The sequence below is a fragment of the Stenotrophomonas sp. I18B00994 genome, from assembly GCF_014145825.1.
Taxonomy (GTDB): domain Bacteria; phylum Pseudomonadota; class Gammaproteobacteria; order Xanthomonadales; family Xanthomonadaceae; genus Stenotrophomonas; species Stenotrophomonas maltophilia.
In genome coordinates this window covers 114,898-170,398 of record NZ_JACIUW010000004.1, presented here as the reverse complement: position 1 = coordinate 170,398, position 55,501 = coordinate 114,898, and the positions used below count along the sequence as shown (strand labels likewise).

Here is a 55,501-nt window from a genome sequence, read left to right as displayed (position 1 = left end):
GTTTTTTGTTGGCAGGGCTTGCAGCCCTGCACCTGCAGAGGCAACAGCAACAGCAACAGCGGGCATTCCGTGGATTGGTGGGGCGGTGTCGGAGTGCGGGGGCGCCGCAAGTACGTCCCTGTAGGCTTGGCAGCCGCATCCATGCGGCTGACACCCCGCACTCCGACACCGCCCCACCTTTGACAGATTCCTGCGGCTGTCGGTAGGTGTCGACCTTGGTCGACACATCTGTCAGATATCGAATGAATTCAACCGTGTCGACCAAGGTCGACACCTACCAAGGCCGCACGCCGTTCCAACAGATCGCGGAAGTCTGTCGAAGGCGGGGTGGGTCCGGTTGAGGGGGCGTGAGCCGCATGGATGCGGCGACCGAGCTTACATGGACGTACTTGCAGCGTCCCCCTCAACCGGACCCACCCCGCCATCCCACGGAATGCACGCTGTTGCTGTTGCTGTTGCTTCGGCAGGTGCAGGGCTGCAAGCCCTGCCGCCCCCCCCCTACTTTGCCTGCTCGCAGAACTTCTGCCGGTACTCGAGCGCCTTCGGCATCAGCGCCTGCAGGTTCTGTATGCGGGTGCCCGGATTCGGATGGGTCGAGGCGAACTCCGGTGGCGACTGGCCGCCGCTGGCCTGGCCCATGCGCTGCCACAGCGGCACCGCCTCGCGGGGATCGAAGCACGCCGCTGCGGCCAGCATCAGCCCCACCTCATCTGCCTGTGTCTCGTGGCTGCGCGCATACGGCAGCAGGTAGCCATAGCCCATCGCCGACATCATCATCTGTTGCTGCTGCGCATCCATGCCGCTGGCGGCGCCGGCCACCTGCCCGATCTGGGTCAGCTTCTGCTGGGCCATGCGCTGTGCACCATGGCGCAGCAGCGCATGGGCGATCTCATGCCCCATCACCACCGCCATCGCATCGCGGGTGCGTGCTACCGGCACCAACCCGGTGTAGACCGCCATCTTGCCGCCCGGCAGGCAGAACGCATTGGCCTGGTCGGACGGGATCACATTCACTTCCCACTGGAAATCCCGCGCGAAATGCGCCGGCTGCACGCCGTGCTCCTGCGCCAGCGCGGTCTCCACCACATCGACCTTGGCAATCAGGCGCTGGGCGATATCGCGCACATCGCGCGCGATCGGTGCATTGGGGTCCATCGGCCGTTCCTGCGACAGGATCTGCTGGTAGGCCTGCAGCCCCAGCGCGGTTTCCTGGCGCGCGTCCAGGCTGCTGTCGATCATCACCTTCTCGCCGGTGTACGGATCGACCGTGCGGTTGGAGAACCAGTAGAACAGCGCGTAGGCGGCGGCCAGCAGCAGCACCCACCAGCGGATGTTGCCGAACAGGCCACGCCGCTGTGGGCCTTGCGACGAGCGGGAGAAGGGATCGTTGCGCATCGGGGGGACTTCCTGCTGGCCCCGCCGGCTGGCGGGCACGGCGCAATCTTAGTGCGCCGCTGCCCGCAGCGGGTGAAGCCGGGTGCCGCTCAGATGCCGCGCACCAGGCGGAAGCCGATGCGGGCGTTGGTGGTATCCGAATCCTGGGACTGCCGCCAGGCCGCGCGGGTCTGCTCGGGGGCATTGGCCCAGTTGCCACCGCGGATCACCCGCGACCGGCAGCCCGGGTTGAACCAGGCGACGCCATCGGACGGTGCGCGGCGGTAGCTGGCATGCCAGCAATCGGCCACCCATTCGCTGAGGTTGCCGCCCATATCGTGCAGACCGAAGGCATTGGCCTGGAAGCTGGCCACCGGCGCCGGCCCCCACCAGCCATCGCCGTACCCGATAAACGCGTTGTGCCAGTGCCGTCCCGAAGGCGAAACGTCCTTGCTGCCGGTGAAGTTGCCGCTGCCTGGCGGCGGCACGCCGGCATCGCCCCACGGATAGCGGCCACTGCTGCCAGCGCGCAGCGCGTACTCGAACTCGGCTTCGCTGGGCAGCCGGTAGCTGCGGCCAGTCTGCTCGGACAGCCACGCCGCATAATTCTCGGCATCACGCACACTGACGTGCATCACCGGCGAGTTGCCCAGCGCGCGACCGCCGTCGTAGTCGGAACGCCAGTCCACGCCGCTGCGGCGGATGAAATTGCCGCTGCGTTCGTCGTAGACCACCGAATGGCCACGCCGGGTCGCGCGCGGGCGCGCATTGGAGGCTTTCACGTAGCGCTCGAAATCGCTGACGGTGATCTCGGTGATCGCCATGGCAAAGCCGCGATCGAAGCGCACGTAGTGCGACGGACGCTCGGCATCACTCGAGCCCGGCTCGGCATCGCCTGCACCCATCTGGAAGCCACCGTGGGGCACCACCACCATCTGCGGTCCGCGCCCCCCATCGCGCATCGCATCACTGAACACCTGTCCCGGCCGGAAGCTCCCGTAATGGGTGGCCAGGTCGATGCGCTCGCGAAGCTGGCCCACCACTGCATCACCCGGCAGAGCGATGCGAAGCGCCTCGGCCAGCTTCTCGCGCGCCGGCTTCAGGCCTTGTGGCGTGGCAAGGTCACGCAGTCCGTCATCACGCAGCTGCAGCAGCGTGGCGGCGCGGATCTGCTCGATGCGTTCGAAGGCGTCGGCGATCGTCGGCGACGAATCGCGCACTTTGCTGGCTTCGGCCAGCCAGGTACCCGCACTGGCGAAATCGCGCGCCCGAGCAGCCTGTTCGGCACGGCGGATCAACCCGCTCTCGGCTGCGGCCAGGCCCTGTCGTGCGCGGCTGTTGTCTTCATCCAGCGCCAGCGCCTCACGGAAGTTGCCGATGGCACCGTCGCCATCCTCACCGATACGGTCCGAGCGCAGGTCCTCCTCGCCAGCACGGTTGTAGGCCACCACCCGTTGCGCCAGCTCCACCCGCGCCTGCAGCGCACGCACCTGCTCGTCCTTCGGCGACAGGGTCAGCAACACCAGTGCCTGGCGGCTGGCCTCGGCCAGCGCCTCGCGCTGCTTCAGCGGCCGCACCAGCAGGGCATCGGCCAGCTGCTGCAGTCGCTGGCGGGCACGCTGCAGGCCCAGCCGGGCCTGGCGGTCATCCGGGTCTTCTTCCTGCACCGCCAGCCACAGCGGAATGGCGGCATCCGCATCTTCATAGAGCCGGCCTTCAGCGAACGCCTGCTCGGCGGCGCGCCGCAACTGGGCAAGGCTGCGGCCCTGGCGGTCCACCCGTGGCGGCGTCCACTGCTGTACGTCCTCGGCGGCATCTTCACCGGCGATGGTCACGCTGCCCTGCCCGGCCTGCGAACTGGCATTGGCGCCGGTGTCGGCGCCCTCGGACGCGCGCGCCTCTTCGCTGGCGGCCCGTTCCGCCGGCGCGGACGGCGACGGCGTGCAGCCGGCCAGGGCCACGGCCAGGGCGGTGCACAGCACGGGCGACAACGGAAAACGCAAGCAGAGCCTCCTTCGGCACAGACGCGGACCGACGTTAGGCTATTCTCCCCTGCCTGAGCAAACCCGAGTAGTAGGCCCTGACCCGTGGCAACCTGGATCACCACCCCCGCCGAGCTGGATGCGTACTTCCAGCAGCGCCCGACCCGCATCGGCCTGGACACCGAATTCATCCGTGAACGCACCTTCTGGCCGCAGCTGGCCCTGGTGCAGATGGCGGTCGGGCAGGACATCCTGCTCATCGACCCGCTGATTCCCGGCATGACCGAGGCGCTTGCGCATTGGCTGGCCGATGAATCCATCACCAAGGTAATGCACAGCGCCAGCGAAGACCTGGTTGCCTTCAAGTGGGCCTGCGGCGTGCTGCCGCGACCGCTGTTCGACACCCAGATCGGGGCATCGCTGGCCGGCATCGGCGGCGGCATGGGCTACCAGAAGCTGGTGGCGGAGATCACCGGAGTGGCGCTGGCCAAAGGCGAGACCCGCTCGGACTGGATGCGCCGCCCGCTGTCCGAGTCGCAGCTGCAGTACGCCGCCGACGATGTCGAGCACCTGTTCGCGCTGCACGACGCCATTGATGCCAGGCTGCAGGCGCTGGGCCGCCAGCAGTGGTTGCACGACGATGGCGAGCGCCTGCTGGCCAGCGTCGCCAACGATGAAGATCGCTGGCCGCACCTGGCGATGCGCTCGGCACAGTTCCTCGATGCCGCCGCGCAGCACCGCCTGTTGCGCCTGCTGCGCTGGCGTGATGTGCAGGCACGCAGCAGCGACCGCCCGCGAAGCTGGATCCTGGACAACGAACTGGCCGCCACTCTGGCGCGCACGCCTCCGGCCGACGAGGCAGCGCTGGGCAAGCTGTTCGAGCAGTTCCCAAAGGCACCGCGCAAGCTGGCCAGCGCCGTGTGGCAAGCGCTGTCCACGCCGCTGGCCGACGAAGCCGACGCGCCGCTGGCGCTGCCGGCCAACGACAGCAACAAGCAGGCGCTGAAGAAGCTGCAGGATGCCGTGGCCGAACGCAGCCGCGAGCTGGGACTGCCAGATGGCATCCTTGCCTCGCGCAAGCACCTGGAAAGCTATCTGGAACGTCGCCAATGGCCCGCCGCACTGGCCGGCTGGCGCCAGCAGGAACTGGAGTCGCGCCTGCAGGCGCTGCTGCCGGGGAACTAGCAACCCGCATCGGCCGCCTCACGGGGCGGCCCTGCCAATGCTCGACAAGGACATTGCTGCGTGCCTGCATGGCCCTCTTCCTGCATGTCACGATGGATGATCGGCTCGCTGCTGCTGGCCAGCAGCACCCCTGCATGGATCACAGCAGCCAGCTCAACGCCTACGCGGCACTGACGGGCGGGCTGGACCTGGCCCGTTCGGTTCACTACCTCGCGCTTTCGGCACGCCTGATCGAACCGGCCCCCGCTGCCAGCGAGCAGGACAAGTTCGAACCCTGGCTGCATCCGCACGCCCTGATGCTCGGCTATTTCCCGGAATCGAGGCGTAGAGACAGGGCCAGGGCACACTCGCCTACCGGCCCGAGCTGCTGCTTGCCTTTCCGCTGCACATGGACGATCCGCAACGCGAACGCCTGTACCGGGTGACGGGATTCACCTTCAAGCCTCCTGCTGAATGCCATCGACACGGCAGCCGCATGTCCTGCTTGCCGCCGCTAACGACCGCGCTTCTAATGTCCAGCCTCGTACTCGCTGGATTGCAGCAATGACAAACGGATTTGCAAAAGACGGGCTTTCCCCCGAAGACCTTGCCTGGCGCGTGCAGGCGCGCACTGCGCTGCAGGAACGGCGCTATGCCAAACTGGATGCGTTGCTTGCTCCACATGAGCTGGCCTGGCTGCAGGGAGAGAATGCGCTGCCCGGCATCCGCTGGCGGCTGCGCAACCTGCACGACGCCACGCTGACACTGGAAGCCCGCCTGCAACAGGCCCAGCAGTGGGCCTCGGCCGCCCCCGGCAGCTACTACGCCTGGCTTTGCCTGGGTGCCTGCTGGCAGGACGCTGCCGGCGAACTGCGCAGCGCCGACGTGGCCGCACTGGTCGAAGACAGCCAGTGGCTGGCGGCGCAGCTGGCCCGCGACCATGCCGTGCACGCCTACCTGCAGGCGATGCCGCTGTCGCCACGACCTGCGCTGGCGCTGGATGGCATCAAGCGCATCACCAGCTACCTGCGCGAACCGAACTGGCTGCGTGCGCTGCAGGCCGGGGAACCCGCCGCATCCGATGACGCCACGCTGGCCGAGCACTACCCTCAAGCCTGGCCAAAGGCATTGCAGCTGCTGTCGCGCTTCGGCACGCCGTTGCAGACGCTGCCGGATACGCTGCCCCCGTTGCTGCGCGAGCGCAGCCAGGACGATTTCGACGCACCACTGGCGTACTGGATGCGCCTGGTGCTGGAGCAGCGCCCGGACGATCTGGCCACGCTGGAAGACACCCTGTACTTCCTGTACCCGCGCTGGGGCGGCAGCCATGAGGCGATGGAGAACTTCATCGAGGGCAGCTGGTGCCGTGGCTTGGAACTGGCGCAGAGCAACGCGCTGCGGTGGCACAAGGAGCAGGACTGGATGGGCGATCTGCCCCACCGCGAGGATGCCGACGCCGTGGCCGCGCACGAGCGCGCCTACACGCAGATCCTCGACTGGCACCTGGACCGCCACCTGCGCGCGCAGGTGCTGGCCCAGCGCGCCGGGCTGCGCTACCGTCTTGGCCGCGTTGAAGACAGCGAAGGCGTCGTGCAGTGGGATCCGGACCACATGCAGGCGGTGCTTGAAGATCTGCAGCAGGCATGGACATTGGACCGCGATGTGGTCCTGCATGAGGGGCTCGGCAACCTGGAGGCCTGCGCCTGGTTCGCCAATGTCGACGGCGCCGGAGCACTGTTCGCACAGGTGGTGGACTATGCCGCGCGCGAAGGCGGTTCGGCGATCGGCCTGCTGTGGGCCGCCACCGCCATCGAGCATGGCCTGCTCGGCCAGGCCAGCGACCCGACACGCGCCAGTGTCCTGCTGCAGCGCGCGTTGAAGCTTGCGCAGCAGGACGACACCTCGGCGGTGACGTTCGCCGCCAATCTGTTCTGTGATGTCTCACAGGCCGCGGGCCTGTCACTGCTGCAGCGCATGGCCGAAACGGGCGACGCTGGTGCGATGTCGGCGCTGTGCGACCTGTACAAGGGCCGCCTCGGCGGCCGCGACCAACCGCAGTTCGCCGATGCGGAAAAGGCCGCTTACTGGCAGGAGCGTGCGGTGGAAGGCGGCGACCTGATCGCCACCTACAACTTGGCCGTGCGCCTCGTCGCCGCAGGCGGCGCGGAGAATGAAGCGCGTGCGCGCGAGCTGTACCTGCGCTGCCTGGATGAGGCCGAGGCCGGCGAGCGCGTGTGGGGCCCAACCTGCCGCAACCTGGCCTGCCTGGCATTCGATGGCCGGAACGACGCGCACAAGCGCGAAGCGGTCGAACGCGCCTTGATTCCGCTGTGGTGGCGCGGCGACGACGACGACAAGCTGTGGGCTGCCGGCTATCTGGCCGACATCTACCACTTCGGTAACGGCGTCCCGGCCAATGCATTCCTCGCCCTGAGCTGGCTGCAGCGTGCCAGCGAGATCGATCCGGAGTATGTGGACGTGGTACGCATGGCACCGCTGATCAACGGCGAAGGCCGCTGGTTCGGTGCCAGCCGCGCACGCAAGCAGCAGGAACAGGACCGGCACCAGGTGGACAGCGCCACTTGGGCCCTGACCTTCGGCCAGCGCAGCCAGGACAGCAACCTCACTGCAGTCTGAAGCAACGAAAAGGGCGGCCCGGATCACCGGGCCGCCCTTTGCATTCCAACAGTGCGATGGCGGGATGCCCCGCCATCGCGACAGCGCATTACCAGTTCATGTTCAGCGAGACACCGACGGTACGCGGTTCGTTGTAGACCGCGGCCATGTAGTTCTCGATCACACCCTTGAGGTTCTTCTCGTTGGTGATGTTGCGCGCGAACAGCGCCACTTCGTAGGCACCGTAGTTGCCCGAGTAGCCGATCTTCAGGCCACCCTCGAAGTCGCCCTTGGAGTTGAACTCCTTGCTGTCGTACAGCACGAAGCTGGTGTAACCCTGCTTGTTCCAGTCGGTGGACACGAACATGGTGCCCGCGTCGCTGACCGGGAAGTCGTAGCGGGCGGCCAGGTTGACGTTGTACTTCGGCGCGTTCGGCAGCGGGTTGCCGTCGATCTGGGCGAAGGTGTTGGCACCGACCTTGATGGTCGGGTCATTCACCGTGCACACCACCTGGCCGTTGAGGCCGCAGACCTGCGCGTACACACGCTTGTCCTTGATCTCGCTGTGCAACAGGCTCAGGCCGGCGCTCAGGGTCAGGTTCGGGATCGGGCGCAGCTCCATGTCCGCTTCGAAACCGTAGGCCTTGGCCTTGTCGGCATTGAACAGCACGCCATTGCCGTCCGAATCGTTGCCGTTGAGCTGGATGTCGTTGACGGTGTAGGTGAACGCGGTGGCGTTCAGGCGCAGGCGGTTGTCCCACAGGCTGCTCTTCACGCCCGCTTCCCAGGACAGGATGGTCTCGGAATCGGCGGTGGTGAAATCGGCGTTGAACACCGCCGAACGCCCCTGGATGGTCGGGCCGCGGAAGCCACGCGCGACCTTGGCGTAGACGCTCACGTCCGGCGTGATCTGATACATCGCGCTCAGATCCCAGCTCGGGGTGGTGTCGGACATCCTGACGTCGGTGCGGCCCTTGTAGGTGACCACGCCGGCGGCAGTGTCAGCGGTCTTCAGCAGGCGGGTGTGCTTTTCGTCCTTGGTCTGGCGCAGTCCGGCGGTGACAGTGAACTTGTCGGTGAAGGCGTAGCTCAGCTGGCCGAAACCGGCCCACGAGGTGTTCTTGTTGCGCAGGCGCACCCAGTTGTTCGGATTGCGGGCCGCGCCCTGCAGGAACCACGCGCGCTGGTAGAAGTCGGTGGTGTCGCTGCCGTTGAAGTAGAACGCACCGGCCTGCCACTGCAGGGCGCTGTCATCATGGCTGGCCAGGCGGAATTCCTGGGTCCACTGGTCCAGGTCACGGATGCGGCCCATCGACTGGCCGTAACCGTTCGGCACGCCGTTCACCGGGAAGTTCACCGCGGCGCCGCCGTCGGTGTCGCCGCGGCTGTAGCCGGAGGTGGTTTCGTAGGCGGTGATCGAGGTGAAGTCGATCGCGCCGAAGTCGTAACGCGCCTTCACCGAGCCGCCGTAGGTCTTGTAGGCCTGCGGGTTGTTGTCGGCTTCGTCGTAGGCGACCTTGTCGCGCGGCACGTCGGTCTTGTTCGAGCCCTTGGTCAGCGCACCGCGCAGGAACAGGGTCGAGGTGCCCTCGTAATCACGGGCGTGGGCCGAGGCCAGGATCGAGAACTGGTCGCTCGGGGTCAGCAGCAGCTGCGCGCGTACGTTGCGGTCATCGAAGCCGCCCATGGCGTTCTTCTTCGGGCTGACCGTGCCGTCGGCGCTCGGGCCCTTGTAGGTGTTGTCGACGTAGTCGTCGCGGTGCTGGTACAGGGCCGACACGCGGAACGAGGCGATGTCGTTGATCGGGCCGCCGAAGCCGCCGTCGATCGACACGCTGTTATAGGTCGCATAACTGGCACTGACGCGGCCGGTGTAATCCTGGGTCGGCTTCAGGGTGTCGAACTTGACGATGCCGGCGGTGGTGTTGCGGCCGAACAGCGAACCCTGCGGGCCGCGCAGCACTTCCACCTGGTCCACGTCATAGACCGGGTTGGACTTCAGCACCACGTGCTCCAGCACCACGTCGTCCTGGATGATCGACACCGGCTGCGAGGCACCCAGGTAGAAGTCGATGTTGCCCAGGCCGCGGATGTAGAAGCGCGGGAAGATGCGGCCGGTGGTGGTTTCCGCATACAGGCTCGGCACGCGGCCGGACAGCGCCAGCAGGGTGTCATCGCCGCCGGCGGTGAAGTCGCGCATGCGCTCCCCCTGCACCACGCCCACCGAGACCGGCACTTCCTGCAGGTTCTGCTCGCGGTGTTCGGCGGTCACGGTGATGGTGTCCAGCCCGGTCGGGGTCGGCGCGCTGTCCTGCGCGGCGGCACCGAAGCTGCCGACCAGGGCCAGGCCGGCACAGGCCAGAGCCAGCGGGTGGCGGCGGAAGGAAACAAGGGAAGACGACAGACCCGACAGGCGGCGGGAATCGGAATGGGAGGGCATGAAATGCTCTGAGGAGGCGTCCGTGCGGCCTGCGCGGGCCGGGCGGCAAAAAGGAGGAGAACTGCGCAAGCCGCCATTATCCCCCAAATTGTTACGATTTCGTTGCGCGGCGCCCAAACCCGGCGAAACAAGCGGTTTCGGCACAGTCACCCGCTGATGTGCCTCGCGCCTCGACATGAAATTCCTTTGATCGGCTTGGCAAGCGGCAGGCGCTTGGCTAGACTGAAGCCCTGCCGTGGGGCCATAGCTCAGCTGGGAGAGCGCGTCGTTCGCAATGACGAGGTCAGGAGTTCGATCCTCCTTGGCTCCACCACTATTCAGAAGAACCCGTAGATCTCCGTAATCTGCGGGTTTTTCTTTTCAGCGCCGGCAACTCAGGCCGGCTCCTGGTCGCCGTCCTTGCGCCGCGGGCCGCGTGAGTGCGCATCGCGCACCTGTTGATCGCGCTGCCCCGGCCGCTGCTTGGCCACATCGTCCTGCTTCCTGTCCTGGCGGCTTTCCTGGACGCCCTGCTTCGGGTCCTGATCCTTGTCTCGCTCGTTCATCGAAAACTCCCTCGTCGGCGGCAGGCCAACGCTGTGCACCACGCTAGAGGCTGGCGGGTAATCCACAGGTCAGTCCTGCGCCAACGTCATGTGCAGGCACTGGCTTGCCGCCACTGCCCCCGCGCAGCCAGAATCCGAGGAACAACGCCCACCGGTACGCCATGCCCTCTTCTGCCCAGCGCGCAGCACACGCCGTGCCGATGATCATTGATGCGACCGACGGCAGCATCCAGCTCGGCAATCTGCCGACTCTGATCGGCCCCACCCTGGCACGGGATGAGGCGCGTGTCGCCTTCGTCACGCTGATGCATGGCGAGCGCGATGTCGGCACCGGCTACGTCTGGCTCAGCCTGCACCGGCTCAGCCTGGGCGGCGCGCCCGCTGGCATCAGCCTGTGCTTCCACGGGCAACAGCTCGACATGGTGACGATGGGCGTCGATCTACCCGGTGCGACGTTGGAAGACGGCTGGCCGACCCAGGCCGCGATCGATGCCGAAGTCACCTTCATGCGCCGCACGCTGGGTGCGGCGCTGGGTCGCAAGCTGGCCGGCGGCCACGCCCGGTTCGACTGGGGCGAAGCCTGGGCCCGTTTCGATCCGAGGGGCTTCATGGCCAGCAGCGGTATCCGCTACGCGCCACACTCCTGACCCCGCTCAGGTCCGTGTGATCGACACTCCACCCTCCACGCGCATCGCGGTTCCGGTAACGAAACTGCTTTCATCGCTGGCCAGGAACAGCGCCGCGTTGGCGATCTCCTCCGGCTCGGCCATGCGCTTCAGTGCGTGCAGCGAGCGCACGAAGTCGCGCGCATCGCCGGTCGGTGCCGCCTTTCGGCCCATCTCGGTATCGGTGCCACCGGGCAGCAGCACGTTGCTGCGCACGCCGCGCGCACCGTATTCGGCGGCGATCACCTGGCTCAGGCCGATCAACCCGGCCTTGCTCGACGCATAGGCCGCCATGCCGGGGAAGCCCACGGTGTGGCCGACAAAAGTGCCAACGAACACCAGCGAGCCACCGCCGCGCGCCAGCAGTGCCGGCAACTGCGCACGTGCCGCATGGAAGGCCGCATCCAGATTGGTGGCCATCACTTCACGCCAGGCGTCCACCGGGAACTCCGCCGCCGGCACGCCCGGGCCGAGCATGCCGGCATTGTTGAGGGCGATGTCCAGGCCGCCGAAGGACCGCTGGGCCAGATCGACCAGCGTTTGTGCCGTGCCCGGGTCAGCCACGTCAGCGGCATGCGCCACGGCTTCGCCACCGGCGGCGCGAATCTGCTCGGCCAGCGCCAGCAGCGGCTCCGGCCGCCGTGCGTTGAGCACCAGCTTCGCCCCTTCGGCGGCGAAGCGCAGCGCGCTGGCGCGGCCGATGCCAGCGCTGGCTCCGGTGATGAGGGCGATCTTGTTGTTCAGGCGCATGGTGGCAGTACCGGTTGTGAAGTGGCCGCCACGATGCCGCGCATCTCCCCTGCCGACACTCCGTTTCCGGGCCTGGCCCGTCGGTGCAGGAAACGGAGTTTCCGCAGCACCGGCACGTGCCAGAATCCGGCCATGGACAGTACCGCCACCACCGCCTTCGATGCCCGCGTCGAACGGGTCTGCCGCCACCTTCAGGCGAGCCTCGACGAACCTTCGCTGCAGGAGCTGGCCGACATCGCCGGCTGCAGCCCAACGCGCCTGCATCGTCTGTTCAAGCAGGCCACCGGGCTGACCCCCAAGCAATACGCCGCCGCGCTGCGCGCCGACCGCCTGCGCACCGGACTGGAACAACAGGAGCGCATCACCGATGCCTTCCACGATGCCGGCTTCGGTTCCAGTGGGCGCTTCTACGAGAACGCACCGAAGTTGCTGGGCATGACGCCCAAGCAATGGCGCGCAGGTGGTCGCGGCGAAGTCATCCACTTCGCGCTTGCCGAAAGCTCACTGGGCAGCGTGCTGGTGGCCAGCAGTGCCACCGGCGTGGTTGCGATCCTGCTCGGCGACGATCCGGAGACGCTGCTGCAGTCATTGCAGCAACGCTTCCGCCAGGCCGAACTGGTCGGTGCCGACCAGGGCTATGAGCAACTGGTGGCACAGGTGGTGGGCCTGGTCGAGGATCCTTCGCGCGGCGCCACGCTGCCGCTGGATATCCGCGGCACCGCGTTCCAGCAACGGGTGTGGCAGGCACTGCAGCAGATTCCGCGCGGGCAGACCGCGTCATATGCGGATGTCGCCGCGCGCATCGGCGCCCCGCGCTCGAGCCGTGCGGTGGCCCGCGCATGCGCGAGCAACCCGCTGGCGGTGGCGGTGCCCTGCCACCGGGTCGTACGCCGCGACGGCGACCTGTCCGGCTATGCGTGGGGCGTAGCGCGCAAGCGCGAACTGCTGCGCCGGGAAAGGGCCACGACTGCCTGAAGCAGGTGCCGACCTTGGTCGGCACGCCGCCAAGCCCTCAATCCAGCTTCACCACCAGCTTGCCGAAGTTGCGCCCCTGCAACAGCCCAAAGAACGCCTCCGGCGCATTCTCCAGTCCTTCCACCACATCCTCGCGGTACTGGATGCGACCTTCGCGCAGCCACTGCCGCATCTCGCGGTCGAAGTCCGACCACAGGTGGTTGAAGTCGTGCACGATGAAACCACGCACGGTCAGGCGCTGGCGCAGGATCTGGCTGAACAGTGCGGGCAACCGGTCCGGGCCGGGCTGCTCGATGCCCCGCTCGTTGTAGGTGGCGATGGTGCCGCACACCGGAATGCGGGCGAAGTCGTTGAGCAGCGGCAGCACTGCATCCAGCACATGGCCACCGACATTCTCGAAGTACACGTCGATGCCGGCAGGCACCGCCGCGCGCAGTTGATCGGCAAAATCAGCCGCGCGATGATCCAGCGCCACGTCCACGCCCAGCGTCTGCAGGTAGGCACGCTTGGCTTCGCCACCGGCGATGGCGACCACGCGCGCGCCCTGCAGCTTGGCCAGCTGGGCCACGGTCGCGCCCACCGGTCCGGTCGCGGCAGCCACCACCAGCGTCTCACCCGGCTTCAAACGGGCGATTTCATGCAGGCTGGAATAGGCGGTGAAGCCGGGCATGCCGTATACTCCCAGCGCGGTACTCAGCGGCAGTCCGGCCGGGTCCAGGCGGCGCCCCAATGCCTTGGCCGGCAGCACTGCGTGGGTCTGCCAGCCACCCGGCGCCAGCAGCAGATCTCCGACCGCCACACCTTCGGCGTTGGATCGCAGCACTTCGGCCACGGTCTGGCCCTCCATCACCGCGCCCACCGCCACCGGCGCGGCATACGAGGGGCCCTCGTCCATGCGTCCACGCATGTACGGGTCCAGCGACAGGTAGCGGTTGCGCAGCAGCACTTCGCCATCCCCCAATGCCGGCAGCGCAGCCTGTTCCAGGCGGAAGTTGGCCGCGCTTGGTGCGCCCTGCGGACGCGAGGCCAGCACGATACGGGAGGTAGCGAGGGAATCGGACATGGTGACCGGCTCTGCCGTTGCCAGCATCAGGAAAGGAATGCCGACACTACGCCGCAACGATTGCCGGCGACGGCCATGAAAACAGCGTTCCATGGACCGGCGCGGCGCGGGTCCGGCGCAGCCCTTGCCCTTGCAGCTTTGGCGATCGCGGCGATCTGCTGATTTCCACCGCAGACGATGATCGACTGACCACGCCCCCGCCCCACAACGGAGGATCAAGCACTTGCGAGCCCACAGACGGCAATGTGAAGAAATCTTGGCAAAACGCTTGCCGAAGGCAGCCGACCTCCGTAATATACGCGTCCTTGGCAGCGACCTCGCTGCAACGAAACATGTGGCCGAGTAGCTCAGTTGGTAGAGCAGGGGATTGAAAATCCCCGTGTCGGCGGTTCGATTCCGTCTTCGGCCACCACTTTCGAAGGCCTGCAGAAATGCGGGTCTTTTTTTTCCGGAAACCGGGTTTGATCACGGTTGCCACACAATTTGGCCGAGTAGCTCAGTTGGTAGAGCAGGGGATTGAAAATCCCCGTGTCGGCGGTTCGATTCCGTCTTCGGCCACCATCTTCAGAGACCTGCAGAAATGCAGGTCTTTTTTTTGCGTGCGGCCTGCCATCCACGCATGGCGTGGATCTACCTGGCGCTGGCCCCTTCCATGGCCTCGATCCATGCCGGGCCACCGCCGTCTGGTTGACGAAACATTTACACCGGTACCCGCCGCGGCACCTACGCTGCAGATTCCTGCCGGAGCCTGCCGATGCAATTGCACCCCACCCTGCTCGCCTGCCTGCTGCTGGCCGCCGCCCCGGTGATCGCCGCCGAACCGGTGCGTGCAGTCGACACGCTGGACATCGACCGCTATGCAGGCCAATGGCACGAGATCGCTCACCTGCCGGTGTCATTCCAGAAGCAGTGCGTCGGCGAGATCACCGCCAACTACGGGCTGCGCCGCGATGGCCGCATCAGTGTCACCAATGCCTGCCGCAACGCCGACGGAGAACGCGTAATCGCCGAAGGCGTTGCACGCCCGGTGGCTGGCCATCCCGGCCAACTGCAGGTGCGCTTCGTTCCGGACTGGCTGAGCTGGGTGCCACTGGTCTGGGCCGACTACTGGGTGCTGGCGCTGGACCCGGACTACCAGTGGGCCCTGGTTGGTGAACCGGACCGGAAATACCTGTGGATCCTCTCGCGCCTGCCGGAAATGGACCGCGCCCGGTTCGAGCAGTTGAAGGAAAAAGCCGAAGCCATGGGCTACGACCTGCGCCCGCTGCGCCTGATGGCCCCGCTTCGCGATACGCCCGCCGATTGAGCCGCAGTTCAATCCGTACGCGCACCGTGCGCCCGAAGATCCAGCGCTGCGCACGCCCCGCCGCCATCTTCACGCGCTACCCTCTGCGACGGCTCGCCACAGGCGATCCAAACGACCATACGCCGTAGTATGCTTATTCCAACGCACCGCCTCCAGAGGACCTGCGCCCATGCTCCACCGTTTCCGTATCGCCTTGATCGTCCTGAGCACCCTCGCCCTTGCCGCCTGTGGCAACGGCATCGTCAAGCGTGTTTCGGAACCGGCGGCCAGCCTGCAGCAGCTGACCGTGCGCGCCGACGGCAACTGGACCGTGGCGCTGCGCCTGCAGAACTTCAGCTCGATGCCGATGACTTTCGATGATGTGTCGCTGGCGCTGAGCGTCGGCGATGCCGAGGCCGGCACCCTGCAGGCCAAGCCCGGTATCTCCATCGGCGGCACCTCCGCGGATGTCATCAATGTCGACCTGGTGCCCAGTTCGGCCGCACGCCTGGTGGTGGCCGATGCACTGGCCGGCAACCGCACCCTGGCCTATGGCCTGAAGGGAACGGTCGCGGCCACGCCGCAGGAAAAGAAGCAGCGCAGCTTCGATATCAGCAGCCGCAGCACCCTCAACCAGGCCCCGGGCCTGCCGGGCGTGCTGCGCTGATTTCCACCTTCCGTCGCGGCGCCTGGCGCCGCTCTCCCCTGCCCTGATCAAATCGAGACGTACCGATGAGCAGCTACACCGCCCCGCTTTCCGACCTCCGTTTCGCCCTGCACGACGTGCTCAAGGTCGAACCCCTGTTCGCCCGCCTGGGCTTCACCGACGCCACCGCCGACGTGGTCGATGCCGTGCTGGAAGAAGCTGGCCGTTTCAGCGCCACCGTGCTGGCCCCGCTCAACAGCGTTGGCGATGAGATCGGCTGCGTGCTCGACCAGGCCACCGGTGAAGTGACCACCCCGCCCGGCTTCAAGCAGGCCTACGACCAGTTCGTCGATGGCGGCTGGACCGGCCTGACCGCCTCGCCGGAACTGGGTGGCCAGGGCCTGCCGCACACCCTTGGCGTGCCGCTCAACGAAATGATCAACGCCGCCAACCTGGCGTGGGGCAACTTCCCGCTGCTCTCGCACGGCGCCATAGAAGCGCTGAAGCAGCACGGCGAGGCCTGGCAGCACGAGGCCTTCCTCAAGCCGCTGATCGAGGGCCGCTGGACCGGCACCATGTGCCTGACCGAGCCGCACTGCGGTACCGACCTGGGCCTGCTGAAGACCAAGGCCGAGCCGAACGCCGATGGCAGCTACTCGATCACCGGCACCAAGATCTTCATCACCGCCGGCGAGCACGACCTGACCGAAAACATCGTGCACCTGGTGCTGGCCAAGCTGCCCGACGCCCCTCCGGGCGCCAAGGGCATCTCGCTGTTCGTCACGCCCAAGTTCAAGGTCGACCGCGAGGGCACTGTCGGCGAGCGCAACGCACTGCGCTGCGGCTCGATCGAGCACAAGATGGGCATCAAGGGTTCGGTCACCTGCGTGATGAACTTCGACGGTGCGCAGGGTTACCTGGTCGGCCAGCCGCACAAGGGCCTGCAGGCCATGTTCACCATGATGAACACCGCGCGCCTGGGCGTCGGCCTGCAGGGCATCGGTCTTTCCGAGCGCGCTTACCAGAACGCACTGAAGTACAGCCGTGAACGCCTGCAGTCGCGCGCCCTGAGCGGTGCGAAATTCCCGGACAAGCCGGCCGACCCGATCCTGGTGCACCCGGATGTGCGCCGCATGCTGCTGACGGTGAAGTCGCTGGTCGAGGGCAGCCGCCTGCTGGCCCTGCACGCCGCCACCCTGATCGACGTTGCCCATCACGCCGAGGACGCCGCCGAGCGCGAGCGCGCCGACACCCTGGTGAGCTTCCTGACCCCGATCTCCAAGGCCTGCCAGACCGAATGGGGCATCGAGAACACCTACAACGCCCTGCAGTGCTTCGGTGGCCACGGCTATATCCGCGAACACGGCATGGAGCAGCTGGCCCGCGATGCGCGCATCACCACGCTGTATGAAGGCACCACCGGCATCCAGGCGCTGGACCTGATCGGCCGCAAGACCGCCTCCAGCCAGGGCGCCGGCCTGAAGCTGATGCTGGCCGAGATCGAAGCCTTCGCCAAGGAGCATGAAGGCAACGAATCGCTGGCCGAGTTCATCGGCCCGCTGCGCGCCAAGGCCGCCGAATGGGGCAAGCTGACCCTGGACGTGCTGCAGCGCGCGGCCGGCAATCCAGACGAACTGGGTGCGGCCAGCTACGACTACCTGTTCTATTCGGGCTACGTGGTACTGGCCTACTGGTGGGCCCGCAGCGTGGCCGCCGCCGACGCCAGCGCGCACGGCGCCGCCTTCGCCCAGGGCAAGCGCGAAACCGCTCGCTTCTACTTCGCCCGCGTGCTGCCGCGCACGCTCAGCCACGCCGCCGCGATCCAGTCCGGCGCCGCCCCGCTGATGACGATGGACGACGAGCGCTTCGGCGCCTGAGCCGGCTGCCGCCCGGCACCCGCGGTAGCGCCGGCCGCTGGCCGGCAACCGCAATAGCAACAGCTGGATCCCGGTGGATGGCGGGGCGGTGTGGGCTGGCAGGACACGCCGTAAACCCCGCTCCGCGATCCGGCCCAGCCGCTGGCGACTGTGCGTTCGGGCGCTTGCGAAGCAGTGCTTCGCAAGCAAAGCGCCCTCACCCCTGGGGGCTCGATGGCGCCTTGCTCGTGTGCGCTGTCCTGCGCACACGGCAAGACCGGGGTTGGGGCGTCCTGCCCAACCCGCCCGAGGCATGCCTCGGGCCCATGGCGCCAACGGTCCTGCCAACCCACACCGCCCCGCCTCTGACAGTTCCCCGCGATCTGCGTAGATCCACGCCACGCGTGGATGAGAACCCCCTAAATCCCTCTGGAGAAGAGCCCCCTTTTGTTAAAGGGGGCGCGCCGACAGCGCGCGGGGATTAAGAAGAATGCGCGCGCAACCCAGCGCGCCAACGGCGGGCTGGGTTGCTAAAGGGGGCGCACCGACAGGTGCGGGGGGATAGGAGGAATGCGCGGACCTGAATCGTTGCGATTTGCGTATCGCCGACAGGCGATACACAAATCGTCAACATTCAGGTATAAGCTGTTCTCCCGATGGAGACAGACACTACACGCTTGGGTCTGATCGAAGCCGGAGCTCCGTTTTCTGCTCCGGGCGCCGAAGCATCGCCCAACGCCACGACGCTGCATCGCCCCGGTTCGGTCCGGCTGCTCTCGCTTGATGCCCACGGACGCGTACTGGACTGGATCACCTGGCAGGATGCGGCGTGCCTCTACGCCCGCGAAGCGGTGGCCTGGACGCTGGGCGATCCCTGCCTGCACATCCACGGCGGCACCAATCGCTTCAGCGGCCTGCAGAGCGGCATGGACCTGCACCCGATCATCGCCGCGCGCGGCCATGCCCGCTCCCGCGCGATCGACCCCACGCCGAACCTGACCAACCCGGCCCTGTTCGCCCGCGACGCCCACCTGTGCATGTACTGCGGCCAGCAGTTCAACCGCCCCACGCTCACCCGCGACCACGTCGTGCCACTGTCCAAGGGCGGCCTGGACTGCTGGGAAAACGTGGTCACCGCCTGTTTCCACTGCAACTCGCGCAAGAGCGACCGCACCCCGCAGCAGGCCGGAATGCCGCTGCTGGCCGTGCCCTACCGGCCCAGCTGGATCGAGCACCTGATCCTGTCCAACCGCAACATCCTGGCCGACCAGATGGCCTTCCTGAAGGCGCAATTGCCCAAGCGGTCGAAACTGAGCACCTGAACGCCTGAAAATGCAACCCTCACCGTCCTGTCACGGACGGCGGCGTTTGCTTGCCCCACCCCCGTTTGAGGGCGAAAATGGGCATTCAGAAAAAGTGCGAACATGATGATCGACTCTGCCCGCTATCCCCGCCTCGCGCGCATCCAGACGCCGGATGACCTGCGCACGTTCGACGAATCCGAACTGAGGGCGGTTGCCGACGAACTGCGCGCCTACCTCATCGAATCGGTGGGCAAGAGCGGTGGCCACTTCGCCGCCGGCCTGGGCGTGATCGAACTCACCGTGGCCCTGCACTACCTGTACCAGACTCCGGTCGACCAGCTGGTCTGGGACGTCGGTCACCAGACCTACCCGCACAAGATCCTGACCGGGCGCCGCGACCAGATCCACACCGTCAAGCAGAAGGACGGCGTCGCGCCATTCCCGAAACGCGAGGAGAGCGAATACGACACCTTTGGCGTCGGCCACTCCTCCACCTCGATCTCGGCGGCACTCGGCATGGCCATTGCCCGCCAGTCCGAAGGCGACGACCGCAAGATCGTGGCGGTGATCGGTGACGGTGCGATGACCGCCGGCATGGCCTTCGAAGCGCTGATGCACGCCGGCGGCATGGACCCGGAACCGAACCTGCTGGTGATCCTCAACGACAACAACATGTCGATCTCCGAGGCGGTCGGCGGCCTGACCAAGATGCTCGGCCGTGCCACCGGCAGCCGCACGCTCAATGCGCTGCGCGAAGGCGGCAAGAAGATCCTCGGTGACAAGAAGAACAACCCGGCGCGTTTCGTGAAGCGCTGGGAAGAACACTGGAAGGGCATGTTCGTGCCGTCCACGATGTTCGAGGAGATGGGCTTCCACTACACCGGCCCGATCGACGGCCACGACATGCCCGCCCTGCTGTCCACGCTGAAGACGCTGCGCGCCTCCAAGGGCCCGAAGCTGCTGCACGTGATGACCACCAAGGGCAAGGGCTACGAGCCGGCCGAAGGCGACCAGATCGGTTACCACGCCGTGGGCCCGTTCGATCCGGACAAGGGCCTGGTGGCCAAGGCCGGTGCCAAGAAGCCGACCTATACCGATGTGTTCAGCGACTGGCTGTGCGATGCCGCCGCCGCCGAGCCCCGCCTGTACGGCATCACCCCGGCGATGCGCGAAGGCTCCGGCCTGGTGCGTTTCAGCAAGGAATACCCGCAGCGCTATTTCGACGTGGCGATTGCCGAGCAGCATGCGGTCACCCTCGCCGCCGGCATGGCCACCCAGGGTGGCAAGCCGGTGGTGGCGATCTACTCGACCTTCCTGCAGCGCGCGTACGACCAGCTGGTACATGACGTGGCGATCCAGGACCTGGACGTGCTGTTCGCGATCGACCGCGCCGGCGTGGTCGGCCCGGACGGTGCGACCCATGCCGGCAACCTCGACCTGAGCTTCCTGCGCTGCGTGCCCAACCTGGTGGTGATGGCACCGTCCAACGAAGCCGAGTGCCGGCAGATGCTCAGCACCGGCCTGCAGCACCCGGGCCCGGCCGCCGTGCGCTACCCGCGCGGCACCGGCACCGGCGTTGAAGCCGGCAGCGACCTGTCCACCCTGCCGATCGGCAAAGGCGAACTGCGCCTGCAGGGCAGCCGCATTGCCCTGCTCGCCTTCGGCAGCACCGTGGCCGCCGCCGAACAGGTTGGCCGCGAACTGGGCCTGAGCGTGGTCAACATGCGTTTCATCAAGCCGCTGGACCGCGAGCTGGTGCTGGCTGTCGCCGCCCAGCACGAGGGCCTGGTGACGATCGAAGACAACGTGGTGGCCGGTGGCGCCGGTTCAGGCGTCGGCGAGCTGCTCAATGCCGAAGGCGTGCTGCGCCCGATCCTGCACCTGGGCCTGCCCGACAGCTACCAGCACCATGCCAGCCGCGAGGACCTGCTGGCCGAAGCAGGCATCGACGCCGCGGGCATCCGTGCGGCCGTGCTCAAGCGTTGGCCGCAGCTGGCCACAGGTACCCCGCCGCTGAGCGCGGCGGGCTGAGGCCGATTGCCACCCAGTGGATCCGCGCATGGCGTGGATCTACCTTGCGTCTGCATCCACGCATGGCGTGGGTCGACCCCGGTTCCGCGGTAGATCCACGCCATGCGTGGATAGCGGGGCCCGGAAACAGGATCTGGCCTGACACCCCCGCCCTCAGCCGTAGCTGACCGCTTCAACGAAGGCGCCGCTGGCTTCCACGCGCACCGCGGCGCGCTGCCCGGTATCGACAAAGTGCAGGCGCGCCAGGGTTTCAGCGAAGTCAAAGGCGCGGGCACCGTCGCGGAAATCGATCGGCTCCGGCCGGTCCGGATGCAGCACGCGCCATTGGCGCTGTTCGCATTGCAGGCGGATCAACATGCGGCTCACTCCTTGAGGCAGCGTATCGACGGTAGCGGGACATTCCTGCCGATCACGGCAGGCATCGTCGCAACAGATCAGGGACACACAGAGATGCCCTGATCGCAGAAGATACGACAGTTCAAAATGTGAGCTGTATCAGATTTTTCTGATTTTAGAGGGGCACGCTCAGTTCACCTGGAACTGTGCCCGGCAGCCGTCGCTGACCCAGATGCCACGACGATCCCAGCCCCAGGTCTGGCCCTCGATGCAGGCACTGCGCGAATCCTGGCGAACCAGGCGCACGCCGCGGCGGATGCGGGCGTCGCAGTACTCCTGGCGGTGCCCATTGGAATGACAGGTGATCACCTCACCGCCGCCCCAACCGTTGCCGTTGCCGTTGCCCCAGCCCCCCCCATTGCCCCAGCCACCGCCACGACGGTACTCGCCGACGAACTCGGCGCGGCAGCCCTGGGTCACCCAGACGCCATAGCGCGACTGGCCCCAGGTCTCACCTTCCACGCACGGCGAGCCGGACAACTGGCGGATCATCCGCGCGCGGCCCTCCAGACGGCACTCGTTGCTACGGTTCTTGATCGACTCGCAGCGCACGATGCCGCTGCCTTCGCGGCCACCGTAGCGGTCATCGTCATAGCCGTAGCCATAGCTCTGCGCCTGGGCGCCACCCGCCGCCGCCAGCATCGGCAGCAGGGTGCAGGGTGCAGGCCAGGGTACGCCAGGTGAGTGCCTTGCCCATCGAGATCTCCAGATGAATACGATGGCGCAAGCATCCGGGATTCCCGGCACGGCGCACAGGGGGGCGCGTGACGCCGGTTTTTCCCCATTCAAACAACGCAACCGTAGCTGACTGCACGCAACGACCGGCGTCAGTCTCCTACGTGCAGGGCATCCACCGCGCTGCCGAGCGCCTCGACCCGCACCGTGCTGCGCTGGCCGGTGCGACGGTGGTGCTCGAGGGCCCGCGCCGCGGCGACATCGAAAGCCTCGGCGCCCCGCGCATATCGGGTTGCGTCATGCACCTGCGGATCCAGCACGGACCAGTGCCGGGCGTTGCGTTGAACGGTAATGACCATGAGGGGCTCCTGTGGATGGAAGGATGCGACGGCAGGCGGACGGTCCACGTGCCGGTACACCTTCAGGCTAGCGATCACCTCAGGGGTGGCCCATCAGATTTGTACGAAAATGCCGCGCCCTCTGGTCAGCCCTTGCCTGCCCTCACATCCCTGAGTCCGTTTAGCCTGTTCATTCCGTGATTCTTGTCACGGAGTCAGCCGGGCTTCACACTACCGTCATCAACAGGGGCCCCTTCCACATGCGCACCTTCTTCTCGCAGCAGCGTTGGACGCTGCTGAAGTTCTATTTCGTGGCCAGCTACCTCGTGCTGATCGAGGAACTGATCCGCGCCGCCATGCACTGAGCGCTTGCTGCAGGGCTATTTGCGACAGACACTGTCGCTTTAGGCACAGAGCCCGCCCGATGAAAGCGCTTCTTCTGATTCCAGCCCTGCTGGTGCTGTCCGCCTGTGCCAACCAGCATCAGGCCGCTGCGCGTGCCGATACGGCGGCCACTTCGCCCGCCACGCCGAAGGTCGGTGGCGACCGCGATGCCCACGGTTGCATCGGTTCGGCCGGCTACCAGTGGTGCGAGCACAGCCAGCGTTGCGAACGTCCGTGGGAACTGGCGCAGGCACAGGGCCTGGCCAACACTGCCGAAGCCATCGATGCCTACTGCGCGAAGCCGGCCAGCCCGGCGCGCAAGTGAGTCGCGCCACCCATGGCTGAGCTGAGTCCGCTCCCCACCCTGGCCCCAGGCCGCTACCGCCACTTCAAGGGCGGCGAGTACGAAGTGCTCGACATCGTCCGCAGCAGCGAGACCCTGCAGCCGATGGTGCTGTACCGCGCGCTGTATGGCGAAGGTGGCCTGTGGGTACGCCCGTACGCCATGTTCGTCGAGCAGGTGCCCGGCGAGCACGGACCGCAACCGCGTTTCGCCCGCGTCGACGCATGAGGGTTCCGCTGCCGGCCATGGCCGGCAGCGCGCGGTAACGCGGCGGGCCTGCGTTACAATCGTACCGTCCAGTCGGTTTCTTCCCGCCATGTCCGCATCCCCCTCCCGTTCGCGCCGCAAGGCGCCCGACAGCGTGCGCCAGTCACTGCTGCAGGCCACCATTGAAGTGATCGGCCGTAACGGCCTGGCCGCGCTGACCGTGCAGGACGTCGCGCAGGCCGCCGGTGTCAGCAAGGGTGCGTTGTTCCATCATTTCAGCAGCAAGCAGGTGCTGGTGGATGAAGCCATCGGAGCGCTGATTGGAGAATTCGAAGCGCGCGTGCGCGCCCTGCTGCAGGAAAACCCCGAAGGCCATGGCCGTTTCAGCCGCGCCTATGTGCAGGCCAACTTCGAGCATCTGCTGCAGCAGGAGCAGGACAACGACATCGGCCTGACCTTGGGCAACCTGATGGAACCGGGCCTGCTTGCGCACTGGCGCAACTGGAAGCGCGCGATGCTGGCCCAGTTCCCTGGCGAAGCCGGCGACCCGCGGCTGTACGCGGCGCGCTGCGCTGCCGATGGCTACTGGGCCACGGCCTACGGGCGTCCGCTGGACGAGGAAGAACGTGCCAATGCATTGGCCATGGCCGAACAGGCCCTGAAACTGTGCGACCCGCAGTGAGCTGGAGCGCTCGATGAATCCCTACCTCTACCTTGCCGCCGCCATCGTGCTGGAAGTGATTGCCACGTCACTGCTGAAGGCATCCGACGGCATGAGCCGGCTGGCGCCGACACTGGGCGCACTGGTCGGCTACGGGCTGTGCTTCTACCTGCTGTCGATGACCATGAAGTCGATCCCGACCGGCATCGCCTACGCAATCTGGTCCGGCGTCGGCATCGTGCTGATCTCACTGATCGGGCTGGTGGTGTTCAAGCAGCGCCTGGATGCACCGGCGTTGATCGGCATCGGCCTGATCTGCGCCGGCGTACTGGTGATCAACCTGTTCTCGCGCAGCAGTGCGCACTGAGCACACTGCTGCGCGATCAACGCTAGCTGACCTTCTTCGCTACGGTCATGCCGAGCAGGAACAGCACCACGGCGATGATGATGCCGGCCCAGAACAGGAACTTGGCGATACCGACCGCGGCACCGGCAATGCCACCGAAGCCGAGCACGCCTGCGATCACACCGATGACGGCGAAGATGATGGCCCACTTGATCATGTCAAACCTTTCCCCGCGGGGACTGCGTACTGGATGGTCAGGCTAGGCCGTGGCCGATGCGGCAATCGTGAACAGGCCGCGTGCGCGGCGTGAATCAGCGCGGACGGAAGCGCAGCAGCGCGACGGCAAACGCCAGGAACACGCTGCCCACCAGGCGCTCGAACCAGCGTCGCGCAAACGGCTTGGCCAACCAGCGGCGAAGGCCATGGCCACCGGCCGCATACATCACGTACCAGAACAGTTCGCACGCGGCGAAGGTGGCCACCAGCACGCTGTACTGCAGCGCCTGGCCGCGTGATGGGTCGACGAACTGCGGCAGGAACGCCGCCGCGAACAGCAGCAGCTTGGGATTGCTCAGGCCCACCAGAAGGCCACCACGGAACACCTTCCACGCGCCCAGCGAGGCCGCAACCGGCGGCGTAGCATCGACCGTCACCGGCGGTGCCGGCCGGCAACTGTCACGCCATGCCTTCAGGCCCAGCCAGGCCAGATAGGCCACGCCCAGATAACGCAGCACCTCGAACAGCATCGGCGAGGAATGCAGCAGCGCACTCAGGCCTGCTGCGGAGGCCACCAGCACCAGCAGCATCGCCAGCAGGCAGCCGGCCATCGCCGGCACACTGCCACGGAACCCCAACCCGACGCTGCGGCCGAGGATATGCAGCATGTTCGGCCCCGGCGTACCGCACAGAACGAACACCGTGGCGAGGAACCACCACCAGGTATGCAGGGCCATAGCGCACATCCACTTCAGAAGATCCAACCAGCATAGAGTGCGCCGGGCCTGCCGCGGCACACACAGCGCAGCATGGATGTGGTGGTTACAGAGGCAGGCTCAGGCCGCGAGTGCGTCGCGCCGTACCAGTACCTGGTCGATCAATCCCCATTCGCATGCCTGCTCGGCACTCATGAAACGATCGCGATCCAGGGTCTGCTCGACCTCCACGACACTGCGTCCGCAATGCTGCGCATACAGCCGGGTGATGCGCTGCTTGGTGCGCTGCATTTCCTCGGCGTGGATGAAGATGTCCGAAGCCTGGCCCTGCACCCCGCCCAGCGGCTGGTGCACATGCAGGCTGGCATTGGCCAACGCCGCACGGTGTCCCGGCTCGCCGGCCATCAGCAGAAAAGAACCCATCGACCGCGCAGTGCCCATGCACAGCGTATGCACCGGGGCCGAGATGTACTGCATGGTGTCGTACATCGCCAGGCCGCTGGAGATCACCCCACCCGGCGAGTTGATGTACAGATGGATCGGCTTCTCCGGGTTTTCCGATTCCAGGAACAGCAGCTGCGCGCAGACCAGCGCCGACACAGTGTCATCGACTTCGCCGTTGAGAAAGATGATGCGCTCACGCAGGAGCCGCGAGTAGATGTCATAGGAGCGCTCACCGCGCTCGCTGCGCTCCACCACCATTGGTACCAGCTGCATTCTGTCCCGCATGTGCCTGCTCCCTGTAGCGTTCGACCCTGGCGCCCGTTCAAGCCGCGCGCATCACCGTGCGATGCTCATCGTTGGCGGCCAACGGCAGCAGCGCGCGCAGGTCGCTGAGCCGATGCACAATGGTCAGCACCGTCCCCCCACCGTCATCCGCGCGCAGCCGGAAACACACCAGGCTGTGCAGATGCGGGGGCTGCGCATCTCGCAGGTGGAACCCCAGCTCCCGCCCCTCCTCGCACAAGCAGGGCTGCGAATCGGCAAGATCGGCCGCAGGCAACCAACGCTCACGCAGCGCAGGGTCGAACAGTGCGCGCCAGACCTGTTCCGGTGGCGCTGGCAGCCACTGCTCCATCACCAACGCAGGAGCCGCTTCGTTCAGAACATCGTCCATCAGTCCATCTCCTTCAGCAGATCCTGCAAGGCATCCATACGCGCGGGCCAGTAGGCCCGGTAGCGCTGCAGCCAGTTGCCGATGTGGGCCAGTCCGCGCGGATCGACCTCGTAGTGGACGAAGCGCCCTTGGCGTTGTTCGCTCACCAGCCCAGCATCGCGCAGCACCGCCAGGTGCTGGGACATCGCAGACTGGCTGATCGCCATGCCCTCGCGCAGCGCGCTGGCATGCTGCCCCCCCTGGGCCAGCTTTTCGAAGATATGGCGCCGGGTGGGGTCGGCCAGCGCCTTGAACAGGGCGTTCTCGATCATGATCAACACATTAGCAAACACTAATGTGTAGTGCAACTCACCCGCTGCCTGTGCTGCAATAGCAACTCCTGGCATGGAGCTGTGCATGAAGACTCTCGGCCTGATCGGCGGCATGAGCTGGGAAAGCTCGGCCCAGTACTACCGGCTCATCAACGAGGAGGTACGGCGGCGGCTCGGCGGTGCGCACTCGGCACAGCTGCTGCTGTGGTCGGTGGATTTCGCCGGCATCAAGCAGCTGCAGCACGAGGGCGACTGGGACACCCTGGGTGACCACATGGTCGATGGCGCGCGGCGCCTGCAGGCGGGCGGCGCCGACCTGCTGCTGATCTGCACCAATACCATGCACAAGCTGACCGATCGCATCGAGGCGGCCTGCACGCTGCCGCTGCTGCATATCGCCGACCCCACCGCCCAGGCCATCGTGCAGGCAGGCGCACGCAAGGTGGGCCTGCTCGGCACCGCCTTCACCATGGAACAGGACTTCTACCGCGGCCGGCTGCAGGATCGCTTCGGACTGGAGGTGCTGGTACCCGAAGCCGATGATCGTCGCAGCGTGCACGACATCATCTACCAGGAGTTGATCGCTGGTGTGGTCAGCGAGCACTCACGGCAGGTCTATGCCGGCGTGATCGCGCGACTGGTGGCGCGCGGTGCCGAAGCAATCATTCTTGGCTGCACCGAGATCATGCTGCTGGTACGTTCGGAGGACAGTGCAGTGCCGCTGTTCGATACCACCGCCCTGCATGCGCGGGCCGCCGTGGACACGGCCCTGGCTTGAATCAATGCGCGCAGGAGCACGGAATCAGTCCGCGCCCTGCACCTCCAGCGCGGTGATCAGCCACTCGACCACCGCCGGTGAATCGCACAGGAAGAAGATGGCGTCACCGGAGCGTGCTTCGGTAAGCAGCCGATAGATCGTGATCGCCACCGCCGACTGGTTGGCGATGAACACTTCCGGGCTGCGCGGCCCTTCACTATGCCCGGCAACAGCATGCAATGCCTTGCGCGCAGCCACAGTGGCAGCCGGGTCCGCGCTGCGGGTCAGTTCCGGCCCGCGCAGCCCCCAGGCAACGAACACATGCTTGCCCTTGAACGTAGTGTCCAGGACCCGCACCTCGGCGCCACCTGCGTCGGCCGAGCGATGAATGACGGTACTGCTGATCAACGCAACCCCCTGTGGTCGTCGTGGTCCGCGCATCCTCCTCCACAGGCCGCCCGCACACCAGTGACGGCAGCCACAGGCTGCGCCGACAGGCGTGGAAGACATGTAAGAAGGTGTAAACCGATGCGATCGGATGTGCAGCGATGATACGGGATGTAAGCCTCTGCATGGGCTGGTGCGCACTACTAAATCCCTCCTGAGCCGCTTCCGGAACGATGCGTTCCGACGGCCCCGTGCTGGGTCATTCTTGCCGCCCGAATCCCCGCCCGAGGCTCCCCCATGACCCTTCGCCCGCTGCTGCCGATCACCGGCGCCGCCCTTGCCCTGCTGCTGGCCGCCACCGCCGTGGCCGCCCAGGACTACGACACTGATCACATTCCAGCGCTGCGCTGCGAATCCCAGTTCAACAAGACCGAGCAATGCCCCATCGAGGGACCGATGCGCCTGGCCAGGCAGCTGTCGGTGACCCGTTGCGTGGAAGACCAGAACTGGGGCCAGAGCCGGCGCATGCTGTGGGTGACCGACGGCTGCCGCGCCGAGTTCGTTGCCGACGAACACGGCCGCTGGCCGGGACGTGGCCGCAGCCGTGATCGCGACAACGAGGGCGAACGCCTGGTCTGCGAGTCCTACGAGAACAAGGACAAGGAGTGCCGGATTCGCGTGCGCCATGAGGTACGGCTGGTCAGGCAGAAATCGGTGACAGCCTGCATCGAGGACCGCAACTGGGGCTGGGACCGCCGTGGGGTGTGGGTCAGCGACGGCTGCCGTGCCGAGTTCCGGGTGTATTGACTGCCGGCCGCGCGCTGGCTGCATCGAGCAGGCGTGCGTGCCAGGCGGCGTCGATAGACTATGGCCTGCACGGCAGGGAGCACGACATGGAACGATGGTATCTGGCGACGCTGCTGGCGTTGATCCTGCATCAGATCGACGCTGCATTCTGGCAGGAATGGGCCATGTTCCATGTCCCCGGTGGCATCCAGGGCTTCCTGCTGTTCAACCTGTTCGCAGTCGGCGCCGTGCTTTGGGGTTATCGCCAGATCGTGCTGGGCACATCCACGGCGCGCAGCTATGCACTGGCTTGCGGGGGCTCGGCATTGGCACGGCACTGATCCATCTGGCCTTTGCCCTGTTCGGTCGCAGTGAATTCCACCTGCCGCTGTCGATTGCCGTCCTGCTCGCCGGCTTTGTGCCGGGTGGCGGCCTGTTGCTGAAGCTGCGCCCGCGATGAACCGGACGTCCTCTTCTCCGCACCTGCGCGACGGCATTCCGCAGGACGCAGATGCCTTGATCGCGCTCGACAGCGTGACAGCCACTGATCCACGGCGGATCATGCAGATTGCCGACTGGCTGGCGCACGGCGTCGTGCAGGTCGCCGAGCAGGACGGCAAGATCGTCGGCTACCTGGTCATCCATCACCACTTCTTTGGCGAAGCCTTCATTGAAATGTTGAGGGTGGCGCGCGAACAGCGCAGCCAGGGCATCGGCGCCATCCTGCTGCGGCACGCGATCACGTGGCGCGTTGGCGGCAAGCTGTTCACCTCGACCAATGCCTCCAACACGGGCATGCAACGCCTGCTCGCTGCCGCCGGCTTCGTGGGCAGCGGCATCGTGCATGGCCTGGATGAAGGCGATCCGGAACTCATCTACCGCTTCGCGGAAGACTGATCAGCATCTACAGAACGCACAAAAAAGCCCGCGCATTGCTGCGCAGGCTCCTTGATTCATCACAGTGGTCGGGACGGCCGGATTCGAACCGACGACCCTCTGCCCCCCAGGCAGATGCGCTACCAGGCTGCGCTACGCCCCGACTGATGCTGCGATGTGCCCGCCAGTGCGGCGGGCCGTGAAGTATAGCGGATTACGATGGAAATGGGATCAGCGGCGCAACAACTGCAGCACTTCTTCCAGCTCCATGCGCACCTGCTTGATGATCTGGTTGCTCAGCGCCGATTCCTCGCGGGCATCGGGGCCATCCAGGCGCAGGCGTGCACCACCGATGGTGTAGCCCTGTTCGTACAGCAGGCTGCGGATCTGCCGCACCATCAGCACGTCATGGCGCTGGTAGTAGCGGCGATTGCCTCGGCGCTTGGCCGGCTCAAGGCTGGGAAACTCGGTTTCCCAGTAGCGCAGGACGTGCGGCTTGACGTCGCACAGCTCGCTGACCTCACCAATGGTGAAGTAGCGCTTGGCCGGGATCGGCGGTAGTTCGCGGTTACTGCCCGGATCCAGCATAAGCCTCCACCCTCTCCTTGAGCTTCTGGCCCGGACGGAAGGTGACCACCGTACGGGCGGAAATCGGAATTTCCTCGCCGGTCTTGGGGTTGCGACCCGGGCGCTGGTTCTTGCGCCGCAGATCGAAATTACCGAAGCCCGACAGCTTCACCTGACGTCCCTGTTCCAATGCTTCACGCAGCACATCGAAAAACGCGTCGACGAATTCCTTGGCTTCACGCTTGTTCAGACCGACTTCGTCGAACAGCTTTTCCGCCATCTCCGCCTTGGTCAATGCCATTGCCTGCTACCCCCGAGTGCTGCCCGCTCAGCCGCGGATCCGGGCGTGGTGTTCACGCTCGATGGCAGTGACCGCCTCGGCCACCACCGCATCCACGTCGCGGTCCGTCAGAGTGCGCGACTTGTCCTGCAAAATCAAGCCCATAGCGAGACTCTTGAAGCCCGGCTCGACGCCCTGGCCAACATAGCGGTCGAACAGGTTCAGGTCGCGCAGCAGCGGGCCGGCGGCCTGGCGGACGGTCGCCGCCAGGTCGGCCCAGGCCACCTGCTCAGGCACCAGGAACGCCAGGTCGCGGCGCACCGCCGGGAAGCGCGACAGCTCGCCGGCACGCGGCAGGCGACGGGCGGTCAGCGGCTCCAGGTCCAGCTCGAAGGCGTACACGTCGGCTTCGATCTCCATCGCCCGCGCCAGGCGCGGATGGATCTGGCCGATCCAGCCGATGGCCACGCCATCGCGGAACACCTCGGCCGAACGCGCCGGGTGGCCGTAGGCGCGGGCCGACGGACGGAACTCCAGCTGCGCGCCACTGGCAGCCGCCAGCGATTCCAGGTCGCCCTTCAGGTCATGGAAATCGACCTTGCGGGTCGGCAGGCCCCACTGCACCGCCTGCGCCTCACCGCAGACCGCAGCGGCCACGCGCGGGGTTTCCAGCGGCGCCGGTTGGCCGTCTCCGCTCTGCTGGGCAAACACACGGCCGATCTCGAACAGGCGCACGCGGCCCAGCTGGCGCGCGGCATTGCGGCCAAGCGTGGCGACCAGGCCCGGCAGCAGCGACGGACGCATCACCGCCAGTTCCGCCGACAGCGGGTTGGCCAGCGGCACCAGACCGTCGCGCAGCTGCCACTGGGTCAGCAGCGCGTCGTCGACGAAGGCGAAGTTGACGGTTTCCTGCTGGTCACGGGCGATCAGCTGGCGGCGCACGCTCAGCGCGTCCAGCTGGGTCTCGCTCGGCATCGCCACGCGTGAGGCACCGCCCGGCAGCGTGGTCGGGATCTGCTCGTAACCGTGGATGCGGGCCAGCTCTTCGATCAGGTCTTCTTCGATGGCGATGTCGAAGCGGCGGCTCGGCGCCGTGACCTGCCAGCCCTCGGCGGTGGCAACCACGTCCATGCCAAGCGCGCGCAGGATGCGCTCGACTTCGGCATCGTCGATGCTGATGCCGAGCACGCGGGTGATGCGGGCGCGGCGCAGCACGATGGTCGCCGGCTGCGGCAGATCGGCTTCACGCACGGCCTCGGTGACCGGTGCCGGGGTACCGCCGGCCAGGTCCAGCACCAGGCGGGTGGCGTACTCGATCGCGGTGCGCGGCAGCGCCGGATCGACGCCGCGCTCGAAGCGATGGCCGGCATCGGTGTGCAGGCCCAGCTTGCGGCCACGGCCCATGATCGCGGCCGGCGCGAAGTGCGCGGCTTCCAGGAACACGGCGGTGGTCGCGTCGGTGACGCGGGTGTCGAAGCCGCCCATCAGGCCGGCCAGGCCGACCGCACGGTCAGCATCGGTGACCACGAGGAAGCTGTCGTCCAGCGCAGCATCGCGGCCGTCCAGCAGCTTCAGCGTCTCGCCCGCGCGCGAACGGCGCACGGCGATGCTGCCCTGCAGGGTGCCCAGGTCGTACGCGTGCATCGGCTGGCCCAGCTCCAGCATCACGTACTGGGTGATGTCGACCAGCAGCGAGACCGGACGCACGCCGCTGCGGCGCAGGCGCTCGGCCATCCACAGCGGGGTCCTGGCGGCAGCATTGACGCCTTCGATGACACGGCCCAGGTAACGCGGCGCTTCGGCGCCGGCGTCGAGCTGGATGCTCAACTCACGGCTGCCGACTGCCGGAATGGCGTCGGCAGCGAAGTCCAACACTTCACTGCGGGTGGCCGCAGCGACGTCGTAGGCGATGCCGCGCAGGCTGAAGCAGTCGGCGCGGTTCGGGGTCAGCTTGATCTCGATGCTGGCGTCCGGCAGGCCCAGGTACTCGACCAGGGTCTGGCCGATCGGGGCATCGTCCGGCAGTTCCAGCAGGCCGGACGCATCGCTGTCCAGGCCCAGCTCCTTGGCCGAGCACAGCATGCCGTTGGACTCGACGCCACGCAGCTTGGCCGGTTTGATCTTCAGCTCGCCGATCTGCGCACCAACCATCGCCAGCGGCGCGACCAGGCCCGGGCGTGCGTTCGGTGCGCCACACACGATCTGCAGCAGTTCGCCCTGCCCGGCATCGACCCTGCACACCTGCAGGCGGTCGGCTTCCGGATGGCGCACGGCTTCAACGATGCGTGCCACGACCACGTGATCGAGGCCTTCGCCAAGCGCGGTTACTTCTTCCACTTCCAGGCCGATGGCGGTCAGCACCGCGCTCAGCTCATCGCGCGAGGCGGAGGTCGGGACGTGGCTGCGCAGCCAGTTTTCGGAGAATTTCATGGTGTCACCCTGGTGGGAGGCGTGCCTCCCGTTGCGGTTTTTGGGGTCGCCCAGCGCATGCGCAAGCAGGCGTCCATCCAGAAAGCAGCCGAGCAGGGCTCGGCTCTACACGGTTGCGGCTTACGCGAACTGCTTCAGGAACCGCACATCGTTCTCGAAGAACGCGCGCAGGTCGTTGACGCCGTAGCGCAGCATCGCGAAACGCTCCACGCCCATGCCGAAGGCGAAGCCGGTGTAGCGCTCCGGATCGATGCCGACATTGCGCAGCACGTTCGGATGGACCATGCCGCAGCCGAGCACTTCCAGCCAGCGGGTGCTGCCATCGGGCTGCTGCCAGGCGATGTCCACTTCCGCGCCCGGTTCAACGAACGGGAAATAGCTGGGACGGAAACGCATCTCGAAGTCGCGCTCGAAGAACGCGCGCACGAACTCGGCCAACGTGCCCTTCAGGTCGGCGAAGGTCGAATGCTCGTCCACCAGCAGGCCTTCCACCTGGTGGAACATCGGCGAGTGGGTCTGGTCGCTGTCGCTGCGGTAGACCTTGCCGGCGGCGATCATGCGCAGCGGCGGCGCGTGGTCGCCCATGTAGCGCACCTGCACACCGGAGGTATGCGTACGCAGGAGGCGGCCGTCGCCGAAGTAGAAGGTGTCATGCATGGCGCGCGCCGGGTGGTGCGGCGGGAAGTTCAGCGCCTCGAAGTTATGCCAGTCGTCCTCGATCTCCGGCCCTTCCGACAGCTCGTAGCCCAGCCGGCCGAAGATGCCGGTGATGCGCTCCAGGGTGCGGGTGATCGGGTGCAGGCCGGCACGGTCGCCATTGCGGCCCGGCAGGGTGATGTCGATGGCTTCGGCGGCCAGGCGCGCATCCAGTGCCGCGTCTTCCAGCAGCGCCTTGCGCTCGCCCAGCGCGCGGGTCAGCACGTCGCGGGCCTGGTTGATCGCTTCACCGGCGGCCTTGCGCTCGTCGGCCGGCAGGGCACCGAGCTGCTTGAGCTGCGAGGTGATGCTGCCGCTCTTGCCAAGCAGGGCCACGCGCAGCTGCTCCAGCACGTCGGGGCTCTGTGCGGCGGCCACATCGGCCAGCGCCTGGGTGGTGAGGGATTGGATGTCGCTCATGGGGGGCTGGAACTCCAGTCGATCTGCCATCGCGATGCGCGAAGGGCCGACCCCTGTCGCCACCGCCGTCCCCGCGCTGCCGTCGTGGCCTCGCCGGGACCCAAAAAAGAATGGGGAAGGACTTGCGCCCTTCCCCATGCATTGCCTTGACCTGACACCGTCCGAGTGAACGGTTACGGCATCGGGAAGGACTTATGCCGCCAGCGCGCCCTTGGCCTTTTCGGCCAGCGCAGCAAAACCGGCTGCGTCGTGCACGGCGATGTCAGCCAGGACCTTGCGATCCAGGGTGATGCCGGCCTTCAGCAGACCGTTCATGAAGCGGCTGTAGCTCAGGCCGTTGATGCGGGCAGCCGCATTGATACGGGTGATCCACAGCGAACGGAAGTTGCGCTTCTTCTGCTTACGGCCGATGTAGGCGTACTGCTGTGCCTTGATGACCGCCTGCTTGGCGACGCGGAAGACCTTGCGGCGGGCGTTGTAATAGCCCTTGGCGAGATCCAGGATTTTCTTGTGGCGGCGACGCGCCTGTACGCCACGCTTAACTCGTGCCATTTTTCAGTTCCTCAGAGGTAAGGGAGCATGCGGTCCAGACGGCCTGCGTCTTCTGCACGGACATGGCCCGTCTGACGCAGATTACGCTTACGCTTGGTCGCTTTCTTCGTGAGGATGTGGCTACGGTTGGCGTGGCCGCACTTGTACTTGCCCGAGGCGGTCTTGCGGAAACGCTTGGCCGCTGCCCGGTTGGTCTTGATCTTGGGCATTGCAATGTCCTTGATGGGATATGACCCTGGTTTCTGACTGATCTGGCGGCGGCCTGGGCCGCTCTTTCCGTCCTGCCATGATCGGCGTACGACCCGTCCTGGGTGGGTCGAGCCGGGCATGATACAGGCAAAACCGCCCTGCCACCAGCCCCTGCAACCCTTTACCGGCGATTCACCGGCGTCCTGCAAAAGCAAAGGGACGCCAGCGGCGTCCCCTTACCTGAACCCTTCAGCCAGGCGCCCCGGAAGGCGGCCCGTCAGGCCTCAGGTCTTCTTCTTCGGCGCGATCATCATGACCATCTGACGCCCTTCCAGGCGCGGACGGGATTCAATGACGATGTCCTCGCCCAGATCGGTCTCGATCCGGTTGGCCATTTCGCGGCCCAGTTCCTGGTGGCTCATTTCACGGCCACGGAAACGGATGTTGACCTTGATCTTGTCACCATCTTCGAGGAACCCGCGCATCTTGCGCAGCTTGATCTGGTAGTCGCCCTCGTCCGTGACCGGACGGAACTTCACTTCCTTGATCTCGACCTGCTTGGTCTTCTTCTTGGCCTCGCTGGCCTTCTTCTGCGCTTCGAACTTGAACTTGCCGAAGTCCATGATCTTGCAGACCGGCGGATCGGCCTGCGGCTGGATCTCGACCAGGTCCAGGCCTTCATCTTCGGCCATGGACAGCGCTTCGTCGCGCGACAACACGCCGATCATTTCTCCGTCACTGCCGATCACGCGGACGCGCGGCACACGGATTTCCTGATTCTTGCGGTTCTGTTTGTTGTCAGGGGTGCTGATATTACGTTCTCCCAAGGGTATCGAACCGGTCCGGGTGCCTGTGCGCCCGGACCGGACCTTTGCTTACGCGCCCTCGGCGTGGAGCCGCTCGATGAAGGCCTGCAGGCTCATGCTGCCCAGGTCTTCGCCAGAACGCGTACGCACCGCCACAGCCCCATTTTCCTTCTCGCGGTCACCGATGACCAGCAGGTAGGGCACGCGCTGCAACGTATGCTCGCGGATTTTATAGCCGATCTTCTCGTTACGCAAATCCGAGCTGACGCGGAAGCCTTGCTCCGCAAGGGTTTTGGTCACGCCCGAGACGTAGTCGGCCTGGGCGTCGGTGATGTTGGCCACCACCACCTGGGTCGGCGCCAGCCAGGCCGGGAACTGACCGGCATGGTGCTCGATCAGGATGCCCAGGAAGCGCTCCATCGAGCCGACGATGGCGCGGTGCAGCATGACCGGGTGCTTCTTCTGGCTGTTCTCGTCCACGTACTCGGCGCCCAGGCGGCCCGGCATCATGAAGTCCACCTGCATGGTGCCCAGCTGCCAGGTACGGCCGATGGCATCCTTCAGGTGGTACTCGATCTTCGGGCCGTAGAAGGCGCCCTCGCCCGGCAGCTCCTGCCATTCCACGCCACAGGCGGTCAGCGCCGAGCGCAGCGCGCCTTCGGCCTTGTCCCAGGTGGCGTCGTCACCCAAGCGCGATTCCGGGCGCAGCGCGATCTTGATCTGGATCTCGTCGAAACCGAAGTGCTGGTAGACCGCCAGCGCCTGCTGGTGGAAGGCAGTCACTTCCGACTCGATCTGGTTTTCCGTGCAGAACACGTGGCCGTCGTCCTGGGTGAAGCCACGCACGCGCAGGATGCCGTGCAGCGCGCCGGACGGCTCGTTGCGATGGCAGGAACCGAACTCACCATAGCGGATCGGCAGGTCGCGGTAGCTGTGCAGGCCCTGGTTGAACACCTGGATGTGGCCCGGGCAGTTCATCGGCTTGACCGCGTATGTGCGCTTCTCCGATTCGGTGAAGAACATGTTGTCCTGGTAGTTGTCCCAGTGACCGGACTTCTTCCACAGGCTCACGTCCAGGATCTGCGGGCAGCGCACTTCGCCATAGCCGCTGTTGCGGTAGACCTTGCGCATGTACTGCTCGACCACCTGCCACAGCGCCCAGCCCTTCGGGTGCCAGAACACCAGGCCCGGTGCTTCTTCCTGCAGGTGGAACAGGTCCTGCTGCTTGCCGATGCGGCGGTGGTCGCGCATTTCAGCTTCTTCGATGCGCTTGATGTACGCCTCGAGCTGCTTCTTGTCGGCCCAGGCGGTGCCGTAGATGCGCTGCAGCTGCTCGTTCTGCGCGTCGCCGCGCCAGTAGGCGCCGGAGATGCGGGTCAGCTTGAAGGCCTTCAGGAAGCGCGTGTTCGGCACGTGCGGGCCCCGGCACATGTCCACGTATTCCTGGTGGTAGTACATGCCCATCGCCTGGATGTCGTCGGACATGTCTTCGATCAGGCGCAGCTTGTAGTCCTCGCCACGGGCCTTGAAGATCTCGATCACCTCGGCGCGCGGCGTCATCTTCTTGATGACGTCGTAGTCCTGGGCGATCAGTTCACCCATGCGCTTCTCGATCGCGGCCATGTCGTCCGGCGTGAACGGGCGCTCGGAATAGATGTCGTAGTAGAAGCCCTCGGCGATCACCGGGCCGATCACCATCTTCACGTCCGGGTAGAGCTGCTTGACGGCGTGGCCGACCAGGTGGGCGCAGGAGTGGCGGATGATCTCCACGCCCTCCTCGTCCTTGGCGGTGATGATGCGCAGGCTGGCATCGTGGTCGATGACGTCGCTGGCATCGACCAGCACGCCATCGACGGAACCGGCGATGGTGGCCTTGGCCAGGCCGGCACCGATCGACTGGGCGACGTCCATGACGCTGACGGGATTTTCGAACTCGCGGCGGCTGCCGTCGGGAAGGGTAATGTTGATCATCGCAGTGGCTTCGTGCGGGGCCCGCGGGGCGGGCTGGAAAGCGTTCCCGGGCCGCGGCCCGGGCAATAAAAAAGCGCCGCGAGGGCGCCTGGAACACAGGGCCTTCGGGGGCAGGTCAACAGTGGGCGGTGGTAGTGCTCATGTCGCACGCTCGGCCGGCGCTGGGCGCGGGCCACCTTGTTCCAGTCAGGAGTCTGCGACGATCTTAAACCAGCGCACCGGAAAGCCCAAGGGCTGCCGTGCGGTCCGCTGAATGGCCGGCGCTGGCGGCGTGAAAACGCAATGATTACCATGTCCGCGCAGCCCGCCCCGTGCCAGCCTGCCCGCTTCCCCCCAGGACCTCGTGATGCGCCACCCGCTCCGACCGGCTCCCGCCGGCCCCGCCCGTGCCCCGCGTTCGCCGGCCCACTGCCGCGGCGCCCGCCCGCAATGATCACCGTCGGCCTTTCCACCCTGGGCTTCTGCAGCCTGGGCATGCTGGCAGCGATGTTTTCGGCACTGGCCTTCTACGCCGCCTCGCCGCACTGCCGTTGGCCCCGCCTGCGCCGCGCCGGTCGCCTCGGCCGCCAGATCGGCCTGGTCGCCGCCGCTGCTGCCCTGTGGTTGTGGATGGCCGAACTCGGCTTCGCTGCCGGTCTGGTGGCGATGCTGTGCACCTGGATGCTCGCCGCGATGCTGCTGCCGGCGCTGGCCGCCTGGCATCGCCCGGGCACGGAGTCGCCGTGATGTGGTCGCGCGCCATCGCCGGCATCATCGCTGGCTTCCTGCTTGCGGCCGCCGCCACCGGCCTGCTGGCCTGGCTGCCGCCCGGCCCGTGGCAGCGCGCACTGGTGCCGACCCTGATCGCCTTCATCCCGTTATGGATGCTGGCCGCCCTGTGGGCGTTCAGCTTCCGCAGCGCACTGCGCGCCTGGCTGGTGCTGGGTGGCAGCGCCGCGGCCGGCTTCGCCGTGCTCGGGCTGCTGCGCCTGACCGGCGCGGTGCAATGAGAGCTCCCCCATGAAGTTCAGTTCGCAGACGCTGCGCACGTTCACCACCCTGCACACCTGGGTCGGCCTGGTCGCCGGCTTCGGCCTTTTCGTGGCCTTCTATGCGGGTGCGCTGACCCTGTTCCATCACGACCTGCCACTGTGGCAGACCCCGGGAGCCGCCACCGCACTGCCCGCCGGGCTGGACGATGCGCAGTACCTGCTGGAAGACGTGCTGGCTGCGCATCCGGAGGCACGCCGCCACGTCGGCATGACCTTCCCCGGCGCCGAACACCCGCAGCCGCTTGCATACTGGCAGGCCGATGACGGCAGCTGGCGCTATGCCTGGCCCGGCCAGATCGCCGGCAGCCCCTCGCCGCCGCAGACCGGACTGGCAGAACTGGTCAACGAACTGCACTACAGCCTCGGCCTGCCGGTGGCCGGCATCTATGTGATGGGCATCGTCAGCCTGCTGTATGGCATGGCGCTGCTGAGCGGCCTGGTGATCCACCTGCCGAGGCTGTTCGGCGACCTGTTCGCGCTGCGCCCGGGCCGCAACCTGAAGCAGCTGTGGCAGGACGCGCACAACGTGATCGGCGTGCTCAGCCTGCCTTTCCACCTGATGTTCGCGGTCACTGGTGCCCTGCTCTGCCTGGTGTTCGTGCAGATGGCCCTGCTCAACCCGTTGATCTACGACGGCAAGGCGCTGCAGGCGGTGCCGACGGCGATGGACACCGCGCCCGTGCGCGATGCCAGTGGCATTCCGGCACCGCCGGGCAGCCTGCGCGTGCTGCATGCGCGCGCGCTTGAAGTCGCCCGCGCACAGGGCGTGGCCAACTTCGAGCCGGCCTACCTGAAGCTGGCCAATGCCGGCGATGCCAATGCCACCATCGAGATCACCGGCGAATCCACCGGCACGCTCGGCCCGCTTGGCGCGGTGGCGCTGGACGTGGCCACCGGCGACGTTCTGGCCTCGCAGCTGCCGGGCCAGCGCGACGCCAACCACGCCACGCTCAGCGCCGCCTACGCGCTGCACTTCGGCGAATTCGGCAACGGCGTGGTGGTCTGGCTGTACTTCCTGCTCGGCCTTGGCGGTGCGTTCCTGTTCTATTCGGGCAACCTGCTGTGGATCGAGTCGCGGCGCAAGCGTCGCCAGCCGCAGCAGCCGCGCGCCGGGGTGAACATGGCGCGGGCGACGGTCGGCGTGTGCATCGGCCTGTGCGTGGCGATCTCGGTCGCGTTCGTCACCGCGCTGGTGCTGGAGCGGCTGGCGCCGACGGCGGTCGATCGCGGCATCCGCTGGGCCTGCTTCGGCAGTTGGGCGGCCTGTGCGCTGTGGGCCGCGCTGCGACGCCCGGCGCAGGCCGCACGCGAGTTGCTGTGGGCGGCGGCGATCAGTACCGCGCTGGTACCGGTGCTGCACGGCGCACTCAATGGTGACTGGCTCTGGCGCGCCGCCGCGCGTGGCCACTGGCCGCTGTTCTGGGTCGACGCCATCGCGCTGGCCATGGCCTTCGGCTTCGCCCGCCTGGCAGTGGCCAGCCAGCGCCGCGCCCGCAACGGCGATCCCAACAGCGTCTGGGCCAACTGAGCCTTCGCCGGGCATGCCCCGGCGCTAACTACCATTGCGCGCAACGCCCCCTGTAGCGTCGAGCTTGCTCGACAGCTGTTGATTTCGCGCCAAGCACCGTCGAGCAAGCTCGACGCTACCCAAGCAGGATCATGCCTCGCCGGGGTAACGACTCACTTCGATCAGGTTGCCATCCGGGTCGCGGAAGTACACTGATTCGATCGGTCCCAGCGCACCGGTACGCGCGACCGGCCCCTCCTCCACCACAATGGCCTGCGCCTGCAGGTGTGCCAGCACATCGACCATCACTGTGCGCGTGACCAGGCACAGATCGGCACTCCCCGGCGTGGGTCGCAGCGCATGCGGCTGCAGTGGCGCACTGGCCGCATGCAGATTGATCTTCTGCTGGCCGAACTGCAACGCGGTACGACCCGCGCCGAAGCGCACGACCTGCATGCCGAGCACGCGCTGGTAGAAATCACAGCTGCGGTCGATGTCGGCGACGGTGAGGACCAGGTGGTCCAGGCGTTCAAGATGGATCATGCCCGCAGCGTAACGCTGCGGGCGTGGCGATGCTGTGCGGGGTTGGGCCAGTGGCATTGCGGCATTGCGCCGGGCATCGCCTGATGCAGCTCAATCGCCGATGCGCGCCTTCTGCCAGGGGCCCAGCATGGCGTTGAGCAGGCTGGCCTGTTCGTCGTCGCCGGTCAGCTCCCACATGAACACCCCGGCCAGGCCCTGCTCACGGGCGAACTGCGCACGCAGGCCGATCGAGCGCGGGTCTTCATAGCTGATGAAGATCTTCTGCCCGGCGCTGTACAGCCACGGGCTCTGCGCCTGCGGCTGCCAGTGTTTCGTCCAACCCGGCTGATCGAGATAGCGCGCCTTGATCACCCGCCAGTCGCCGGCATCGGCCGGCGCACTGTAGGACTGGTACAGCCCATCCGCTGCATCGCCGGTGACCTTGAAGCCGCGCCCGTAGAAGGGTACGCCCAGCACCAGCTTCTCGGCCGGCACGCCGTGCTCGCGGTAGTACTGCACCGCGCCGGCCACGTTGTTCCAGCGCCGCAGCTCCGGGGCCAGCGGATCGGCCGGCACTTCATGCAGCGGCGCATTGAAGGTCGACACCGCCGAGAAACCGGTGCCCATGTCGTAGCTCATCAGGTTGATGAAATCGAACACCCTGGCCAGCGCCGGCAGGTCGTAGCTCGCCGCTGGATCATAGGGACCGTCGGTCTGCAGGCGGCCGGCGGCCAACGCGGCGGTCAGCAGCATCGGCTGGCCCACCTTGCGACCGCGTGCATCGAGTGCCTGGCGGAAGGACTGCGCAAGCCGGGTCAGGTTGGCGCGATCCTGCGGGCGATGCGCCAGCTCCTTCGGTCCGCCACTGACCGGGAATTCCCAGTCGATGTCCACGCCATCGAAGCTGCCGGCGTGGCGTTCGAAGAACAGCGCCATGCACGAATCGACCAGGCGCCTGCGGCTGGCCTCGGTCAGCGCTGCATCGGAGAATCCACCCGCGCCCCAGCCACCGATCGAAATCAGCGTGCGCAGGTGCGGATGCGCCTTCTTGAGTTCGGCCAGTGCGGCGAAATTCTTCGGCGCTTCCGCACCGACCGTGCAGCGGCCGTCCTCGATGGTGGAGAACGCGTAGAACAGGTGGGTCAGGCGCTCGGCCGGAATGCTCGACACCGGATAGCGCTCGGCCGAGCCGCCGGGGTAGTAGGCACCGAAGATCGGCGGCTGTGCGGGCGCGGCATGCAAGGCAATGGGCAGGGTGCCGGCAATCAGCACGGCAAGGACGGCCACGGTCTGGCGGAACATGGGATCTCCCGGTTCGAAGGCGCAGCCACGTTAGCAAACGGATGGAGCTGCGGGATGGTTGTCGCGGCATGTCGTCCAGTGGACAGGTGCGATCCGCGCAACCGCGACAGAACGATGGCTGCGTAGCGCCTCTCGTGCACCGCGGCAGGACATGCAACGACCTGGGTGCGCGGTTCTTCATAACAGCGAGGCAAAGAAAAAGCGGGCCGAAGCCCGCTTTTTCAATTCAGCGATTCCAGAAGCGTGTCAACCAAGGTTGACACCTACCGTAATTGACCGGAGGTCGATTACTCGGCGCTGGCGGCGCCGCCTTCTTCCACGGCCTTCATCGACAGGCGGATACGGCCCTGCTTGTCGACTTCCAGCACCTTGACCTTGACCACATCGCCTTCCTTCAGCACGTCGCCGACCTTCTCGACGCGATCGCTGGAGATCTGCGACACGTGGACCAGACCGTCCTTGCCCGGCAGGATGGTGACGAACGCACCGAAGTCCATGATCTTGGCGACCTTGCCTTCATAGATGCGGCCCGGTTCGACGTCCGAGGTGATCTGCTCGATGCGGGCCTTGGCGGCCTGCGCAGCGATGGCGTTGACCGAAGCGATGACGATGGTGCCGTCGTCCTGGATGTCGATCTGGGTGCCGGTTTCCTTGGTGATGGCCTGGATGGTCGAACCACCCTTGCCGATCACTTCGCGGATCTTGTCCGGGTGGATCTTGATGGTCAGCAGGCGCGGCGCGTAGTCCGACAGCTCTTCACGCGGAGCGGTCAGGCCGTGGGCCATTTCGCCCAGGATGTGCAGACGGCCAGCCTTGGCCTGCTGCAGGGCCTGCTTCATGATCTCTTCGGTGATGCCTTCGATCTTGATGTCCATCTGCAGGGCGGAAATGCCCTCAGCGGTACCGGCGACCTTGAAGTCCATGTCGCCCAGGTGATCTTCGTCACCCAGGATGTCGGACAGGACGACGAAGCGCTCGCCTTCCTTGACCAGACCCATGGCGATACCGGCCACCGGAGCCTTCACCGGCACGCCGGCGTCCATCAGGGCCAGCGACGAGCCGCAGACCGAGGCCATCGACGAGGAACCGTTCGACTCGGTGATTTCCGAGACGACGCGGATGGTGTACGGGAAGGCTTCCAGCGACGGCATGACAGCCAGCACGCCGCGCTTGGCCAGGCGACCGTGGCCGATTTCGCGGCGCTTCGGGCCCATCATGCGACCGCACTCACCCACCGAGAACGGGGGGAAGTTGTAGTGGAACAGGAAGTTTTCCTTGTACTCACCGGCAACGGCGTCGATGACCTGGCCGTCACGGGCGGTGCCCAGGGTGATGGTCACGATGGCCTGGGTTTCGCCACGGGTGAACAACGAGGAACCGTGGGTACGCGGCAGCACACCGGTCTTCACGGCGATCGGGCGGACGGTGTCCAGCGCACGGCCGTCGATACGGACCTTGGTGTCCAGCACCGAGTCACGCATGGTGCGGTATTCCAGCTCGCCGAATTCCTTCGACAGCTCGGCCGGGTTCCAGCCTTCGGCGGCCACGCGGCCAGCCAGGGTTTCGAACACGTCCTTCTTGATTGCCGAGATGGCGTCGCGGCGCTGCAGCTTGTCACGCACCTGGAAGGCTTCGCCCAGGCGCGGGCCGATGGCTTCCTTCAGGGCGGAGATCAGCGCGTCGTTCTTGGCCGGGGCTTCCCAGGTCGACGGCTTGGTGCCGGCTTCGACGGTCAGCTCGTTGATCGCGTTGATGACCTTCTGCATTTCGCGGTGACCGAAGGTCACGGCGCCCAGCATCACTTCTTCGGACAGCAGCGCGGCTTCGGATTCAACCATCAGCACGGCGTTGGAGGTACCGGCGACGACCAGTTCCAGCTGCGAGTCAGCCAGTTCGCTGACGGTCGGGTTCAGGATGTACTCGCCGTTCTTGTAACCGACCTTGGCAGCGCCGATCGGACCCATGAACGGGGTGCCGGCCAGGGCCAGGGCAGCGGAGGCACCGATCAGGGCCGGGATGTCGCCGTCCACGTCCGGGTTCAACGACATGACCGTGGCGATGATCTGCACTTCGTTCTTGTAGTCTTCCGGGAACAGCGGACGGATCGGACGGTCGATCAGACGCGAGATCAGGGTTTCCTTCTCGGTCGCACGGCCTTCACGCTTGAAGAAACCACCCGGGATACGGCCGCCGGCGTAGAACTTTTCCTGATAATCGACGGTCAGCGGGAAGAAGTCCTGGCCTTCGCGCGCGCTCTTGGCGGCGACGGCGGTGACCAGCAGTACGGTGTCGTCCATCTTGACGATGACGGCGCCGCTGGCCTGACGGGCGACTTCGCCGGTCTCAAGCGTGACGGTGTGCTTGCCGTACTGGAAGGTTTTGGTGATTTTTGCCACGGAGGGTGTCCTTGGGGATGCTGTCTGCGAATTTGGACCGTCGGCGACCCTTGCCGCCAGCGGGTGGCCGGATCGTTCCGGCCTGAATCGGGGATTGCGGTACTACAAAACAAAACCGCGGCGCATCGCTGCGCCGCGGGGGATTCGTTGCTTAGCGACGCAGGCCAAGCTTCTCGATCAGGGCCTTGTAGCGCTCGACGTCCTTCTTCTTCAGGTAGTCGAGCAGGCTGCGACGGCGGTTGACCATCTGCAGCAGGCCGCGGCGGCTGTGGTGGTCCTTCTTGTGGGTCTTGAAGTGGCCGGTCAGCAGTTCGATGCGGGCGGTCAGCAGCGCAACCTGGACTTCCGGGGAGCCGGTGTCAGCCGAGCTGCGCTTGTTGTCTTCAATGACCTTCTGGGTGTCGATCGACATTTCTTTTTCTCTGTGATGCGTGGCCGGCAGGAACGCGCTTCGCGCACCGCCAGGCTCGCCGTGGACTACGAGGATGAAACCTGCGCCAGGCAGGCTGCCGGAAAACGGCCGCGAAATTGTAACGGTCGGGGGCTTCCGGGACAAGGACCGGGGCTGAACCGCCCGGGCCCGTCAGAGGTTGAAACGACGCTGCGGGGCCAGCAGGCCGCTTTCGTCGACCTGGCCCAGGCCCTGGACAGCGTCGTCCGGACCAAACACCGCCACCAGGCCACGCGGCCAGGACAGATCGCGCTGGCGCTGGCCGACGCAGAAGCGGTGGGCCTGGTCGGCATCCAGGTCGACCCGCGGGTACTCGGCCAGGCCGGCCGCCAGCGGCAGCAGCAGCGTGTCCATGCCCGCCTCGTCACCCGCCTCGACCATCGCCCGCAGCTGGTCCAGGGTGACCATTACCGGCTCACGGAACGGCTCGACCCAGAGCCGGCGCAGTGCGCTGATGTGGGCACCACAGCCCAGCGTCTCGCCCAGGTCGCGGGCCAGGCTGCGGATGTAGGTGCCGGAGCCGCAGGTCACGCGCAGCCGCAACCGTTCCGGCTGCTGCTCCAGCACCTCGATGGCATGTACCTGCACCTCGCGTTCGGGCGCTTCGATGACATCGCCGCGGCGGGCCTTCACATACAGCGGCTCACCGCCCCGCTTCAGCGCCGAATAGATCGGGGCACGCTGGCGGATGTTGCCGGTCAGCCCCGCCAGTGCGGCCTGCAGCGCTTCGGCACTGATGGCCGGCACCGGGCGCTGCAGCAGCACCTGGCCTTCGGCATCGTCAGTATCGGTGGTCTGGCCCAGCACGATCTCGGCGTCGTAGGCCTTGGCCGAGCCGAGCAGCAGGCCGGCGATCTTGGTTGCCTCGCCGAAGCACAGCGGCAGCAGACCGGTGGCCAGCGGGTCAAGGCTGCCGGTGTGCCCCCCTTTCTCGGCGCGGAACAGGCGGCGGGCTACCTGCAGGGCGGCGTTGGAACTCATGCCGGTCGACTTGTCGAGCAGCAGGATGCCATCCAGGCGGCGGAACTGAATTCGGGTCATGGCAGAATTTTGTAGGGTCGAGCCATGCTCGACTGCCGCAGCGCGGTCTGCATCAGACATCGCGCAGCCGGAATGCAACAACGCCGGGCATGCCCGGCGCCACGCGGTTATTCTTCGTCGCTCTCGCGACGCTTCTCCGCGGCCAGCGTATCGGGCAGGTCGCGCAGGATGTTGTCGATGTGCTCACCACGGTCGACCGAGTCGTCGTAGTGGAAATGCAGCTCCGGCACGTGGCGCAGCTTCATCGCGCGTGCCAGGTCCATGCGCAGGCGGTAGCCCAGCTCCTTCAGGCCGGCCACGGCTTCGGCCGAACGTTCCGGCATCAGCGCGGTGACGAACACCTTGGCATGGGCCATGTCGCGGGTGATTTCCACGTCGGACACGCTCACCGAGGGCAACCCATGCTCGCGCACGGCGTTGTGCACCAGGGTGCCGAGTTCACGGCGCAACTGGGCGGAGACACGGTCGGTTCGATGGAAAGTCTTGGGCACGCGGTCGGGCTCTCGATTTGAATGTGACCCGACCAAGGTCGGGTCCTACCAGGAGGAGCGGCCCGACCAAGGTCGGGCCCCACCAGGGGGCGGACCGACCCGTGAGGGCCGGTCCAGTGCAGCATTACAGGGTGCGCGGCACTTCGATACGCTCGAAGCACTCGATCTGGTCACCCGGCTTGACGTCGTTGTAAGCCTTCACCGCGATACCGCACTCGGTACCGTTGCGGACTTCCTCGACGTTCTCCTTGAAGCGACGCAGCGATTCCAGCTCGCCCTCGAAGATCACCACGCTGTCGCGCAGCACGCGGATCGGCTTGTTGCGCCTGACCACGCCCTCGATGACCATCGAGCCGGCAACGGCGCCCAGCTTGGAGCTGCGGAACACGTCGCGGACCTCGGCGATACCGATGATCTCTTCGCGGATCTCCACGCCCAGCAGACCGGAGGCCACCTGCTTCACCTGATCGATCACGTCATAGATGATCGAGAAGTAGCGCAGGTCCACGCCGTTGGATTCGATGATGCGACGGGCCGAAGCATCCGCACGCACGTTGAAGCCGATGACGGTGGCCTTCGAAGCGGCCGCCGAGTTGGCGTCCGATTCGGTGATGCCGCCCACGCCGGAGTGGATCACGTTGATGCGGATGTCTTCGTTGGACAGCGCCACCAGCGCCTGGCTGAGGGCCTGCACCGAACCCTGCACGTCGGCCTTGATGACCAGGTTGAGGACCTGCTGGCCCTCGCCCTTGCCCAGGGTCGCCATGATGTCTTCCATGCGGCTGCCGGCGGTGGCGACCAGGCGCGATTCACGGCGCTTGGTCTCACGCTGCTGGGCAACGTCCTTGGCCAGGCGCTCGTCCTCGACCACCACGAAGTCGTCACCGGCTTCCGGCACGCCGGACAGGCCCAGGACCTGCACCGGGATGGACGGGCCGGCGAATTCCGGCTGCTTGCCGGTTTCATCGAACAGTGCACGCACGCGGCCGTACTGGATGCCGCACACCAGGTAGTCGCCCTTCTTCAGGCGGCCCTGCTGCACCAGCACGGTAGCGACCGGGCCGCGGCCCTTGTCCAGCGACGATTCGATCACCACGCCCGAGGCGCGGCCTTCGTTGACGGCCTTCAGTTCCAGCAGTTCGGCCTGGATCGAGATGGCGTCCAGCAGATCGTCGATGCCCAGGCCGGTCTTGGCCGAGATCTCCACCATCTGGGTGTCACCACCGAAATCTTCGGCCACGACCTGCTCGGACAGCAGTTCGTTCTTGACCCGCATCGGGTCGGCGTCGGACTTGTCGATCTTGTTGATCGCCACGATCAGCGGCACACCCGCCGAACGGGCGTGCTGGATCGCTTCCTTGGTCTGCGGCATGACGCCGTCATCGGCGGCCACGACCAGCACCACGATATCGGTCAGCTTGGCGCCGCGGGCACGCATCGAGGTGAAGGCAGCATGGCCCGGGGTATCCAGGAAGCTGATCACGCCCTTCGGCGTATCCACGTGGTAGGCACCGATGTGCTGGGTGATGCCGCCGGCTTCGCCGGTGGCGACCTTGGTGCGGCGGATGTAATCCAGCAGCGAGGTCTTGCCGTGATCGACGTGGCCCATGATGGTGACCACCGGCGGGCGCTGGGTGGCTTCGCCCTGGTTTTCACCGGTCGAGGCCAGCAGTGCGTCCTCGGCGTCGTTGTCGTTGGCACGGATCGCCTTGTGGCCGAGTTCTTCGGTCACCAGCGCGGCGGTGTCGTGGTCGATGGACTGGGTGATGGTGGCCATCACGCCCATCTTGAACAGCGCCTTGACCACCTCGCCGCCCTTCAGCGCGAGCTTCTGCGCCAGGTCAGCCACGGTGATCGTGTCGCCGATCGCCACTTCACGCACCACCGGCGCGGTCGGACGCTCGAAGGCGTGCGGGCCGGCATTGTTGCCACCGCGCGACATGTCGCGACGGCCACCGGCCTGGTTACGGCCACCCGGCCGACCACGGGTGTTGCTGTTGTTGCTGTTGCCACGACGCGCACGGTCGGCAGCCGACAGGTGCATCTGGCCGGCGAAACGGTCGCCCGGGCCACGCTCGTTGCGCGGCGCGCTGCGGTTGCTGCGGTCGTCGTTGCGTGGCGGCGGCGGCGGCGCACTGCGCGGCGCAGCCGGAGCGGCGGCCGGCGTGCGCGGCGGACGCGGCGCGGTTTCATCGATCGGAGCGCGCTTGGGCTTGGTGGCCGCCAGTGCCTCGGCAGCCTTGGCGGCGGCCGCAGCTTCCTCGGCAGCCTTCTTCTCGGCCTCTGCGCGTTCCTTGGCCGCAATCTCTTCCTCACGGGCACGGACGATGGCTTCGTCGCGCAGACGATCCTTCTCGGCCAGGGCCTGCTGTTCGGCGAGGTTGCGGGCACGCGACTCTTCCAGCTTGCGCAGGATGTCGGCGCGCTCTTCGTCCGGCGTCATGGCGCGCGCACCATCCTTGACGTAGGTACGCTTCTGGCGCACCTCGACATTCACGGTCGTCTTGCTGCGACCGGAATTGACCGTCACTTCCTGCTGCTTCCGGCGGTTGAGCGTGATCTTCTTTGCAGACTGATCGCTCTCTTCCGGGGCCTGCTCGGGCTTGCCGTGCGAACGACGAAGGAAGCCCAGGAGCTTCACCTTCTCGGAGCTGGTCACGACCTGGTCGGGACCGCTGAACTTCATGCCGGCACCGGCCAGCTGTTCCAGCAGTTTTTCGACCGGCGTGTTGACCAGTTCGGCAAGCTTGCGGATGGTGGTTTGCTGCGACATTCGGATCCTATGATCTTGTGGGCGCCCCCCCGCATCTGGAGGTGGCGCGGATTCTACGCCCTGAGCGGCTCAGGGCCCTGTTCATTGCCGGCTCATTCGCCGCGTTCCAGTCGGGCGATCTCTTCGGCACGGGCGGCCAGGATCAGCGCAGCGGCGCGCGCCTGATCCATTCCTTCGATGCCGAAGTCCATGACCTCGTCGGCGGCCAGGTCGGACAGGTCCTCGCTGGTACGCACGCCGTGGCCGGCCAGCGCATATGCGGTGGCTTCGTCCATGCCCTTCAGGGACAGCAGGTCCTGCGCCGGCTGGCCGTCTTCAAGGCCTTCTTCGACTGCCAGGGCCTCATTGAGCAGCGCATCGCGGGCACGAGCGCGCAGCTCTTCGACGATGTCTTCGTCGAAACCTTCCACGGCCAGCAGTTCGCCGACCGGGACATATGCGATTTCCTCGACGGTGCCGAAGCCTTCGCTGACCAGGATGCCGGCGATTTCCTCGTCCACTTCCAGCTTGTCCATGAACAGCTGGCGGGCCGAAGCCTGCTCGGCCTCCGACTTGGCGGTGACCTGGTCCTGGGTCATCACGTTGAGCTGCCAGCCGGTCAGGCGGCTGGCCAGGCGCACGTTCTGGCCGCCCTTGCCGATCGCCTGGGCCAGGCGATCTTCGGCAACGGCCAGGTCCATCGAGTGCTTGTCTTCATCGACGATGATCGACTGCACTTCGGCCGGCGCCATCGCGTTGATGACGAAGTTGGCGGGGTTGTCGTTCCACAGCACGATGTCCACTCGCTCGCCATTGAGCTCGTTGGACACGGCCTGCACGCGCGAACCGCGCATGCCGATGCAGGCACCGATCGGATCGGTGCGCTGGTCGTGGGCGAGCACGGCGATCTTGGCGCGGTCGCCCGGATCACGTGCGCAGGCCTTGATTTCCACCAGGCCCTGGCCGACTTCCGGCACTTCCAGCTTGAACAACTCGATCATGAATTCCGGGGCGGCGCGGCTGATGAACAGCTGCGGGCCACGGGGTTCCGAACGGACTTCGGCCAGGTAGCCGCGCACGCGGTCACCGGCGCGCAGCACGTCGCGCGGAATGCCCTTGTCCTTCGGAATGAAGCCTTCGGCATTGCCACCGAGGTCGACATAGATGTTGCCGCGCTCGGCGCGCTTGACCACACCGGTGATCAGTTCGCCGACGCGATCCTTCCACGCATCCACGACCTGCTGGCGCTCGGCTTCGCGCACACGCTGGACGATGACCTGCTTGGCGGCCTGGGCGGCGATGCGGCCGAAGTCCGGGTTCTCGATCTGCTCTTCGATGTAGTCGCCGACGTCCACGCCTTCGGCCTCGTCGACGGCGTCCATCAGGCGGATCTGGCGGTCCGGCGATTCCATGACCACGTCGTCGGCCACCACTTCCCAGCGGCGGAAGGTTTCGTAGCTGCCATCCTTGTGGTCGATGACCACGCGGGTCAGCACTTCCTCGTCGGGATAGCGCTTCTTCGCTGCCGAGGCCAGGGCGGCCTCGATGGCATCGAAGATCACTTCACGCGGCACGCCCTTCTCGTTGGCGACCGCGTCGACTACCAGCAACAGTTCCTTGCTCATTGGCTCACTCCGCGCGCGGCTTCTTTGCCGCCGGCTCGTTGGAAGAAGAATTCGTGTTTGGCTTCGGACGCTTCGGCGCCGGACCGGTCGGCTTGCTCGGGGCCAGCCCCAGCGCCACCCAGTCGGGCATGATCCGTGCCTTGTCGATGTTGTCGGCCGACACCACCACTTCGGTCTTGTCGACGATGAAGGTGATGGTGCCTGCGGCCTCGTCGGTCGCTTCGATACGGCCCTGCAGGCGACGACGGTTGTCCTGCGGCAGCTTCAGCGTGACCTTGGCCGATTCACCCTGGTGGCGAGCGAACTGCTCCAGGTTGAACAGCGGGCGATCCACGCCCGGCGAGGACACTTCCAGCGTGTAATTGCCGCTGATCGGGTCTTCGACGTCCAGCTGCGCCGACACTTCGCGGCTGACCCGCTCGCAGTCGTCGACATTGATGATGCGCTCGGGCTGTTCAGCCAGCGGCACGTCGATGTAAAGGCGCAGGGTCGCACCGCCGGGGGCCGGCAGATACTCAACGCCCAGCAGCTCCAGGCCCAGCGACACAACGGTCGGGGCGAGCAGATTCGCGATGTCGGTTGCCTTGTCGCTCACAGCCTGCCTTGATCTCTTGGTTGGGTGCCGGCCTTGGCCGGCGTGAAAACATGACGCCCCGGAAACGACAAAGGGCCCGCTGGGCCCCTTTTCCGGAAAGACTCCGGTGACTGGATTCCGGTTGCAACCTGCAGTGCCTGCCGGTTGCGGCCCTCCTTCCGGGTCCGGACTCCCGCCGGGAGGCCGCCTTCAGGGGTACTGCTAGGCCGCTGATGATAGCGGCTGCACCGCGCTGGTGCAAGGTGCGGGCCCGGGGTCAGATCCCTTTCCCGCGGAAAAGGGAGCTGACCCCGATCACGCAGAAACGACGCAGCCACCCAAAGAAAAACGCCTTCGAAGCAGGACTTCGAAGGCGATCTCTTTACTTGGTAGCGGGGGCAGGATTTGAACCTGCGACCTTCGGGTTATGAGCCCGACGAGCTGCCAGACTGCTCCACCCCGCATCAGAAGCGGAATTATGAGCGTTGGCTCCAAAAAATGCAAGCTTTCCCTCATTCATCAAACCGGTTGGCGCCGATCTGAAGTTGGTAGCGGGGGCAGGATTTGAACCTGCGACCTTCGGGTTATGAGCCCGACGAGCTGCCAGACTGCTCCACCCCGCACCGGTAGTGTTTGAACTGCTGCCCTGCTCTCTTTCGAGGAGGGCGACCGCAACGATGTTCTGGCTGAACCGCTGCAGTGACAACTCAGGCTGCGCATATTACACGAATCGCGCAGCTTTGTGTCAACTTTTATGCAAGATGCGCAAATGCCTGCTGGCACCAGACCATGATCGGGTTCCAGGCCAGGCCCAGCGCCAGCAGCGCCAGCGCGTTCACGCCCAGCACCAGGCCCAGCACGCGGTCGTTGCTGCGCGGCATGGCCTCGCCCACCGGCTCATCGAAGTACATGACCTTGATGACGCGCAGGTAGTAGAAGCAGCCGACCACGGCACACAGCACGCCGAGGATGGCCAGCCACAGCAGGCCCCCGTTGACGGCCGCGCCCAGCACCGCCAGCTTGGTCCAGAAGCCCAGGAACGGCGGAATGCCGGCCAGCGACGCCATGATGCACAGCACCAGGCCGGCCATCCACGGGTTGCGGGCATTGAGGCCCTTGAAGTCCTCGATGTTCTCGGCTTCGAAACCGGCACGCGACAGCGCGATGATCGCGCCGAAGGCGGCGGTGGACATGATGGCGTAGGCCAGTGCGTAGAACAGCGCGGCGGCATAGCCCTGCGCGCCACCACCGGCGATGCCCATCAGCAGGAAGCCGATGTGCGAGACGGTGGAGAACGCCAGCATGCGCTTGAGGTTGCTCTGCGCGATGGCCATCAGGTTGCCGATGACCAGCGAGACCGCGGCCAGGCCGGCGATCAGCAGCTGCAGTTCAGTCGACAGCGGACCCACGCCCATTTCCAGCAGGCGGTAGGCCATGCCGAAGGCGGCCAGCTTCGGCGCCGAGCTGATGAACAGTGCGATCGGTGCCGGGGCACCCTGGTACACGTCCGGCAGCCACATGTGGAACGGTGCGGCGCCCAGCTTGAAGGCGACGCCGGCGATCATGAACACCGCACCGGTGATCAGCAGCACGCGCTCTTCCGAGTGCGGGATGGCGTCACGGATGACGTCCAGGTGCAGGCTGCCGGTGGCGCCGTAGATCAGAGACATGCCGTACAGCAGCAGGCCCGAGGCCAGCGAACCCAGCACGATGTACTTCATCGCTGCTTCCGAGGCCAGACCGTTCTCACGGTTGCTGGCAACCAGGGCGTAGGAGCACAGCGCCAGCAGCTCCAGGCCCAGGTAGACCATCAGCAGGCTGCCGGCCGAGACCAGGATCATCATGCCGGCGGTGCCGAACAGGATCAGCACCGGGATCTCGCCCTGGAACAGGTTGCGGTCACGCAGGTAGCGCCAGCCGTAGACCAGGGTCAGGCCGCTGAGCAGCACGATCCCGGTCTTCATCACGTCCGCGGCAGTATCGCGCACGAACATGCCATGGAAGACCTCGCCCTGCCCGCCCACGCCGGTGGCCAGCATGAACAGCACCACGGCCAGCGCAGCGAGCGAGAACAGGTGGGTGACGATCTTGTTCCGGTTGCTGACGAACAGGTCGAGGATCATCAGGGCGAAGGCGCTGCCGATCAGCACCAGCTCGGGAGCGAGCGGTGGCAGGTCAGCGGCGGTCAATGGCAGCAGCGGCGAGGTGGTCATCATCAAATCCTGGAATTACAGCAGCTTGCTGGATGCGATCTGCATCGCCAGCTTCGCGATCGAGGGCTCCATCAGGTCGGTCAGCGGCTTGGGGTAGATGCCCAGGGCCAGCACGCCGATGGCGAACACGCCCAGCACCAGCCATTCGCGGCCGTTGATGTCCTTCAGTTCGGCCACGTGGCTGTTGGCCACTTCGCCGAAGAAGATGCGCTTGTACAGCCACAGGGTGTAGGCGGCGCCGATGATCAGGGTGGTGGCCGCGCCCAGTGCGATCCACGGATTACGCTGGAAGGCCGACAGGATGACCATGAACTCGCCGACGAAACCGCTGGTGCCCGGCAGGCCCGCATTGGCCATGAAGAACAGCATGGCGAAGGTGGCGAACCACGGCATCACGTTGACCACGCCGCCGTAATCGGCGATGCGGCGGCTGTGCATGCGGTCGTACAGCACGCCGACACAGGAGAACATCGCACCGGACACGAAGCCGTGCGAGATCATCTGCACCATGGCGCCCTGCAGGCCCAGGCGGGCAGCATCGGCATTGCCGGCTTCACGCACCAGCCACAGGGCGATGAAGGTGCCCAGGGTGACGAAGCCCATGTGCGCGATCGACGAATAGGCGATCAGCTTCTTCATGTCGTCCTGCACCAGGGCGACCAGGCCGACGTAGATCACCGCGATCAGCGACAGCGCGATCACCAGCCAGGCCCATTCCTGCGACGCGTCCGGGACGATCGGCAGGTTGAAGCGCAGGAAGCCGTAGCCACCGATCTTCAGGGCGATGGCGGCCAGGATCACCGAACCGGCGGTCGGCGCTTCCACGTGGGCGTCCGGCAGCCAGGTGTGGACCGGGAACATCGGCACCTTGACCGCGAAGGCGATCAGGAAGGCAAAGAAGATCCAGGTCTGTTCCTTGGCCGACAGCGGCAGCGCGTACAGGTCGGCCAGCTGGAAGCTGCCGCCCTTCATGTACAGGTAGATCAGCGCCACCAGCATCAGCACCGAGCCGAGGAAGGTGTACAGGAAGAACTTCAGTGCTGCGTAGATGCGGCGCGGGCCACCCCAGACACCGATGATCAGGAACATCGGGATCAGCATGGCTTCGAAGAACACGTAGAACAGCATCGCGTCCGTCGCGGCGAAGATGCCGACGGTGACGCCTTCCAGGATCAGGAAGGCCGCCACGTACTGGTTGACGCGCTTGTCGATGGCGCTCCAGGCGCCGATCAGGGCAAGCACGCTGACCAGGGTGGTCAGCAGGATCAGCGCCACGGCAATGCCGTCCACGCCCAGGTTGTAGCCGATCTTGTACGCCGGGATCCAGGCATGGGTCTCGACGAACTGCAGGCCGTCGATGCCCGCGTTGTAGCCGCCCAGCAGCGAGAGGCTTGCAACGAAGGTGAGCACCGCGACGCCCAGCGACGCCCAGCGGGCAGTCTGTGCATCACGGATCGCAAGGATCAGGGCGCCACCGATGATCGGCAGCCAGATGAGGACACTGAGTAGAGGCCAGTTCGACACGTCTTCTTATTCCGTACAGGTCATCAACGCAGGTAATGCATCAGCACGCCCAGCAGGGCAATCAGGCCGATGATCATCGCGAAGGCGTAGTGATAGAGGAAACCGGATTGGGTACGACGCAGCACGCCGGCTGCAACGTCCACAACACGTGCCGAAAGATTGACCACGCCGTCGACGATGTTGCTGTCGATCCAGCGCGAGACCTTGCCCAGCTTGACGCTGCCACCGGCAAAGCCATCGATCCACAGCTTGTCGAAGCCGTACTTGTTTTCCAGCACCGAGACGATCGGGGCGAAGGTCTTGCGCGCCTTGCCCGAGAGGTCCGGCTTCCACAGGTAGAACAGCGCAGCCAGCAGGAAGCCCGCCAGGGTCAGCCAGAACGGCGGCAGCATCATGCCGTGCAGCGCGAACGCCACCGGGCCATGGAACTCTTCACCCAGGAACGCGACGGTGTTCTTGGCCGGATCGTAGAAGTCGACGATGCCGGTGAAGAACGTCTGTGCCTGGCCCTTGATCGCCTCGTGCGCATGGTGGCCGGCCCAGTCGGTGCCGTGCAGCATCGGACCGATGCTGAAGAAACCAATGGCGATCGACGGGATGGCCAGCAGGATCAGCGGCAGGGTCACCACCCACGGGGTTTCATGCGGTTCATGCGGACCGTGGCCGTGGTCGTCATGGGCATCGCCATGGTGGGCATCGGCGGTGTGGTGATCGTCATGGCCGTGGCCATGATCGTCGTGCGCGTCGCGGAAACGCTCCTTGCCGTGGAAGGTCATGAACAGCAGACGGAAGCTGTAGAAGCTGGTCACCAGCACGCCACCCAGCACGGCCCAGTAGCCATAGGTGGCCACCCAGCTGTTCTGCATGTGGGCGTGGATCTCGGCCGCCTCGATGATGGTGTCCTTCGAGTAGAAGCCGGAGAAGAACGGCGTACCAACCAGGGCCAGCG

The 55,501-nt window shown here is 66.2% G+C and carries 56 protein-coding genes, 6 tRNA genes and 1 pseudogene (1 of these 63 cut by a window edge); 25 read left to right on the top strand and 38 right to left on the bottom strand.

From position 1 onward, the window contains the following. Positions 1-498: 498 nt before the first annotated feature. Entirely contained in the window at positions 499-1,395 is an 897-nt protein-coding gene (locus H4O10_RS06140) for a M48 family metallopeptidase (protein ID WP_005410400.1), read from the bottom strand. Between the two features lie 89 nt (positions 1,396-1,484). Further along, positions 1,485-3,377, bottom strand: a complete 1,893-nt coding sequence (locus H4O10_RS06135) for an SUMF1/EgtB/PvdO family nonheme iron enzyme (protein ID WP_049402433.1) — start codon at positions 3,375-3,377, stop codon at positions 1,485-1,487. Positions 3,378-3,461: 84 nt separating this feature from the next. Here H4O10_RS06135 and rnd point away from each other — a divergent pair, with 84 nt between their 5' ends. From rnd to H4O10_RS06120, 3 genes are all read left to right on the top strand, one after another. Then, positions 3,462-4,541, top strand: a complete 1,080-nt coding sequence (gene rnd, locus H4O10_RS06130) for a ribonuclease D (protein ID WP_049402434.1) — start codon at positions 3,462-3,464, stop codon at positions 4,539-4,541. 68 nt (positions 4,542-4,609) lie between these two features. Beyond that, positions 4,610-4,966, top strand: a complete 357-nt coding sequence (locus tag H4O10_RS06125) for a hypothetical protein (protein ID WP_053091541.1) — start codon at positions 4,610-4,612, stop codon at positions 4,964-4,966. Between the two features lie 118 nt (positions 4,967-5,084). Beyond that, the gene (locus H4O10_RS06120) at positions 5,085-7,157 is read left to right on the top strand and encodes a DUF4034 domain-containing protein (RefSeq protein ID WP_049454411.1); all 2,073 of its coding nucleotides are present in this window, start codon (positions 5,085-5,087) and stop codon (positions 7,155-7,157) included. Positions 7,158-7,245: 88 nt separating this feature from the next. Here the strand turns inward: H4O10_RS06120 and H4O10_RS06115 are convergent, their stop codons facing one another. Then, positions 7,246-9,576 (bottom strand): TonB-dependent receptor, encoded by a 2,331-nt coding sequence (locus tag H4O10_RS06115; RefSeq protein ID WP_049454410.1) that lies wholly within the window; start codon positions 9,574-9,576, stop codon positions 7,246-7,248. A 237-nt stretch (positions 9,577-9,813) separates the two neighbouring features. Between H4O10_RS06115 and H4O10_RS06110 the strand changes: the two genes are divergently transcribed. Further along, positions 9,814-9,889: transfer RNA gene (locus tag H4O10_RS06110), tRNA-Ala, on the top strand. Positions 9,890-9,950: 61 nt separating this feature from the next. Here the strand turns inward: H4O10_RS06110 and H4O10_RS06105 are convergent. Continuing rightward, positions 9,951-10,121, bottom strand: a complete 171-nt coding sequence (locus H4O10_RS06105) for a hypothetical protein (protein WP_169448320.1) — start codon at positions 10,119-10,121, stop codon at positions 9,951-9,953. A 161-nt stretch (positions 10,122-10,282) separates the two neighbouring features. Here H4O10_RS06105 and H4O10_RS06100 point away from each other — a divergent pair, with 161 nt between their 5' ends. Further along, the gene (locus tag H4O10_RS06100; RefSeq protein ID WP_033833221.1) at positions 10,283-10,768 is read left to right on the top strand and encodes a hypothetical protein; all 486 of its coding nucleotides are present in this window, start codon (positions 10,283-10,285) and stop codon (positions 10,766-10,768) included. A 6-nt stretch (positions 10,769-10,774) separates the two neighbouring features. On the opposite strand, the gene H4O10_RS06095 is transcribed toward H4O10_RS06100, so the two are convergent. Beyond that, positions 10,775-11,536: an SDR family oxidoreductase gene (locus H4O10_RS06095; RefSeq protein ID WP_049454408.1), complete on the bottom strand. Its 762-nt coding sequence runs from the start codon at positions 11,534-11,536 to the stop codon at positions 10,775-10,777. A gap of 132 nt (positions 11,537-11,668) precedes the next feature. Between H4O10_RS06095 and H4O10_RS06090 the strand changes: the two genes are divergently transcribed. After that, a complete protein-coding gene (locus H4O10_RS06090) occupies positions 11,669-12,511 on the top strand; it encodes a methylated-DNA--[protein]-cysteine S-methyltransferase (protein WP_049454406.1) in 843 nt (280 codons plus the stop codon). Positions 12,512-12,548: 37 nt separating this feature from the next. Here the strand turns inward: H4O10_RS06090 and H4O10_RS06085 are convergent, their stop codons facing one another. Beyond that, positions 12,549-13,574, bottom strand: a complete 1,026-nt coding sequence (locus tag H4O10_RS06085) for an NADP-dependent oxidoreductase (protein WP_049454413.1) — start codon at positions 13,572-13,574, stop codon at positions 12,549-12,551. A gap of 336 nt (positions 13,575-13,910) precedes the next feature. Between H4O10_RS06085 and H4O10_RS06080 the strand changes: the two genes are divergently transcribed. From H4O10_RS06080 to dxs, 7 genes are all read left to right on the top strand, one after another. After that, positions 13,911-13,986, top strand: a tRNA-Phe gene (locus H4O10_RS06080). Positions 13,987-14,059: 73 nt separating this feature from the next. Further along, positions 14,060-14,135, top strand: a tRNA-Phe gene (locus tag H4O10_RS06075). A gap of 193 nt (positions 14,136-14,328) precedes the next feature. Further along, complete coding sequence (locus tag H4O10_RS06070; RefSeq protein ID WP_049454127.1) at positions 14,329-14,880, top strand: lipocalin family protein; 552 nt, start codon at positions 14,329-14,331, stop codon at positions 14,878-14,880. A 169-nt stretch (positions 14,881-15,049) separates the two neighbouring features. Further along, positions 15,050-15,526, top strand: a complete 477-nt coding sequence (locus H4O10_RS06065; RefSeq protein ID WP_049454125.1) for an LEA type 2 family protein — start codon at positions 15,050-15,052, stop codon at positions 15,524-15,526. Positions 15,527-15,591: 65 nt separating this feature from the next. After that, positions 15,592-17,382, top strand: a complete 1,791-nt coding sequence (locus tag H4O10_RS06060; RefSeq protein ID WP_049402547.1) for an acyl-CoA dehydrogenase C-terminal domain-containing protein — start codon at positions 15,592-15,594, stop codon at positions 17,380-17,382. A gap of 635 nt (positions 17,383-18,017) precedes the next feature. Next, on the top strand, positions 18,018-18,683 hold the full coding sequence (locus H4O10_RS06055) for an HNH endonuclease (protein ID WP_005410414.1): 666 nt from the start codon (positions 18,018-18,020) through the stop codon (positions 18,681-18,683). Positions 18,684-18,788: 105 nt separating this feature from the next. Next, entirely contained in the window at positions 18,789-20,696 is a 1,908-nt protein-coding gene (dxs, locus tag H4O10_RS06050; RefSeq protein WP_049452581.1) for a 1-deoxy-D-xylulose-5-phosphate synthase, read from the top strand. Positions 20,697-20,849: 153 nt separating this feature from the next. On the opposite strand, the gene H4O10_RS06045 is transcribed toward dxs, so the two are convergent. The 3 genes and pseudogenes from H4O10_RS06045 to H4O10_RS06035 all read right to left on the bottom strand — a co-directional run bounded on the left by H4O10_RS06045 (position 20,850) and on the right by H4O10_RS06035 (position 22,126). After that, positions 20,850-21,053, bottom strand: coding sequence for a hypothetical protein (locus H4O10_RS06045; RefSeq protein WP_005410416.1), 204 nt, complete (start codon positions 21,051-21,053; stop codon positions 20,850-20,852). A 168-nt stretch (positions 21,054-21,221) separates the two neighbouring features. Then, positions 21,222-21,789 (bottom strand): annotated as a pseudogene (locus H4O10_RS06040) (DUF3011 domain-containing protein). A 130-nt stretch (positions 21,790-21,919) separates the two neighbouring features. Continuing rightward, the gene (locus H4O10_RS06035; RefSeq protein ID WP_005410418.1) at positions 21,920-22,126 is read right to left on the bottom strand and encodes a hypothetical protein; all 207 of its coding nucleotides are present in this window, start codon (positions 22,124-22,126) and stop codon (positions 21,920-21,922) included. A 403-nt stretch (positions 22,127-22,529) separates the two neighbouring features. On the opposite strand from H4O10_RS06035, the gene H4O10_RS06030 reads away from it, so the two are divergent. From H4O10_RS06030 to H4O10_RS06015, 4 genes are all read left to right on the top strand, one after another. Then, a complete protein-coding gene (locus H4O10_RS06030) occupies positions 22,530-22,814 on the top strand; it encodes a hypothetical protein (protein WP_005410420.1) in 285 nt (94 codons plus the stop codon). A 12-nt stretch (positions 22,815-22,826) separates the two neighbouring features. Then, the gene (locus H4O10_RS06025; RefSeq protein ID WP_005410421.1) at positions 22,827-23,060 is read left to right on the top strand and encodes a DUF1653 domain-containing protein; all 234 of its coding nucleotides are present in this window, start codon (positions 22,827-22,829) and stop codon (positions 23,058-23,060) included. Positions 23,061-23,148: 88 nt separating this feature from the next. Further along, the gene (locus H4O10_RS06020) at positions 23,149-23,721 is read left to right on the top strand and encodes a TetR/AcrR family transcriptional regulator (RefSeq protein ID WP_049452580.1); all 573 of its coding nucleotides are present in this window, start codon (positions 23,149-23,151) and stop codon (positions 23,719-23,721) included. Between the two features lie 13 nt (positions 23,722-23,734). Continuing rightward, the gene (locus H4O10_RS06015; protein WP_005410423.1) at positions 23,735-24,067 is read left to right on the top strand and encodes an SMR family transporter; all 333 of its coding nucleotides are present in this window, start codon (positions 23,735-23,737) and stop codon (positions 24,065-24,067) included. 22 nt (positions 24,068-24,089) lie between these two features. On the opposite strand, the gene H4O10_RS06010 is transcribed toward H4O10_RS06015, so the two are convergent. From H4O10_RS06010 to H4O10_RS05990, 5 genes are all read right to left on the bottom strand, one after another. Next, complete coding sequence (locus tag H4O10_RS06010; protein WP_005410424.1) at positions 24,090-24,263, bottom strand: DUF1328 domain-containing protein; 174 nt, start codon at positions 24,261-24,263, stop codon at positions 24,090-24,092. Positions 24,264-24,357: 94 nt separating this feature from the next. Next, on the bottom strand, positions 24,358-24,999 hold the full coding sequence (locus H4O10_RS06005; RefSeq protein ID WP_049402321.1) for a LysE family translocator: 642 nt from the start codon (positions 24,997-24,999) through the stop codon (positions 24,358-24,360). Between the two features lie 99 nt (positions 25,000-25,098). Continuing rightward, positions 25,099-25,707, bottom strand: coding sequence for an ATP-dependent Clp protease proteolytic subunit (locus tag H4O10_RS06000; RefSeq protein ID WP_033833232.1), 609 nt, complete (start codon positions 25,705-25,707; stop codon positions 25,099-25,101). A 37-nt stretch (positions 25,708-25,744) separates the two neighbouring features. Next, positions 25,745-26,095 (bottom strand): polyketide cyclase, encoded by a 351-nt coding sequence (locus H4O10_RS05995; protein ID WP_033833233.1) that lies wholly within the window; start codon positions 26,093-26,095, stop codon positions 25,745-25,747. After that, a complete protein-coding gene (locus H4O10_RS05990; protein WP_033833241.1) occupies positions 26,095-26,406 on the bottom strand; it encodes a metalloregulator ArsR/SmtB family transcription factor in 312 nt (103 codons plus the stop codon). The genes H4O10_RS05995 and H4O10_RS05990 overlap by 1 nt, the downstream gene beginning before the upstream one ends. An 85-nt stretch (positions 26,407-26,491) precedes the next feature. Between H4O10_RS05990 and H4O10_RS05985 the strand changes: the two genes are divergently transcribed. Next, the gene (locus H4O10_RS05985; RefSeq protein WP_049452540.1) at positions 26,492-27,184 is read left to right on the top strand and encodes an aspartate/glutamate racemase family protein; all 693 of its coding nucleotides are present in this window, start codon (positions 26,492-26,494) and stop codon (positions 27,182-27,184) included. Positions 27,185-27,208: 24 nt separating this feature from the next. Here H4O10_RS05985 and H4O10_RS05980 read toward each other — a convergent pair whose 3' ends face one another. Continuing rightward, complete coding sequence (locus H4O10_RS05980; RefSeq protein WP_033833235.1) at positions 27,209-27,604, bottom strand: hypothetical protein; 396 nt, start codon at positions 27,602-27,604, stop codon at positions 27,209-27,211. 243 nt (positions 27,605-27,847) lie between these two features. Between H4O10_RS05980 and H4O10_RS05975 the strand changes: the two genes are divergently transcribed. The 4 genes from H4O10_RS05975 (at position 27,848) to H4O10_RS05965 (ending at position 29,233) form a co-directional block, all read left to right on the top strand. Then, the gene (locus H4O10_RS05975; RefSeq protein ID WP_005410428.1) at positions 27,848-28,357 is read left to right on the top strand and encodes a DUF3011 domain-containing protein; all 510 of its coding nucleotides are present in this window, start codon (positions 27,848-27,850) and stop codon (positions 28,355-28,357) included. Positions 28,358-28,443: 86 nt separating this feature from the next. Next, positions 28,444-28,677 (top strand): DUF6713 family protein, encoded by a 234-nt coding sequence (locus tag H4O10_RS05970; protein WP_239667791.1) that lies wholly within the window; start codon positions 28,444-28,446, stop codon positions 28,675-28,677. Beyond that, entirely contained in the window at positions 28,590-28,796 is a 207-nt protein-coding gene (locus H4O10_RS22390) for a DUF6713 family protein (protein WP_310734133.1), read from the top strand. Before H4O10_RS05970 ends, H4O10_RS22390 begins: the two co-directional genes overlap by 88 nt. After that, positions 28,793-29,233, top strand: coding sequence for a GNAT family N-acetyltransferase (locus H4O10_RS05965; RefSeq protein WP_049452539.1), 441 nt, complete (start codon positions 28,793-28,795; stop codon positions 29,231-29,233). Before H4O10_RS22390 ends, H4O10_RS05965 begins: the two co-directional genes overlap by 4 nt. A gap of 65 nt (positions 29,234-29,298) precedes the next feature. On the opposite strand, the gene H4O10_RS05960 is transcribed toward H4O10_RS05965, so the two are convergent. From H4O10_RS05960 to thrS, 9 genes are all read right to left on the bottom strand, one after another. Continuing rightward, positions 29,299-29,375 (bottom strand) — tRNA-Pro (locus H4O10_RS05960). A gap of 68 nt (positions 29,376-29,443) precedes the next feature. After that, on the bottom strand, positions 29,444-29,800 hold the full coding sequence (locus tag H4O10_RS05955) for a MerR family transcriptional regulator (RefSeq protein ID WP_005410431.1): 357 nt from the start codon (positions 29,798-29,800) through the stop codon (positions 29,444-29,446). Then, on the bottom strand, positions 29,781-30,080 hold the full coding sequence (locus H4O10_RS05950) for an integration host factor subunit alpha (protein WP_005410432.1): 300 nt from the start codon (positions 30,078-30,080) through the stop codon (positions 29,781-29,783). The genes H4O10_RS05955 and H4O10_RS05950 overlap by 20 nt, the downstream gene beginning before the upstream one ends. A gap of 27 nt (positions 30,081-30,107) precedes the next feature. Then, a complete protein-coding gene (gene pheT, locus H4O10_RS05945) occupies positions 30,108-32,489 on the bottom strand; it encodes a phenylalanine--tRNA ligase subunit beta (RefSeq protein WP_005410433.1) in 2,382 nt (793 codons plus the stop codon). Positions 32,490-32,609: 120 nt separating this feature from the next. Then, positions 32,610-33,605 (bottom strand): phenylalanine--tRNA ligase subunit alpha, encoded by a 996-nt coding sequence (locus H4O10_RS05940; RefSeq protein WP_005410434.1) that lies wholly within the window; start codon positions 33,603-33,605, stop codon positions 32,610-32,612. Between the two features lie 192 nt (positions 33,606-33,797). Continuing rightward, positions 33,798-34,157, bottom strand: a complete 360-nt coding sequence (gene rplT, locus H4O10_RS05935; RefSeq protein ID WP_005410435.1) for a 50S ribosomal protein L20 — start codon at positions 34,155-34,157, stop codon at positions 33,798-33,800. 11 nt (positions 34,158-34,168) lie between these two features. Then, entirely contained in the window at positions 34,169-34,366 is a 198-nt protein-coding gene (gene rpmI / locus H4O10_RS05930; protein WP_005410436.1) for a 50S ribosomal protein L35, read from the bottom strand. Between the two features lie 264 nt (positions 34,367-34,630). Next, a complete protein-coding gene (gene infC / locus H4O10_RS05925; RefSeq protein ID WP_074725076.1) occupies positions 34,631-35,158 on the bottom strand; it encodes a translation initiation factor IF-3 in 528 nt (175 codons plus the stop codon). Positions 35,159-35,221: 63 nt separating this feature from the next. After that, positions 35,222-37,123, bottom strand: a complete 1,902-nt coding sequence (thrS, locus tag H4O10_RS05920) for a threonine--tRNA ligase (RefSeq protein WP_049452538.1) — start codon at positions 37,121-37,123, stop codon at positions 35,222-35,224. A 429-nt stretch (positions 37,124-37,552) separates the two neighbouring features. Between thrS and H4O10_RS05915 the strand changes: the two genes are divergently transcribed. From H4O10_RS05915 to H4O10_RS05905, 3 genes are read left to right on the top strand one after another with little or no spacing between them, the layout of a single operon-like run. After that, positions 37,553-37,849: a hypothetical protein gene (locus H4O10_RS05915; protein ID WP_005410439.1), complete on the top strand. Its 297-nt coding sequence runs from the start codon at positions 37,553-37,555 to the stop codon at positions 37,847-37,849. Then, positions 37,849-38,112 carry a hypothetical protein gene (locus H4O10_RS05910; protein WP_049452537.1) on the top strand — a complete coding sequence of 88 codons (264 nt, stop codon included), beginning with the start codon at positions 37,849-37,851 and terminating at the stop codon, positions 38,110-38,112. The genes H4O10_RS05915 and H4O10_RS05910 overlap by 1 nt, the downstream gene beginning before the upstream one ends. A 10-nt stretch (positions 38,113-38,122) precedes the next feature. After that, positions 38,123-39,682 (top strand): PepSY-associated TM helix domain-containing protein, encoded by a 1,560-nt coding sequence (locus H4O10_RS05905; RefSeq protein ID WP_049452536.1) that lies wholly within the window; start codon positions 38,123-38,125, stop codon positions 39,680-39,682. Between the two features lie 129 nt (positions 39,683-39,811). Here H4O10_RS05905 and H4O10_RS05900 read toward each other — a convergent pair whose 3' ends face one another. The 14 genes from H4O10_RS05900 to nuoL form a co-directional block, all read right to left on the bottom strand. Then, positions 39,812-40,201 (bottom strand): VOC family protein, encoded by a 390-nt coding sequence (locus H4O10_RS05900; protein ID WP_343123212.1) that lies wholly within the window; start codon positions 40,199-40,201, stop codon positions 39,812-39,814. Between the two features lie 93 nt (positions 40,202-40,294). Further along, the gene (locus tag H4O10_RS05895; RefSeq protein WP_049452534.1) at positions 40,295-41,485 is read right to left on the bottom strand and encodes a glycoside hydrolase family 18 protein; all 1,191 of its coding nucleotides are present in this window, start codon (positions 41,483-41,485) and stop codon (positions 40,295-40,297) included. Between the two features lie 287 nt (positions 41,486-41,772). Continuing rightward, entirely contained in the window at positions 41,773-43,881 is a 2,109-nt protein-coding gene (gene pnp / locus H4O10_RS05890) for a polyribonucleotide nucleotidyltransferase (protein ID WP_033835143.1), read from the bottom strand. Between the two features lie 151 nt (positions 43,882-44,032). Then, positions 44,033-44,293 carry a 30S ribosomal protein S15 gene (gene rpsO, locus H4O10_RS05885; RefSeq protein WP_005410445.1) on the bottom strand — a complete coding sequence of 87 codons (261 nt, stop codon included), beginning with the start codon at positions 44,291-44,293 and terminating at the stop codon, positions 44,033-44,035. Positions 44,294-44,464: 171 nt separating this feature from the next. Continuing rightward, the gene (gene truB, locus H4O10_RS05880) at positions 44,465-45,373 is read right to left on the bottom strand and encodes a tRNA pseudouridine(55) synthase TruB (protein WP_049452533.1); all 909 of its coding nucleotides are present in this window, start codon (positions 45,371-45,373) and stop codon (positions 44,465-44,467) included. Between the two features lie 107 nt (positions 45,374-45,480). Further along, positions 45,481-45,864: a 30S ribosome-binding factor RbfA gene (gene rbfA / locus H4O10_RS05875; protein ID WP_005410447.1), complete on the bottom strand. Its 384-nt coding sequence runs from the start codon at positions 45,862-45,864 to the stop codon at positions 45,481-45,483. Positions 45,865-45,988: 124 nt separating this feature from the next. After that, the gene (infB, locus tag H4O10_RS05870) at positions 45,989-48,637 is read right to left on the bottom strand and encodes a translation initiation factor IF-2 (RefSeq protein ID WP_049452532.1); all 2,649 of its coding nucleotides are present in this window, start codon (positions 48,635-48,637) and stop codon (positions 45,989-45,991) included. 92 nt (positions 48,638-48,729) lie between these two features. Beyond that, a complete protein-coding gene (gene nusA / locus H4O10_RS05865; protein WP_049452531.1) occupies positions 48,730-50,241 on the bottom strand; it encodes a transcription termination factor NusA in 1,512 nt (503 codons plus the stop codon). Positions 50,242-50,245: 4 nt separating this feature from the next. Continuing rightward, entirely contained in the window at positions 50,246-50,836 is a 591-nt protein-coding gene (gene rimP, locus H4O10_RS05860; protein WP_005410450.1) for a ribosome maturation factor RimP, read from the bottom strand. A 366-nt stretch (positions 50,837-51,202) separates the two neighbouring features. Continuing rightward, positions 51,203-51,279 (bottom strand) — tRNA-Met (locus H4O10_RS05855). Between the two features lie 82 nt (positions 51,280-51,361). Next, positions 51,362-51,438: transfer RNA gene (locus H4O10_RS05850), tRNA-Met, on the bottom strand. Positions 51,439-51,567: 129 nt separating this feature from the next. After that, on the bottom strand, positions 51,568-53,028 hold the full coding sequence (nuoN, locus tag H4O10_RS05845) for an NADH-quinone oxidoreductase subunit NuoN (protein ID WP_005410451.1): 1,461 nt from the start codon (positions 53,026-53,028) through the stop codon (positions 51,568-51,570). A 15-nt stretch (positions 53,029-53,043) separates the two neighbouring features. Then, entirely contained in the window at positions 53,044-54,552 is a 1,509-nt protein-coding gene (locus H4O10_RS05840) for an NADH-quinone oxidoreductase subunit M (protein WP_033835600.1), read from the bottom strand. A 23-nt stretch (positions 54,553-54,575) separates the two neighbouring features. Then, on the bottom strand, positions 54,576-55,501 hold the 3' portion of the coding sequence (gene nuoL, locus H4O10_RS05835) for an NADH-quinone oxidoreductase subunit L (RefSeq protein ID WP_049453190.1). The gene runs 1,228 nt beyond the window's last position; 926 of the gene's 2,154 nt are visible here — the last part of the coding sequence; its start codon lies off the right edge, out of view — the gene reads right to left on this strand; the stop codon is at positions 54,576-54,578.

Excerpts from the sequence above, each read along its gene's own strand:
- H4O10_RS06140 (WP_005410400.1), bottom strand. The coding sequence starts at position 1,395 with ATGCGCAACGATCCCTTCTCCCGCTCGTCGCAAGGCCCACAGCGGCGT.
- H4O10_RS06125 (WP_053091541.1), top strand. The coding sequence starts at position 4,610 with ATGGCCCTCTTCCTGCATGTCACGATGGATGATCGGCTCGCTGCTGCT.
- H4O10_RS06120 (WP_049454411.1), top strand. The coding sequence starts at position 5,085 with ATGACAAACGGATTTGCAAAAGACGGGCTTTCCCCCGAAGACCTTGCC.
- H4O10_RS06115 (WP_049454410.1), bottom strand. The coding sequence starts at position 9,576 with ATGCCCTCCCATTCCGATTCCCGCCGCCTGTCGGGTCTGTCGTCTTCC.
- H4O10_RS06105 (WP_169448320.1), bottom strand. The coding sequence starts at position 10,121 with ATGAACGAGCGAGACAAGGATCAGGACCCGAAGCAGGGCGTCCAGGAA.
- H4O10_RS06100 (WP_033833221.1), top strand. The coding sequence starts at position 10,283 with ATGCCCTCTTCTGCCCAGCGCGCAGCACACGCCGTGCCGATGATCATT.
- H4O10_RS06095 (WP_049454408.1), bottom strand. The coding sequence starts at position 11,536 with ATGCGCCTGAACAACAAGATCGCCCTCATCACCGGAGCCAGCGCTGGC.
- H4O10_RS06090 (WP_049454406.1), top strand. The coding sequence starts at position 11,669 with ATGGACAGTACCGCCACCACCGCCTTCGATGCCCGCGTCGAACGGGTC.
- H4O10_RS06085 (WP_049454413.1), bottom strand. The coding sequence starts at position 13,574 with ATGTCCGATTCCCTCGCTACCTCCCGTATCGTGCTGGCCTCGCGTCCG.
- H4O10_RS06070 (WP_049454127.1), top strand. The coding sequence starts at position 14,329 with ATGCAATTGCACCCCACCCTGCTCGCCTGCCTGCTGCTGGCCGCCGCC.
- H4O10_RS06065 (WP_049454125.1), top strand. The coding sequence starts at position 15,050 with ATGCTCCACCGTTTCCGTATCGCCTTGATCGTCCTGAGCACCCTCGCC.
- H4O10_RS06060 (WP_049402547.1), top strand. The coding sequence starts at position 15,592 with ATGAGCAGCTACACCGCCCCGCTTTCCGACCTCCGTTTCGCCCTGCAC.
- H4O10_RS06055 (WP_005410414.1), top strand. The coding sequence starts at position 18,018 with ATGGAGACAGACACTACACGCTTGGGTCTGATCGAAGCCGGAGCTCCG.
- dxs (WP_049452581.1), top strand. The coding sequence starts at position 18,789 with ATGATCGACTCTGCCCGCTATCCCCGCCTCGCGCGCATCCAGACGCCG.
- H4O10_RS06045 (WP_005410416.1), bottom strand. The coding sequence starts at position 21,053 with ATGTTGATCCGCCTGCAATGCGAACAGCGCCAATGGCGCGTGCTGCAT.
- H4O10_RS06035 (WP_005410418.1), bottom strand. The coding sequence starts at position 22,126 with ATGGTCATTACCGTTCAACGCAACGCCCGGCACTGGTCCGTGCTGGAT.
- H4O10_RS06030 (WP_005410420.1), top strand. The coding sequence starts at position 22,530 with ATGAAAGCGCTTCTTCTGATTCCAGCCCTGCTGGTGCTGTCCGCCTGT.
- H4O10_RS06025 (WP_005410421.1), top strand. The coding sequence starts at position 22,827 with ATGGCTGAGCTGAGTCCGCTCCCCACCCTGGCCCCAGGCCGCTACCGC.
- H4O10_RS06020 (WP_049452580.1), top strand. The coding sequence starts at position 23,149 with ATGTCCGCATCCCCCTCCCGTTCGCGCCGCAAGGCGCCCGACAGCGTG.
- H4O10_RS06015 (WP_005410423.1), top strand. The coding sequence starts at position 23,735 with ATGAATCCCTACCTCTACCTTGCCGCCGCCATCGTGCTGGAAGTGATT.
- H4O10_RS06010 (WP_005410424.1), bottom strand. The coding sequence starts at position 24,263 with ATGATCAAGTGGGCCATCATCTTCGCCGTCATCGGTGTGATCGCAGGC.
- H4O10_RS06005 (WP_049402321.1), bottom strand. The coding sequence starts at position 24,999 with ATGGCCCTGCATACCTGGTGGTGGTTCCTCGCCACGGTGTTCGTTCTG.
- H4O10_RS06000 (WP_033833232.1), bottom strand. The coding sequence starts at position 25,707 with ATGCGGGACAGAATGCAGCTGGTACCAATGGTGGTGGAGCGCAGCGAG.
- H4O10_RS05995 (WP_033833233.1), bottom strand. The coding sequence starts at position 26,095 with ATGGACGATGTTCTGAACGAAGCGGCTCCTGCGTTGGTGATGGAGCAG.
- H4O10_RS05990 (WP_033833241.1), bottom strand. The coding sequence starts at position 26,406 with ATGATCGAGAACGCCCTGTTCAAGGCGCTGGCCGACCCCACCCGGCGC.
- H4O10_RS05985 (WP_049452540.1), top strand. The coding sequence starts at position 26,492 with ATGAAGACTCTCGGCCTGATCGGCGGCATGAGCTGGGAAAGCTCGGCC.
- H4O10_RS05980 (WP_033833235.1), bottom strand. The coding sequence starts at position 27,604 with ATGCGCGGACCACGACGACCACAGGGGGTTGCGTTGATCAGCAGTACC.
- H4O10_RS05975 (WP_005410428.1), top strand. The coding sequence starts at position 27,848 with ATGACCCTTCGCCCGCTGCTGCCGATCACCGGCGCCGCCCTTGCCCTG.
- H4O10_RS05970 (WP_239667791.1), top strand. The coding sequence starts at position 28,444 with ATGGAACGATGGTATCTGGCGACGCTGCTGGCGTTGATCCTGCATCAG.
- H4O10_RS05965 (WP_049452539.1), top strand. The coding sequence starts at position 28,793 with ATGAACCGGACGTCCTCTTCTCCGCACCTGCGCGACGGCATTCCGCAG.
- H4O10_RS05955 (WP_005410431.1), bottom strand. The coding sequence starts at position 29,800 with ATGCTGGATCCGGGCAGTAACCGCGAACTACCGCCGATCCCGGCCAAG.
- H4O10_RS05950 (WP_005410432.1), bottom strand. The coding sequence starts at position 30,080 with ATGGCATTGACCAAGGCGGAGATGGCGGAAAAGCTGTTCGACGAAGTC.
- pheT (WP_005410433.1), bottom strand. The coding sequence starts at position 32,489 with ATGAAATTCTCCGAAAACTGGCTGCGCAGCCACGTCCCGACCTCCGCC.
- H4O10_RS05940 (WP_005410434.1), bottom strand. The coding sequence starts at position 33,605 with ATGAGCGACATCCAATCCCTCACCACCCAGGCGCTGGCCGATGTGGCC.
- rplT (WP_005410435.1), bottom strand. The coding sequence starts at position 34,157 with ATGGCACGAGTTAAGCGTGGCGTACAGGCGCGTCGCCGCCACAAGAAA.
- rpmI (WP_005410436.1), bottom strand. The coding sequence starts at position 34,366 with ATGCCCAAGATCAAGACCAACCGGGCAGCGGCCAAGCGTTTCCGCAAG.
- thrS (WP_049452538.1), bottom strand. The coding sequence starts at position 37,123 with ATGATCAACATTACCCTTCCCGACGGCAGCCGCCGCGAGTTCGAAAAT.
- H4O10_RS05915 (WP_005410439.1), top strand. The coding sequence starts at position 37,553 with ATGATCACCGTCGGCCTTTCCACCCTGGGCTTCTGCAGCCTGGGCATG.
- H4O10_RS05910 (WP_049452537.1), top strand. The coding sequence starts at position 37,849 with ATGTGGTCGCGCGCCATCGCCGGCATCATCGCTGGCTTCCTGCTTGCG.
- H4O10_RS05905 (WP_049452536.1), top strand. The coding sequence starts at position 38,123 with ATGAAGTTCAGTTCGCAGACGCTGCGCACGTTCACCACCCTGCACACC.
- H4O10_RS05895 (WP_049452534.1), bottom strand. The coding sequence starts at position 41,485 with ATGTTCCGCCAGACCGTGGCCGTCCTTGCCGTGCTGATTGCCGGCACC.
- rpsO (WP_005410445.1), bottom strand. The coding sequence starts at position 44,293 with ATGTCGATCGACACCCAGAAGGTCATTGAAGACAACAAGCGCAGCTCG.
- truB (WP_049452533.1), bottom strand. The coding sequence starts at position 45,373 with ATGACCCGAATTCAGTTCCGCCGCCTGGATGGCATCCTGCTGCTCGAC.
- infB (WP_049452532.1), bottom strand. The coding sequence starts at position 48,637 with ATGTCGCAGCAAACCACCATCCGCAAGCTTGCCGAACTGGTCAACACG.
- nusA (WP_049452531.1), bottom strand. The coding sequence starts at position 50,241 with ATGAGCAAGGAACTGTTGCTGGTAGTCGACGCGGTCGCCAACGAGAAG.
- nuoN (WP_005410451.1), bottom strand. The coding sequence starts at position 53,028 with ATGACCACCTCGCCGCTGCTGCCATTGACCGCCGCTGACCTGCCACCG.